This is a genomic window from Psychrobacillus antarcticus, from assembly GCF_029533155.1.
Lineage (GTDB): Bacteria > Bacillota > Bacilli > Bacillales_A > Planococcaceae > Psychrobacillus > Psychrobacillus antarcticus.
In genome coordinates, this window is the sequence record NZ_JAIZDB010000016.1 from 1 (window position 1) to 57,671 (window position 57,671).

Here is a 57,671-nt window from a genome sequence, read left to right on the forward strand (position 1 = left end):
GCTGTTGATGTTCGTTAAAAAGTATTTTACTCATAATGTTTTCTCCCGTTCAAAGTTTGTAAATTTTAGTATAACGGGGTTTTGAAAAAGAAAAAACCCTGAATAGCTACACTTTTTATAAAGTGTCTACTATTCGGGGTTCAGTTCACTCACAAAGATCACTTGGTTTTTAATTCGAGTGATCTTTTTTTTATCCATTTTTGTAATCTCTTTAGGGCTATACCGAAATAGAATATTTAGTATTTCATTACCAATGAATATTCTCTTCAAACTCTGCGCATCCTATTTACTGTGTGAAAACAAATTAGTTAAGGAGTGGGATTATGGGAATATTAAGTGGAAACCCAAAAGACGAGCCATTACATTATGGTGAGGTGTTCGGCATTTGGACAAATATAGCTACCAACAATGGATTGATAGCTGCTTATCAAACATTTATTAATCACACAGGTGATAAGGAATTAGAAAATATCATCGAAGAATCGATTCAAGGTATGAAGGATGAGAACAAGCAGCTAGAAGTAATACTAAAAATAAATGGTATAGCTCTCCCTCCTGCACCTCCTGAACGCCCGGTTGCCAAATTAGAGGACATTCCTCCTGGTGCAAGATTTAATGATCCAGAAATCAGTGCAGCACTTTCAATGGATGTTGCTGCTGGTTTAGTCGCATGTAGCCAAGCAATGGGAGCGAGCATTAGAGAAGATGTTGCTTTAATGTATAGCCAATTCCATTTGAGCAAAGCCCAATTAGGTGCAAAATTGTTACGATTGAACAAAAGTAAAGGATGGCTCGTTCCTCCACCACTACACTTAAACTCTCCGGATAAAGAATAATTACAATTTAAACAAAAATAGGCAACTACTTGTTCAATTTCAAACAAGAAGTTGCCTATTTTTCGCTCCTGTTAATAAAAGGCTCGTTAGTAGAACATAAATGCATGATATAAACCTAGGTATTGAAATAGTCGACCTGAACATGAGTGGGGACCATTTCCCTTTTACTATTAGATGTTACAAATCATTAATCGTATCAATTAATCCATCAGAGGAATGTGCAATGATTTCTATTGCTTGATTTAGTTCATTTAAAATGTTAGAAATTGTAGTTATTTCCTCATTAGATCGTTCACTCTGCATCTTAATTCCTGACATAGCTTCTACAATATCATCAAAAGAATTAGAAACTTGAATATATGTTTCTGCACCATTATTAATAAGAAGGTGCATTTCTGAAACGGATTGAGTCATGTCTACAATTCCATCATCTGTCTCTTGAATGAGAGAAGTCACATTATCAATCGCCTTTTTGGTTTCCTCGGAAAGTTTTCGAACTTCTGATGCAACGACTGCAAAACCTGCACCGTGTTCTCCAGCACGTGCTGCTTCAATTGCAGCGTTCAGCGCAAGCAGATTTGTTTGATTCGCGATAGATGTTACTAAACCAACAATTTCTCGAATTCTATTAGAGGAAATTTGAAGTTGCTCCATTTTTTTCTGCAACATTCCAATACTTTCATGTATTAATTGCATTTGCTTAGTTTGTTTACCTAGTAGAAGTTGCCCTTCTATAGATTTCTCCTCTGAATGTGTAACAAATGAGAGACTTTTTTTAGTAAACTTTTCTATCGTTTTTGCTTGGAAAGCTAACTGTTCAACAGATGCACTCGTTTCCTCACTAACAGTAGCAAGTTCTTGAGCTGTATCGTGTACTCCTTGTTTAACCGAATCTTGCAGTGCTTTTACTTCTAACCGCAGTCTCGTATTTTCTAATTCATATGCTTCTAATACTAATTGTTGTTCTAAATTCAGTATTTTATTGATCGCATTTAAGGCATTAATTCGATCCTCTGTGGATATCGATAATTCATGAACAAATTGAGAAAATTCATAGTGTAATGTTTCAAAAGCACCCATATACCATTTCGGTTCTAGACCAATTCTGACATGTACTTGAGCAATTATTTTTCTTTGAGATAAATAGTTAGAGTCAATTACTCCAGCGAACATTTGATTCAAATGGCGATACAATGTTTTTTTCAGTCGTTCGACACTGCTGTTATCTGTAATAATCTTCATTAATTTAGGCTCGGCCTCTAAGGATTTATAGAAACGTACTACCGTACTATTTAATATTTTTTCAATGTAAGGTTGTAGATGTAGAAGAATAGAAAGGTCTTTATTAGTTAAGTGAATTAGCGCAATTTGTTTTTGTACTTCGGGCTCATTTGAGATATCCAATGTTACAGGAAGCATTTCTTTAAAATCAATCGTGCATGTTGAATCCTTTTTGTTAAAAAATAACGACATTTAAATTTCCCCTTTTTGATAGTAGCTAAGTGGCTGAGGTTTTCCAAGTAAATATCCTTGAAATCCATCACAGCCTTCGTCTATTAAATAATTTAGTTGTGCTTTCTCTTCAATTCCTTCTTCAAATATTGTAAACCCTAGTTCATGTGCTAAATGTATGGTTCCGTTAATAATAGCTTTACTTGTTTCGGATATTAAGGCATCTTTCACAAAGCTTTGATCAATCTTTATGCAATTAATCGGAAAGCCTTTTAAATACTTTAAACTAGAGAAGCCAGTGCCAAAATCATCTAATTCTACTTCCATCCCAAGATCTCGTAATTGACGAATAACAGACACTACATAATCTATGCGTGTAGTTTAAACCCCTTCTGTAATTTCAATTTTTATATAACTTGGATCTTTCTCGTAGTCATTATATAGTTGTTTAATCCTTGAAATGAGAATCTTATCAAAAAACTGTTTTAAGGACAATTTAAATGCAACTTTTACTTTTTTCCCAATAGCTTATTGTAATTTGGGTAGATCTTGTAATACAAGCTCAAATAATAAATAACCTAACGGAATGATTAACCCTGTTCGTTCAGCTAATGGGATAAATTCTCGGGAGATACTGACCCTAAAATAGGATCATTCCATTTCACAAACGATTCAAAACTAGTACACTTCATCTCAGTATTACACTGAGGTTGGTAGTGCTGTTATTCCTGTAGAAATTGTTGTCCACACATCTAGAAAAAAAGAATTTTCACGGAAATTTGAATTGATGATTTTATGTATTTTACCTATTAACTCTATAGAGCTGTATTGAGATATCTCACAAAACCTATCGTTTACAAATGTAATTTTACCAAATATATCTGTAACAGCTAATAAAATAGTGGAGTTTAGGGCAGCTTGTATATCATTTAATTTTATTAAATCCTATTGAATCATTTGCTTTCGCTCCTAACACGAATCCCTACAAAAGAAATTATTTAATATTTAATATAATTTTAATATAATTTATAGTACCATATCTAACCGTTTTTTCTTCGTTTAAGAAGAATTTAATATTCCTTCCAATAAACAGATGAAATAAGTGTTAAATTCTTAGCACTCTAACCACCAATTAACGAAAAGTGAAACATGATATTTTCAATAACAGCGGTTGCAGAAATAATACTTCAATATTTAGAGTTTGCTGGGTACTGTTTTTTGTTTTCAAAATGTGTTTGTGGACGATAAGAATAAAAGTAGTAAATGGGGTTTAATACAATAAATCGAGTAGAGGGAAAATAATTTAACTATTTTCGCCCCTCTCACACCACCGTACGTGAGTGGATAGTCTACACTTAGTTGGACAATCAAATTAAGGCAAGTAGAATAATACACAATAAGTGATTTTTAGTTTAAGAAGGATATCAAAATGAGCTTGGACATTTCCCAGCTCATTTTTTTATGTGCATTTTTAAATCAATCTTTATCTTTAACATAGCCAATAATTTATGTCTATAAATCATCAATTTTCGGGAACAGAAATTGAATTATAAATTCCTCCCCATACTTAGACTCAACTTCAATTCCAATCTGCAATTCATCGCATAATTTCTTTACAAGATACAGTCCTATTCCAGTAGACTGTTTTCTGTTAGGATTATCTCCTGTAAATCCTTTATCAAAAATGAAAGGAAGATCAGAGCTAAGCATCCCGATACCATTATCAGTTATCCTTAAATAATAACGGTTTTTTACGCTATCAAAACCAGTCTTTAACCAGATAAAGCTATCAATTTTTTCATTAGAGTATTTAACTGCATTAACAAGTATTTGCGTGAAAATAAACTGGAACGCATTTACATCTGACACTATTGGCGCATCTTTCATCTGGGAAATAACTTTAACTTCTCTTTCTTCCAGTAATGACTGAAGTTCCATCAAGACATCTTCACAACAGAGATTGAGTGAGACTCTCTCTAGTTTATAATCAACATGCGCTGCCTGTAATCTTGCATAAAATAGTATCCGTTCAACATTATCATTGATATTAATTCTTGCATGCTCAAGTCTTTGATACACTAATTCTGACATTTCTTCTTTGCGATTTTGTAAAACAAAGGTTAATAAAGAAATAGGTGTCTTTATCTCATGTACCCAACTTTCAATAAATTCTTCATAATCAAGTGACAGTAATTTAACCTCATCTAACTGGTCATTTAGAATCCGCAATTTATTTGCTAGATAATTCACCTTTTCTGTATGTATTTCACCAATAGATTCTATCAATACACATTCCTGCTCCAGGGATGGTTCTCTAAGAAAATTATAAAATACTTTGTCTTTCTTCATCTGACTTTTCCTAACAAGTAACATACCCAAGACAATACTAGCAGCAGAAAAAATAATCATCATACCAACTAAAAGCTCGAATGTTTCAGGATACGCTACCCAAGCCAGAAAAATAAAAAAAGCACTATTTATACAAAAAAGTAATATCCAAGCCCGTGATAGCTTTAGCATAGTTAGCCATTCCCTTGGCTTCACTGGTAGGAACCTCCTATTAATTGGTAACCAATTCCTCTGACAGTCTTGATTCGATTTGACAATCCAACTTCATCAAGCGTCTTACGTAATCTAGTCATATTCACTTGCAATATGTTCTCATCCACATATTCGCTACTTCCCCATAACTGATTAAATAACTCTTCTTTTTTCACCACTGAAGGTACAGCTTTTACCAATGACTTCATAATCATTCCTTCATTCTCTGATAATGAAATAGAATTCTTGCCAACATACAATACATTTGCCTTCTCATCTAGCTGAAAATCACCAGCATCTAAAAGAATATGCATATTTGCATATAGGTGCTGCAATTTTTGAATTCTAGCAATTAGCCGTTTCGGATGACAGGGTTTCGTTAAATAATCATCTGCCCCTAATTCCAATGCATGTAGCTCATCACGAAGTTGATTGCGTGAGGTTAGAACTAAAATGGGACCTATTCCTCTAGCCTTTAAGTATCGGCAAATTTGGAATCCAGATAGGTTTGGTAAATTTAAATCTAATATAATTAGCGATGGAGAAGCTGAAATAATATCTTCCAATGGCGAATCAAAAGAAGAGATACTCTCTACAGAATATCCCTCTTTTTCTAAAATACTTTCTAACTCTTCACGTAGGTAAACGTCGTCCTCAACAATGACGATCTTTGCCATGATTTCACTCCTACTCAATCTCTTTAAATTTCTTTATTTCTTCATCACTCTTTCGTTGAATCATCCATATATAACAAAGTTCAAAAACGATAAACACAATAAGAATAATTGCTACCACCATACTATTTTCTATGCTCAGTGTCGTGGAAGGGAATGCAGTCAACAAGGACCAAATACCAAAAACACTGCTGACTAATGATACCGAAATAACTAAACCAAAGTATAACCAAATTTGTTTCCTTGCTGATGAACAGAGTGATTCAATACTTGCTCCTAGCATAGCTACTGTACTATATCTATGTCTCGTACTTCGTTGTTGCATAAGAAAGTTTATGCCCAATACCGTATTTGCAATAATAAGAAACATAATACCTAGATAAAATGTCGTATAGCTTCCTGCCACTGTATAAAACAACTGTCTTCCCATGCTAGAAAGATAACTTTCAAAGTCTAAACCGAATGTATTCATCAACTGTTCTACTTCATACATCGCCTGCATTAAGCCTTTTTCCTCAATAAATTCAGCATTTAGGGTCATATTCCATAGCCATGGATCTTGAGACCTTCCAATGAAGCTGTCATAAATAGCATCAGGTACTATCAATGCATATGAGAGAGTAATCGCTCTATCTGCAACGACATTGCTTGTATACAGTGTCGACATTAATTCATATTGTTTCTCTCCTATACCAATTGTTGGATTATTCTGCAATGCTGTTCTTAATATATCATAAGAATATGAATATTCTTCATCTGAGTACATTGCAACTTCATCGTCTTCCAATATAATTGGAGCTTTGTTGATAGATGTTAGTATTGTATTATAACTAGAAAGTGAAATGTAATAAGGACTATCATTCATAGATAAATTCCTTAACAAATTTTCTTTTTCTTCTGAATTTTCCTCTTTGGAGATGGCTTCTTCTAATCCAGACCAAGTACGTGCAGCTGTATTTTCAGAAGTCTCTGAATCAATAGGCGAAAAATTTCCCAGTTCCATAACGTTATAACTGTTTACATAGGGCGCCAATTTATCAGAGGTTAGTGCAGAAACAATTTCTTCTTCTGATCCTTTAAACGTAAAGTCGACAGTTCTACTAGATGTAGCACTATTATTTAAAGCAGTAGAAGTTCCAAAAGCAAAACAAACCATCGCCATTAAAATTAACAGTGATGAAATGGCAAGAGAACCCCATTGATGCAAAACATTCTCTTGAAGTTGTCTAGCTGTAAATACAAATAAACCGGTAGAAGAACTGCTTTTACGTTTTACCCATGCTCCAATTAAACTTCCCAATCCACGAAACAAGATGAAAGTTCCACAGATTCCTATAATCAGTATTAACGCAAATATCCTATAATCAAGACTACGCAAATATAATACTGCCAATCCATAAGCTACGCATAGAAAAATTGCCCCAAGGAGTAATACTGCTCCACTCAGTATACCAACCATGCTCCACACAGGTGAAAGTACTCGTTGAGATTTTTCCTTTTGATCTTTTAGTAAATCTATTGGTTCCTTCCCGCTCATTCTAAAGCTAAGAATAAACACAGCCAATAATTGGACGACAATAAAACCAAATACCGTTAATCCTAGCCCAACCCAGGAGATGCGAAACTCGTGACCAATAATCCCCATACCAATAAGCCTTGAAGTTGCCAAGCTAATTAGCTCTGTTAAAAATAACGAAATGGGAACACCAATGCATAGAGCAACTAAACCATTCCACAATGTTTCACCCATAATCATGACGAACAGCTTGCTTTGCTTCATTCCCATCATTAAATACATGCCAAATTCATGACTACGTTGTTGTAGTTGGTATCTATTTGCAAAATAAACTAAGAAAAATACGAAGAACAGGGAGACCGCATAAAGTATCGGAATCATTAACAATAGCCTCTCTACCGCATCACTTTCAACGGTTTTGAGATATACGATAATATCTTGCTCACCAAGTGACAGGATGACATAAAAAGCTACAATAGAAATGACGAGTGAGGCAAAGTAAACCCCATTTTCTTTTCGAACTTTACGACTATTCCGCTTAATAAAATCAAAGAACATTGCTGCTCCCCCCACCCAACTGCGCCAAAACCGTCAGGATTCGCTCATAAAAAGCATTTTGGGTTTCTCCAGGCACTTTCTTTCGAAGCTCATGAAAAATCACACCATCTTGGATAAATAAAATTCTAGAACAATAGCTAGCTGCATTTGCATCATGCGTAACCATCAAAATTGTGGACCCTTCTTCCTGATTGTTAGCATATAATTTATCCATCAAGGTTTTTGCATTTTTTGTATCCAAGGCGCCCGTTGGTTCGTCTGCTAATACAATGCTTGGATTTGAAATCAATGCCCTTGCTGCAGCAACTCTCTGCTTCTGACCTCCTGACATTTGAGACGGAAATTTATTCAACACACTCTCAATATCAAATTGTTTCACTAATTTTTGAAGTTGTTCCTCTTGCTCTTCAGGATTTACTCCATGTATTGACAACGGTAAAATAATATTCTCTCTAGCAGTCAAGTTATCAATCAATTCAAACTCTTGAAATAAGTACCCTATCTTACTTCCTCTGTATTTCGCTAATTGCGATCCTCTAAATGAAGATATATTCTTACCCTCCAACAAGATTTGTCCTGCTGTTGGTTTTAGCATAGTTGCAACGGAATTAAGCAATGTTGTCTTGCCCGAGCCACTTGCTCCCATAATTCCAAGAAACTCTCCTGGAAGAACATCAAAGGAAACACCCTTTAACGCAACAGTTTCACTTTGTCCCTCACCAAATGTCTTATAAACTGCCTTAACTTGAAGTAGTTTATCTGAAATATTCATATAATTTCCTCCCATGTATCTTCTCTATAGTAATACCATACAATAAATAAATATTAATTAACTCTTACAGTTGTTGTAAGGTTAGAAGTTAGAGGAATTGAAACCACAATTTATTATCGAGATTAAAAAAGTACCAAGTCAAAAATAATTGACTTGGTACTCATATTATCAAAAAATCGCATTTCCTTCTTCAACTCAAAAGTTGCATTAGTTAAGTGGACACTTCACACTATATAGAAAAATGTATTTGATATAATGTCCTATAAAAGATTTTTTGAATTGATAGTCCTGTCTCTCTAACAACGTTACTTACTATTATTATGCAGTTTAAATGACTCTTCAAAGACACCCATTTAACATTCACATTTACAACTTCATCTTCACCAACTTTTCGGCACACCTTTTTAAGCATCTGATGAAGAGAATGTTACTGTTGATGGGCCTTCCGTAAACTCTTCAATGGTTTTACCACTACTACTAATAGTTTCGTAAGAGGAATCAATTTTTTGTGACGATGACAACTCTTAAATTAATCAGTACCATTTCAAATAATACCTTCTTCTACTAATCCACAGAACTAGTAATATAATCTCTACTCCCCATAAGATTGTGTTCCCCTGATCCTCAAAGAAAACACCTCCACATTGAATTTAGAGTATTAGATACCCGTTTTTCAACGAAAGGTGTTTTATTTTATCTTATTTTTATCGGGAGCTGTGTCCAAATACTTAATAAATATATTACTTTTTATATACTGAGATTCCTTTAACATATGTCTCTTCTACTATTATATGTTCAATTTCTTCTGGTGATATTTCTAAAATATCTTTATTGAGAATGATAAAATCGGCTTGATAACCAGATTTTAATTGTCCAATACTTGGAATACGAGTGATTTGTTGTGCACCACGAGTATATAATTCAATAGCTGTTTCTACATCTATCTTTTCTGCTTGTCCAGTATCAGTACCATCATATGCCACTCTTGTTACAGCAGATTTTATACCTATAAAAGGATTCACTGGATCTGCCCATGCAGTAGCAGGTGCGTCAGAAGAAAATGCAACAGGTATACCTGCTTCTAGCATTTTATTAACAGGATAGGTTGTTTTTGTACGCTCGACTCCTAAATTCTTTAAATAACTTTCAATTTCTGCATATAGAAATATAGGTTGTGGAACAAAAGCAATCCCCATTTCAGCAGCTCGTTCTATCGCTTGAGCGGTAGGCATGGCTGCATGTTCAATTCGAATGGATGGGCCATCTTGTATCCAACTTTCCATTCCGTAAAACGTATTTACGATTAAATCTATCGCCTGTTCGCCCATTGCATGTACTACCAATTGAACACCATGTTGTTTAGCATATTCCATAGCTTCCAATAGCTCATCTTCCGAAGTTGTTGCGATTCCGTAGTTATCTTCATCACCTAGAAATGACGGATTGATCCAAGCAGTTCTTCCTGATACACTTCCGTCTGCAAATAGTTTCACGCCACCAATATGAATAGGATTTTCACGATTAGTGTTTTCCTCATTTAAAATAGGATTCACCTTTAAATCATGCCACATATAGTAAAGAACCACGTTATGCGTTAAACCTTTTTCTCTAGCTAGGGTATAGATATCTACATAGTCCATAGGTTTGTTGCTAGCCATTAAATCGGTGATTGATGTAATACCATGTGCATATAAAGACTTTGTAAGTTCAGCGAGTCTAGTAGCGTTCTCTTCCATAGAAAGCTGAGGCATTTTATCTAGCACTAATAATCTAGCACTCTCTCGTAACACACCCGTTGGTTCCCCGTTCATGTCTCGATCGATTTTACCTCCTGCAGGATCAATTGTATGTTTATTTATTCCTGCGATTGCGAGTGCCTTACTATTTACAGAAATGATATGACCACATGTACGTGTTATGACAATTGGCTTATCTATAGAAACCTGATCTAAATCATGTCGATTAGGTGTACGTCCCTCTTCCAATTTCCCTTCATCGTAACCCCAACCTTCTATCCATTCTTCGTCAACCATTTTTGCTAATTCTTTTATCATGTCCCCTATGGAGTATACTAATGGAGGAGTACATGCAATTTGTTTAGAAGAATTCGCTAGTAAAAGAGGGTGCATATGTGCATCGATAATTCCCGGTAGAACTCGGCGACTTTGTAAATCAATTATTTCCCCTTGAAAATCTTCCATTTCATCTTGGTCACCTATCCACTCAATTATTCCATTATGAATAATCATTGCATTCGCATATTTTTGGTTCGTATTAGACGTGAAAATTTTACCATTCTTAAACATTACTTTTGTCATTTCCAAGGTATAAGTCTCCTTTGTCATGTTAAGATAAATTATTTTGCCTCTACAGAATGAATCGGATTAGAGGTTTTCCTTGTGTGAACATATTTATATAGAACGCTTCCAAATATAAATCCGATAATGGCTGGTACTAACCAACTAAAACCATTTGCACTTAACGGAAGTTTTGCTATCACATTAGTCAAAATTGGTATTGTTAACCCTAAAGAGTTTACAGTTTCAAAAAGACTTACGATGAACGTTAATAATATTGCTCCTTGATAAGATCCTGGATTTGGAACAAATTTGCGAAAAGTTCCTAAAAATACTAATACAATGGCTACCGGATATAGTGCAGTAAAGATCGGCATTGTATAAGTGACAATTGCACCAACGCCTGCTGAACCTATTACAATACCAACGACACAAACTATAGCTACCCATAAACGATATCCTAGTTTGTTTTTGGTTAAGTCATTCAAGAAATCAGCGATTACAGCAATTACTCCGATAGCAGAAGTTAAGCAAGCTAGTGCAATTGCTACCGCCAGAGCAATGGAACCAAAGCTACCAAGTGAAATATCTATTAAACTGGATACTAAAGCAGTGTCTTCAATACCTTGTTCGAAAAAGCCACTTCCTGAAGCTCCAAGAAATAATAAACCCCCGTACACAACTAATAATCCTAAACCAGCGATTAGCGTTCCAGTTAAAGCCATTGAACGTGCTTGCTTTCCTTTATAACCAAAAGCCGCTATTGCTGCGATAAAAATAGGTGCACAAAAGATTCCAGTTACTACATCGCCCGTTTGATAAGCACTAATAAACGCATTAGAGAAAGCATTTTGTATTCCTGTTTCAACTGGTACACCAATTGGATCTAGAATACCCTTTCCAACAATAAACAATAGAATAATTACTAGCAAAGGTGTGAGTATTTTGCCTATTTTATCAATAACATTCGATTTATCCATAGCAAAATAAAAGCTGATAGCAAAAAATACAATAATTGTAACTAAAGAGGGGACCTTTGGAAATAACTGATGAACCCCAAGCTCATGCGTTGTTGCAGACATTCGTGGAATAGTCACGAGCATTCCAATGCCAACCATCAATAATAAGTTAAAGACTTTATAAAACCAAGGACTAATGGGTCTAGTTAAATCCTCAAATTTCCCACCAGCATTTAGAATGGCAACCACCGCTAAAAGAGGAAAAACAATACCAGTAATACAAAAACCTATTAATGCTAACACCCACTCAGTTCCCGAAACATTTCCAATGGAAGGTGGGAATATTAAATTTCCAGCACCAAAGAAAATTGCAAATAATGCAAACCCCACTAATAGACTGTGTTGAGTATATTTTTTCATTTCTTTTCCCCTCTTTCTTTCTATTACTTATCTTCTTTCAATTGAAAGCCCTTACAAAAAAATAAAAATATAATATTTTGTTTCTTTTATCTTAATTAATAATTCAAAATAAAAAAAGGCGGTAAATTTTTCACCCCCTTCGTAAAAATATTTTTACCTCAATTCATATTTTTCCATTTTATATTTTAATAATTGTTTAGAGAGACCTAACCTTCTAGCAGTTTCTGCAAGTTTTCCTCCGGTATTATTTAGCTCTTTCTCAATTAAACCTTTTTCATATTCCTCTACTTTATCTTTCAGATTAAATTTATTATCCGAGAGCGTTATTTTCTTCAATGCACTTGAGAAATCCCTTATTTTCGCTGGTATATCGCTTAAGTTAATTTCATTTGAGCTTGCAATATTATACGCAGTTTCTATAGCATTTTTTAGTTCTCTCACATTACCTGGCCAATTATATTGTTGAAAGGCATGGAGCACCTCATCATCCAATTTTTCAATTTTAATTTGCATGTGACGATTATAAAATTCGATATAATAATGAATAAGTGCTTCTATATCCTCTTTCCGTTCAGATAATGGTGGTAAATCAAATTGAAAAACACTTAATCGGTAATACAAGTCTTCACGTAATAATTTGTCTTTCATTAATTTATCTGTATTTTCATTTGTTGCCGCTATTACTCGAATATTCAAATGAATATCCTGTTTTCCACCAACTCTTCGAATGAGTTTGTCTTCTATTACTCTCAATAATTTAGCTTGAAGTTTAATATCTAAAGCACTAATTTCATCTAAAAAGATAGTGCCACCGTTTGCTTGCTCTAACATTCCAGTAATAGTAGGCGTTGCAGAAAGATGCTCTTTCTCCGTTCCAAATAATATATGTTCCAAAAAAGTTGGTGGAATTTCACTAGCATTTATAGAGATAAACGGTTGTGCATAGCGATTGCTTAGATTGTGAATAGACTGCGCCACAATTTCTTTACCCGTCCCCGTACCCCCATTTATCAATATTGTTGAATCGGTACTAGCAACTTTTTTTATTTTCCCCTTTATTTCATCCATTACATTACTTTGCGAAATAAGATTATCGATTGTATATATGGTGTTGTTTTTTCGATATATTTTATGACTAGCAAATTGCTCGAGTAATTGTATATTTTCTTTTTGATAGTAGTGTTTCGAAAACTCTATAGCTCCTATGATCGAGGTTCCATTATGAATAGGGAAGGTAGAACTTCTAGAAGTATATGTAAAGCCATTATTGGATGTTAGTTCTTGTTCGGTATTCCATATAGGTTCACCCGTTTTTATAACGGACATTAAAGTACTTTTTTCGATTGGTAAGTTTTTATAAAAGGATGTTACACTTTTTCTTAAAAACTCTTCTGGTTTGAGCCCAAGTTGCTTCAAAATATGTAAATCTGCTAAATCGTAGAAAATTGTTATCCCATGTTCATCAACAACTAACACATTATCATACTCAGATAAATGTGCGGGTTCTTTTAAATTCATGCATTCATCAATCCTTTCCTGTGTTGACATACCAAATCTGCTATTTTATATTGTTTTTTTCTTGTTCCTATTGTAGGTTTTGCATTTCTTAACTCCCTCTTAATATCCTCTTCAGATAATCTTTTTACGTAATACACATATTTTTTTGATATTCCGTAAAGTTTTCAGATGCATTATCTTATGATGAAGTACTTCCATTCTAATAACGGTCCACCCTGGAATCCTCTTTTGAGTATTACTATTCTACATTAAACAATTCCTTTATATCACACTTCTCTTAAACTAACCCGTTGCAACAAGAAAAAGTGCTCTACTTCTTCTTGAAGTAAAACACCTATCAGTTCATCAGGACGAAATATTCAATGCATAATAAACGAATTTGAGCCTCCGACCATTCATTTCGAATTCTTCCCTACTAGTACCTATTCTCTCAAATCCATTTTTCTCCAAAACTCTTTGTGATGCTATGTTATTTGTTGTTGTTTTAGCTTTAATCTGTTTTACGCCTTCGTCAGTCACTGTTTCTACTAATAGTTTTAATGCTTTTTTAGCAATTCCTTTACCAGTGTGTGCTTGTCCCACCCTATATCCTAGGTAACCGATTTTATCAGATTCATCCATATCCACTAGATTTATTCTTCCTACAATTGAGCTATTATGATCTTTAATTAAATAGAAACATGAACCTCCAATTACTTGTTCTTCAAGTAGAGTTTCATGTCTTTTTTTAAAAGTCTCAGGGTTATAGTATCCATCTCCACGCGTCGGTACCATTTCCTCGAAAAAAGTTCTGTTTCCAAGTTCAAAATTATACAAATCTTCTGCGTCTGTAACAAGTAACTTTTCAATAAATATATCCATTTGTACAACCGCCATTCAATTTTAATAGGTTTCTACTTTATATTTAAAGTCTTTTGTTGTGTTCAACATATAATCTTGCCATTCAAAAAGAAAAAGTAAACTTAAGATAAATGAATTTTAATTAAAGGGACTGTTTTTTTGTAGTTTCATAATATATTTTAATGCATCATGGGTATCGCTAAAAGTCACTATATTACTTAACGTTCCAATTCTAACTGCCAATTTAGGTTTAATACCAACTATAATGCATTGGACTCCTAATAATTTTAAACATTCGTGTAATTTTTGAAGCGTTTGCCTTACACTGTCATCAAAATTATTTATCCCACTGAGACTAACAATAACAAATTCTATACCTTTAGAGATACATTCCTCTAATACAACTGGTATTATTGTTTCTCCTCGAACCACATCAAATTCCCCTATAAGGGTAAGAGCTATCGTATTATCCCAAATATTAAGTATTGGAGTAGATAATTCACTGACTTTTTCCTCCAATCTCTTTGCTTCATCCGCTTGGCTAGTAACATCCATGAGCATTACCATGTAGCCTTTGACCTCCTGATTTTGGTCCTCTATGCATTTTATTGGAGTTATTACGATATCAGCTATAAAGTTGTTTTTAATATTAATCCTTGCTCTATGGCCTTTCTTTAATCCTGACATTACTTGATGTTGGTGTGCAGGTTCTTTGTGAAAGACATCCATACTCAAGCCAATTAAATCATCTGAATTGGAAAATCCATATAAACGAGCAATTGAATTAAGTGATTGTCTAGCGTATGAATTTAACCAAATAACTTTATAGTCTGTATCCGCAATAATAATATTTTCGCCAATACTATCTAAAGCATCTGTGCCATCTATATTTAAGGGTAATAACCGATTGTTCACAATTTCCCCACCTTTTTTTAAAATATAACTCATTATATACCTATTTATTGAGCCGCCGTTAATTTAACGTCATTGATCTAAGCTATCTAGAATAGAGGTGACATAACATGTTTTATTATTTATCTCATCAAGATAATAACGAACGACCAACATTAGGTCTGGTATGTGGTGATCGATATAGTCTAATAATAGATTCTGGTAGTTCACCTCAGCATGCTAAGGGCTTTTTACTAGAGATCGTGAAACTAAATGTCCCATCAGTTAAATATGTTGCTATAACCCATGCACTTTGGGATCATTTCCTAGAAATGAATGAATTTGATGCAACTGTCATATTTAATAGTCAAACAAACGAAATGATAAAAGAATGGCAAACTTTATCCTATGACGATAGTTCACTTCAAAGCTATGTGAATACTAATCTAATGACTGCTATGTGTATGAAAATTGTACAAGTTGATATGCCAAACAGGGATAGTACTTACATAAATAATTCTTGACAATATTCAGAATAATTAGTACTCTGAGTTAATTAATCGTAAAGGGAGAGATACATATGCATAGAAAAACACTGACTTCTTCATTCAAATTGGAGGGCATGTTGGTTTAATAATATGATCTCCGATTTGATTCAAACCAGAATCATCTAAATCGGAGGAATTATAGTGAGCATTCAAAGTTTTTATTACACAATCACAAGTTCTAGATCGTTTTTTATTCAAATGGTATTCACATTAAATGCTATTTATTATGTAACGCAAGCAGATTTAAATGCTTTGGAACTAGTTCTAATTGGCACAATCATGGAAGTTTCCGTCCTATTATTTGAAATGCCAACGGGCTTGTATGCAGATCACTATGGACGTAAACGTTCTCTTGCACTGGGCACAGTTATTATTGGTTTGGCTCATGTACTTGAAGGGAGTACGCCAGAATTTTGGGCGATTGCTTTCGCTTCTGCGATGTGGGGAGTTGGTTGGACCTTCATAAGTGGAGCTGAACAAGCATGGATTGCGGATGAGTTAGATGGCGAAAACTTAGAAACCACTTTCCTTCGTGGTTCACAATTTTCATCTTTTGCACGTTTTGTAGCAATTTTGGCCAGTGTGGCGATTGCGGCATTTTGGTCGTTGCAAACGGTTATTATAATTGCAGGTGTCATGCTGATTGCTCTTGCAATCTGGACATTCATTAGGTTACCTGAAACCAAATTTGTTAAAATAACTCGTGAAAAAGGTGTCTCGGGTGTCACTCATATGGTTACTACCATCAAGGTTGGGCTATCACAAATTCGCGGGAACACTATTCTAGTTAGCATAGCGGTTATTACGTTATTTTGGGGACTTGCCAGCGAAGGATTCGATCGTTTATATGGTGCCCATTTCATTACAGACTTTCATTTGTCGGAAAATGAGTCCATCTATTGGTTCGGTGCTTTTTATGCTGTTGCATTTTTACTTAATATTGTCGTACTACGTTTTATTGAGAAAAATGTGAAAGGTCGCTATGCAAATGTGCTTTTGATTACAAATACGGTGTTGCTAGGAACGATGATTATTTTCGCATGGACAGGTCATTTCTGGGTAGCTGTGGCGATGTATTGGGTGACAAGTGCACTGAGAAATGTAAACTATCCATTAATGAGCATCATTACAAATGAACAAATTGAATCGAAAGGTCGAGCAACAACACTTTCCATGTTCGGGCAACTTGATGCTTTTGGCCAAATTGTTGGAGGCCCAATAGTAGGATTGTTAGCATTATTCACAACAATTGCAGGAGGCATCTCTGCATCTGCATTCCTAATTTTACCCGCTCTTTATTTCTTGTGGCGAATGAAACGAAAAATGGTTCTTTCATAATTTTTTAGTACTTGGTGCGAATGATCATCAGGTACTTTTTTGATTTGATACCAGAGATAAGAGCTACTCTGTTAGTGAAAGTAAAACAAAATATGAAAAATTAGAGTGTCTTCCTTATTGAACTATACTAATGTGTTAGTTCAATAAAAAAAGGCTTTACTCCTCCTTGAAGTAAAGTTAGTAATAGGTAAGCCTTTGAAGTTATCTCCAGCTTTTCCCCTACTCCGCACGGAACGTGACAGTTTCCCGTCATTCCGCGTTTCATCTAGCGATGGTTTTAGTCATTATAAGTTTCAAGTTACTCTTCCTCGAAGAGCTTGCACTGTGGCATTATTCTACTAGGAGATGATGTTCCCACGTTCTTACCAGACCGGTGCAATGCACGGCTGAAAAATAATTATTACCGACCGCTAGACTTGGGGCTGTTCCTCCACCTCGATTACAGAGGTTTCACGGGTCGTACCCCTACCCTCATAAGGCTTATAGCAACCGTTTCGGGTGACAGCTCTTGAAACAATGTTCCTTAGTACCTTACAACGTAGCTATACATGCTAAACGTAGGTGCTTCCTTTAAGCCTGTGAACTGGATACCGCCATTGTTCGGTATAGTGTATTTCAGAGGGTGCATTTTTACTTTACACCGTTCACCCCATCATTGGATGGTACACAAGTTTCCTCCTGTTCTAACTTTAGACCCGTACCTACGGAAGTTCGTCAGTTCCTTTATGTAGGAACTATTCTCACCATATTTAGTTTTTTCAGCCATGCGATCTATCCTTCGGCATACCTTCTACATAAGGATGGCTTCAGCCTAGTTCAACCGAATGTACCTGTGCTTCACACCCCATGACCAGTCAATCAGGACGCATGCAGGAGTATTGATGGGATAGTTTCAGGAAACATGGCTCCGTCATTCCTATCCTCCGTTGTAAAGTTGAAATTTATTTATATAAATCTCCTGTATTTTCACGCCAGAAGGCGCTTATAACAGAACTTGTCGCGCGCACCCGTTAGTTGAAGAAAGAAATATGCTTACTGATTAATTTGTTATAAGCAATAGTTATGAAAAAAATTAAACTAATAAGCTACCTTCTTTTAAATACTTTTCAATACCTTCAGCAGCACGGTAAGCAAGAGCACCTAGAGTACCAGTCGGATTAACACCGGATTGGTTTGCAAAAGTAGAGGCTCCCAATACAAAAACGTTGTTTACATCCCATACTTGAGAATAATTATTTACTACAGATGTTTCAGGAACGGCACCCATAATTGTTCCACCAATGCTATGTTCTGGAACAAATGCACCAATATTATAATCCCCCATTTGATCGAATGCCATTATATCATCAGCACCCAAATTCTCCATGATTTCTAAACATTTTTGCGTCATGAATTTATGAGCATTATGGTCCGTTTGTGCATAATTAACTGTCATGCGAAGTAAAGGCATCCCAAATTCATCTTTATAAGTTGGGTCTAGGCTTAAATAGTTATAGCGGTTCGGCATCATCGCAGTTTGAGAGAATACCATCATTTGACGGTTAAAATAATGCAGAGATTGTTTTTTAAAATCTTTCCCCCATCCTGGTGTTCCAAGCGGTACTAGGTTACTACCAATCGGACGTGTACCAACCTGTGTTAAAGAGATACAACCTCCGTGTATGAAATCTAAATCTGTATGATCAAAGTAATCTCCATGGTAATCATCTAAAGATACGCCAAGTGCACCTGCCCCAGCATAATCATTAAATTGTTCGTTATCGAAGAATCCAAATGCCATACTCAAAAAATGATCTGCGTAATTTTTCCCTACGGCTCCAGTTTGCGTTATCGGGTCATACGGTTTACCAACTTTTGAGTTTAATAAAAGTTTTGTATTAGTAAATGTATACGCGGATAAAATAACCACTTCAGCTTCTTGTATGAATTCTTCCCCCGTTTGCACATTAATATAGCGAACACCTGATGCTTTTCCGTTTGTATGGAGTACTTCCAGTACGTTAGAATGAGCACGTAATTCGAAATTACCCGTTGCATGTGCTACAGGTAATACAGTTACAAGAGGATCAGATTTTGCGCCATATTCACAACCAAAATGGTCACAAAAAGAACAGTATTCACAAGCTCCACGTTTAATACCATCTGGATTTTCATAAGCTTGTGAAAGATTACCAGACGGACTAACAAAGGGGTGTAATCCCATTTTTTCAGTTGTTTTAATGAACCTCTTCATTTTCGGGGTTTTCATCATAGGTGGATTCGGATAATCCCAAGTACGAGGACGGAAATGATTTTGCTCGCCTGATGTTCCAGCCATCATCACGAATTTTTGGAAATACGGGTCAATTATTTCTTCCGTAATCCCCCAATCTTGAAGTGTCATGTCCTCAGGAATTTTACTTTCTCCATACCGCTCGATTGTTTTGGTACGAATTTGAAAATCATAGTCTAAAAATAAGTGCGTAACTCCATTCCAGTGAACACCAGCACCACCAACGCCTGTGCCTAATGTGAAGGCAGACATTTTACGCATAGGTAATGCTTCTTCAGAATCTTTGTTTCGGAATGTTAAAGTATCTTTCGATAAATCTTGCATTAATTCATTTCGTTGAACAAATTTCAGTTCATCGTGACCAGTTAGGAAATCAGACGTTTTCCGTTCTTTACCACGCTCTAGTCCAACTACTTTAAATCCTTTTTTCGTTAGTTCAGCTGAAATGATTCCTCCAGCCCAACCTACACCTACAACAACTGCATCTACTTTTGGTAGTTTCATAGTCATTTTTTAGCACCTCTATATTCATATTCTTCATCTTATTAATGCATAGAGCTCAAACTTTGTGGTTTATATACAATAAATTCTTCTTTCTCCATATCTGCTTTAAATGACATTTGATGACCAGGATAGTTTTTAAGTTTCCAGCCACCCATTTCTTTATTACCACCATACATTGGATCTGAGTATAGACCTTCTATTGTTAAGCTTTTCAGCATACTAAAGAATTGACTAGACGTAATACCAGCAATAGAAACTTTATTTTCACCATTGGCACTTTCGAAGTCCATCAGAATTGCATCTTGTTGCTCTTCTGTTAATGAATTAAATCTAGCGTTTTCATAATTAGTTTTTGTATAGTTTTCTAATGCAGTTAACCCCATCATGAAAATCTCCGCATTCTTTTGTCGTCCTTGAAAACCTTGCGTAGCAGTTCCAACTTTGAATGGACCTGTCATATATTCTTTGGCACTAACTCCCCAAGGCGAAGCTAGTTGATGATCGATATACATAGCGACGCCTAATGATTTAGCTCCTGGTCCTAATTCATCTTCCGGAAAAATTCGTTCAGCAGCAGCTTCGACCACCGCATATTGTTCGAGTGTAAAAAACATTAACGCTTCGTTCGGATTAGCGGTAGTAGGGTGTGTATGAGTCTCATTACTTATAGAAGCCTCCTTATCTATGAAAAGACTGCCCAGTGCACCACCTAATACAACTCCACCAACGGTCAATCCAGAGTTTTTGATAAACGTACGTCTGGAGGAACGCTTGTCCAAAACGGAATTCTTTATTTCTTGTTCTGACATATTAAAACCTCCTATATAAATATTGTGAATCTCTGTTTAATGTATCATTTCACTCCAATTGTAGATAAGTGTATGAGTGATCGAGAAAACTAATAATGAAGCAATAAACAGAATGTATTTACTTCCAGTCCAACAAAGAACAATGATAGCTAAACCAATTCCTGAACCTAATAGAGCAAACCATGGATAAGGACTTTGTAAAAAAAAGAGCAATAGTGCAAAATCTGCTACAATGAAAAGAGCAAAAAGACATTGATTAAGCATCTGTAACTCTTCACGATTATATTGAGTCATTTTTATTTCTAACACCTCCTTCGACATATTTATTAAACAGTATGTAAATTAAGTCTTAGTGATTTTAACACAATGTTAATTAGTTCACAAATTTTTTTTATTTGAAAATTTAAAAGCCAGCTATTTTTATAGTAAATAGCTGGCTTCAGTAAATTGGTTTTTCTTTTTGTCTTCACTTTCTTTATCTTCTAATTTAGCGTTAAATCATCAACTATTTCTTTAGTTGAATTTTCGAACTACTTAAACGTTTGTCCAGCAACTTTACCTAGTTGGGTAATTATATAAACCATCACTAATAGATGTTTGCATTTATGCTATAATCATTATTAATAATAATTCACTTTTTGTTCTTAGGAGGTCTCGCAATGCAAGAAAGTATAGATCCAAGACAAGTTAAATCAAAAAAGAAAATATACGAGGCTCTACTAAAATTATTGACTAGGACAAAAAAAACGGTTTCGGTGAAAGAAGTTTGTGAAGAAGCAAGCGTGACACGGCCTACTTTTTATAAATATTATAACGATGTCAATTCCTTAATGAATAGTATGACGGAAGAGGTTTTACAAGACTTAAAGGACTCCCTCATCATTAAAAAAAAGATATTGATTGAAGAAGTGAAATTTAATGAACTGCCAATAAATATGATTGCCTTGTTTAATCATATTCAAAAAAACCATATTTTTTATGAAATATTTTTGCTTATTAAACATGACCCACACTTTGTAAATGAGGTCAAAACCATATTAGAAGAGTTTATATCAATAGGATTACATTACTCGACACCAAGTGAAGAAAAACTTGTTTTGCCAGTTAGTATTCTTATTAGTTATGTAACAGGTGCTTATTTGGAAAGTATTATTTGGTGGATAAAAAATAATTACAAATACTCCCCGGAAGAAATGACGTCTATGTTACTCAGAATTTCTATTAAAGGTCCGTACACAGATGAAATGGGTCGCTTTGAGAGAGAATAATTATTACATACAATAATCCCTATAGCTATCATAGTTCCTCTACAGGCACCCGCTTGCTTAACTAAAGTTAGTAATAGGTAAGCGTTTGAAATTATCTCCAGCTTTCCCCCTACTCCGCACGGAACGTGATAGTTTTCCATCATTCCGCGTTCCATCTAGCGACGGTATTATTAATTATAAGTTTCAAGTTACTCTTGTTGATTTGGGTTAATTTATTGTTTCTAGCTCATATTTTTCTCGATATTTATTGATTTTCTTTAACATCGATTCGTTGATTGATAATATTATCAAAGAACCCTTTGATATCAACGTCTACAACGTAATGAAGTTTCGACTGATTAACTAGAAATTGAATTCTTGCCATCGCATGATGAGTAGACCGTTGAGGTCTAAATCCGTAGTTATGATTATAAAAATGAGCCTCTGCAATAGGTTCTAAGACTCGCTTAAAACACTGTTGTATAATTCTATCTATAATACATGGAATACATTCCCTATATTTTCACGCTTAAAAGCGTTTATAACAGAACTTGTCGCGCGCACCCGTTAGTGGAAGAGGGATTATCACTGTAATTCTATTTTTGCATTTCCCCGAACAGCCTCATTCAATAGAATTAGCCATTTTTAAAAAGTCTTTAATTGTATACTTAAAGGCTAATGTTACCAGTAGCCCTCCAAGACTCGCTACGAGTGAATGGCTAGTTCTTTCTCGACGGGAATCCCACCCGCTATATGATACGATCTAGGCTCGGCCGCACACCTGCTCCGTTAGTTCAATAAGAAAAAGGCTACCCTTACAGGCAGCCACTTCCTAACTAAAGCTACGTGTTAGTTGAATAAGAATAGAGACACTTATTAAACAATAACGCCCGTTTGCATAAGATTAAAGCGAATACAGTTCTATTATTTTGTCTATGGGTAATTTACTCGGATCACTCATCTCAACAAAATAAGGCAACTGCCATTTTTGAGTTTTCATTGCTTGCTCACTACTCGGTTTATCCCAGCTAGAATAAACTCTTATTGCCATTTTCCCCTTTGTTGAACTGGACCTAAGAATATTATGTTTGAAAAGAATTTCTTTTGGAAAAATAAATTGTCCAAGATCACTACCATCTTTAAAAATAGTTATAACTAATAAATCAGGTGCTTCCTCATATGTAAAGGGTTGGTTTTTATTATTTTCGTCTTTTTCCCAAAATGCAACAAACTGCCCTACTTTGGTGGGGGTTATATTTGCAACTCTGAAACGAACTGTTCTCGAGGATAACCGAAATGTACCAGCACCATACTTAGAATTTTGCTTTTCTTCTTGAATCGACTTTACAGTTAAGTCATTTGGCTCGTAAATCATTTTATTTACGTAATTTAATGCTGTATAAAAATCATTCATTATTCCACCCCTCAAATTTCCAACAATCGAACCCGATTGTTAAATACAAGTTAAACAACACTCTTAATACAGATAGGTAAGGGTTTGAAGTTATCCCTCCCCTTTCACACCGTAAATGAAACTTTCACTTCATACGGCGTTCCAACTAATCCAATTCGATTTAATCATCAACACATTTGATATATTAGTACCTTTCGTGTCTCAATTCTTCCGTTTCAATAAGTCGGTGCCTCCTGTAGGAGGTGAACCTCTATTAGTCTCACGAGAACCTTATCTTGCATGATTAAATGATTCTTCATCAGTCTACCTGTGCTTCACACCCCATGACCAGTCAATCAGGACACATGTAGAAGTATTGATGGGATAGTTTCAGGAAACATGGCTCCATCATTCCTATCCTCCGTTGTAAAGTTAAAATTTATTTTTTATAAATCTCCAGTGTTTTCACGCTAAAAAGCGCTTATAACAGAACTTGTCGCGCGCATACGTTAGTTTAAGTACATTTCTTCACAAACTTTTTAGCCACGAGTAAAAAAATAAATAAGTTTACTAATTACACTTTTGAAGTGTTCGGCGTAAAAGGTAAGCCAAGGTTTCACTGAAACTATTCTAAGTACCATATACTTTTTGAAATTCTACTTTATTGACATGTTTATTAATTTTTTAATTGGTCTTTTACTTACATACGTGTTTTTTTCCAATTTCTTGCTGCTCTCACAACTCCTATCATTAGCTTTTCTTGACCTGGAACTGTTTGAACGACCCACGTATGACGCTAATCATTAGATACATATAAACCGAAGCTAAGTCCTTTCGCATAAACCACATGCTCCTTTCCATTACCTGTATAAGCACTTTTTATAATTAACTAAAACTAAAGCTATAGCCACTATTGAATATAATACAGAGGTAACTGTAAGCGCATTAAGTAGATTTCCAACTTGAATACCCATAAAATAATTGAAAAGTTGGTGGATCGTAATAGGAATAATAAGATTAGGATTTAAGTTATAAAATGCGGTTATGATAATAGATACAGCAACAATGCTAGCCAAGAAACAAATGATATATTGCAACAATTGTAATCCTGAGTATCCTGACATAAGCCATAACGGTGTATGCCAGAAACCCCAAGCCAATCCAATGATAATGGCTGATTTTAGTGGACTGAATCTTTTTTGCATTTCATATAATACAAACCCCCTCCACCCTAATTCTTCCCCGAGTGGTCCAGCCATTAAATTGGAGCCAAATGCGATGAGAAGTGAAGTCCATGAAGCAGTTAATTGTCCATATATGGGCACACCCCATACTTTGTTTGTCATTAAAAGACTACCAATCAAAACCACGAATTGAATAAGAACGACACACAATACCGTTGATATTCTGATTCTTTCCCTAAATTGGCTTTTAATAAAGTTCCATAGATTCCCTTGGGGGTAGATTTTACGGAACATTATTACGAAGACAAATGTAGCCGTCCACGATGAAAGCATGATTAATATATCTACTACGGGCTGAGACTTTAATAGAAACATTGTCAGCCCTATGACAAGAAGAAAAACAAAGAACATGACATAGGTCCATAAAATGTACTTTTTTACCATTCCACTCAAACCAAACACCCTCCTTTATATAAAAAACCAATAGAACAATTTGCACTTGTTCCATTGGTTATAAAGATAAACTATGGTGTTACCCCCAGGTCAATATCTATAAAGAGTATTTTACTCTTCTTCAACTGGAATATATATTTCTAAGAAGGCTCGTTCTTTATTATCGAGATATGTAATAAGACGAGTATTAACAAAAGCAACCCCTTTTGGTTTAAGCCCTTGTTCGTTTCCCCATTCTAAAGTAGGCTCAAATACTTTATCTTTAATATCATTATTTCCATTTTGATACCTACCATCCTCAACAATTGTATAGATGCATTTAGAATATTGTAAATAGCATTCGCTTTTTTCCTTATGTATCGTTTCATGCTTTTCAACAATATACATCTTGGAATCTAGAAACCCGTTTTCATCAAAAGTAAATTTCCTCATGATTTTGCTAAGAATATCATCCTTCATCATATCCATATTTTCCAATATGGCAGGATACTCCAGAAACGAATAAAAATCAGAAAACTCATCAATTACTTCATAGGTTGGGAATTTCCTTATGGAGTATTGGTTTAAGTTTTGTTTTAAGTCCTCACAGAATGCTCTTGTTTCTTTTATTTTTTGTAGCATATACTTTTTATTTCGTATGGTTTCTTCTAATTGTTCGGCTTTTATTTCTAATAAAGTTTCCAGTTCTTCTATTGCTCTTCCTTCTTGTAGTTTTCTAACTTCTTTCATCGATAAGTTTCTCTTTATATAAAAATCTGCAACCAATAATGTATATATATCATAATCATTATATTGCCGATAATTATTTATTTCATCATGGTTTGGTTTTACAATTCCTTGTTTTTCGTAATACCTTAGTGCATCTCTAGATACACCTAGAATTCCAAATAATTGACTTGTTTTATATGTATTCATTTCCATTTCATATTGACCTCCTAAACTCATAAAACAACTTTAAAAATTCGGTATATTATAACGAATATTTTTCTTTATAATCTAAATATTAATATTACCATAAATATCCACATGAAGTTTATCTCCCCTCTAAGCATTCTTTAGAGGGGGATGGTATTAATGAAACTTTAATACAAATTATCAATCTTTATTTTATTAATCGAACCTCGTGTTAAATGAAAGTCTTTTTACAAAGTTACAATTAGGTTCTTTTTTTGTATTCTTATTCAACTAAACTACGGTGTTAATTCAATAAGAAAAAATATTTTACTTTAAGAAGAGACCTATCATCACACAATATAAAAAGGTTATTTGTCACTCATAATCTCTCATCGTCAACAAATCGTAGCATACCTTTCCCAACAGATATAACATCTTCTTGATTAAAAATAATACAAGCTGTTCCTCCAACATACTTCTCACATTCAAACTCACCAAGAACTGTCACGTACCCCTCTTCAAACAAATAAATGAGTTCCCCGTCATGTTCTTCAGCAGCACTTAGATCGTTATGTAAATATGCTTTAATCGGTTTATCATATAGTTTCAAATAGGTTACCTCCTTTTGCAATTAACAAATCATTAGAAGTAAATAGAAATGTCTTTAATTTGTTAATCAAATTATCTCGTCTCCAACCATTTTTTTATTAAACTAGTCGAGTAGAAGGGAACCTTTATACCTTGCGGTAGATTGTGTTCCTCCCCCTCACAGAACCGTGCTTGAGTCTGTCTAACAATTTTAAAAAAATTCTAGTAAAAAGATGATTTTCTGGATAAATGTCGAATCTCTATTATTAAGGGAGATGATTAGATGGCATTTATTGAAGGTGAAGATCGTTATCAAATAAACCTTTTACCTAACACTTTAGATGACTTTGTAAGTGAAGATAATCCTGTAAGAGTAATTGATGCATACATTGATAATCTAGATTTAGAAGAACTAGGATTTGTAGTATATTCTGGAAATAAGGCTGGGCAAAAACCCTACATGAGAAAAGATTTGCTTAAATTATACATTTATTGTTATATGAATCGAATCCGTTCATCCCGCACTATGGAAACCGAGGCTAAACGAAACATGGAGCTTATGTGGTTAATTCGTAAAGTTACCCCAGATCATGGAACCCTATCAGCTTTTATGAAAATAACAAAAAGACAATCAAACGATTATTTAAAGAGTTCACTCTATTACTGAAAGGTTTTGGACTAATTGATGGTGAACTCGTTGCCATTGACGGGACAAAAATAAAGGCAAGTACCGCTAAGAACAAACATTACAATGACAATATTATAAAAAGAAATTAGACTATTATGATTTGAAAATAGAGACTTATCTTATAATATGACTGGAATCGTAGATTCCTCTGATGAAAACACGGAAATATTGATTATTGCGCAAAAGGGTAAAAAAGAAAAACTTGAAAATGGTTTTGATAAGGTTAACTTTACCTATAATCCGGCAGAGGATAGCTATACATGTCCACTTGGCTTTAACTTAGGATTTAAACGGAATGGAAAACAACAAGAGAAAAATTATTAGCGATATACATGTGAAGACTTTGATGTTTGTGGAAACAAAGAGAAATGTACATCTGCTAAAGGTGGAAGATCTGTCACAAGGTTTGAAGAAGAAGCATACATAGAAAAGGTCGCCCAAAATACAATGCACAAAAAGCATCTTTACAAAAAGCGTGGTTCTATAGTCGAGCATCCATTTGGAACCATTAAACGGCAGTTTGGGTATACCTACTTTTTAACAAGAGGGCTTGAATCAGTCAACACAGAGGCAAGTCTTATTTGCCTTGCCTCTAATCTGAAAAGGCTAATAAATATTGTGGGAGTTAGGGAATTAATAGAGAAAATAAAGGGGGGAAATGCCTTTATTTTTTCGAATATATGCTATTTTCATCGAAATACCCCTTTATTTCATAAAAGTGATAGAAAAAAATTATATTGTTAGACAGACTCGCTTGCGCTATTTACGCACACGGCTCCTCCAAATCATCATTCACACTGATTCTGCTATCCTCAATAGTTTAGTTTACATTTATTATTTCTACCACTTTGTGTAGTAAATGTGTCCCTAGTGAGGGTGATCATTTGGTAGCAGCTTTTCCTCCATCGGCATTACCCAACTTCATTTGTACTACGCTGCTATCCGACTCCCTACAACGGCATTTGGTTTCCTCGCTTATTATCGCTTGTACACCATACTCTTCTAATAAGAAGAAAAGACCGGTAGGGCCTCCCGAGTTGCCCTATCATATCGATGTGTGACGTGCCAAGGTCTCTGACTCCAGAGAGGTTTTATCCTTCTTGCCTTTAACGATGGATAAAATGTAGCTTTCTGCCGTGCTTAAAGCATCAGCCCTCTCGATTTACTAACATTATGGAGCTCAGTCCCTTCAACCATTTGGCTTTCGGCCCGCCCCCTATCTGTCTACGCTTAAAGGCTAATGTTACCATTAGCCCTCCAAGACTCGCTACGAGTGAATGGCTAGTTCTTTCGTATGTAGTTTTATTAATGGAAGCGGAAACAGATATTAAATATATTCAAAAACAATTAGAGCATGGTAGTTATCAAATAACCGCAGATGTATACGCTCATGTATCTTCCAAAATAAATAAGAAAAACACCGAACGAGTCAACTCACGACTGAACGATGTTTTTAAAAAAGATTTTTTAAAGTAGTTTTTGGGGTGAAAATGGGGTGTGAATAATTCTTATGATTTATTCCTCATAAAATACCCATAAATCAAGTAAACAAATCCCGCTATACCTAGCTTAATACATTTTCAGGTATTGCTCACGTTCCCACGGATGTACAGCAGTGCGGAACATATCCCATTCAATTTCTTTTGCTTCTACGAAGTTTGCATAGATGTGTTCACCAAGTGCATCACGGATTGTTTTACTCTTACCTAACTCTTGTAGCGCAGCATGTAAAGTTGGTGGTAGGTTGTGAATACCGTTTTCGATGCGCTCTTCTTCTGACATTACGTAAATATTGCGGTCCACAGCTGGTGGTGGTGTTAAATTATTTTTAATGCCATCTAAACCAGCTTGTAGAATTACTGCCATCGCAAGATATGGATTGGCAGCAGGGTCTACTGAGCGAACCTCAATGCGTGTACTTACGCCTCTTGAAGAAGGGATACGGATTAATGGACTTCTATTTTGTCCGGACCACGCTACATAACAAGGAGCTTCATAACCAGGTACTAGGCGTTTATACGAGTTTACTAATGGGTTAGTTATCGCGGTAAAGCTTTGTACATGCTTCAATACACCAGCCATAAATTGCATAGCTGTTTCACTTAAACCAATTTCTGTTGATTTATCATAAAATGCATTATTTTTTCCTTTAAACAAGGAAACGTTAAAGTGCATTCCTGAACCGCTCACGCCAAATAATGGTTTTGGCATAAATGTCGCATGCAAGCCGTGCTTACGAGCAATTGTTTTAACAACAAGTTTGAACGTTTGAATATTATCACAAGCTGTTATTGCATCTGCATATTTGAAGTCAATTTCATGTTGGCCTGGAGCAACCTCGTGATGAGATGCTTCAATTTCAAAGCCCATCTCTTCTAGTTCAAGAACGATATCACGTCGGCAGTTTTCCCCTAAATCCATTGGTGCTAAGTCAAAGTAACCACCATGGTCATTCAATTCAAGTGTTGGCTCCCCTTGAGCATCTAATTTAAATAAGAAAAATTCAGGTTCAGGTCCTAAGTTAAAGCTTGTAAATCCTAATTCTTCCATTTCCTTTATAATACGTTTTAAGTTATTACGAGGATCCCCTGCAAAAGGAGTTCCGTCTGCTTTATTTACGTCACAGATTAAACGGGCCACTTTCCCTTTACCCGTAATCCAAGGGAATACTACCCATGTATTTAAATCTGGTACTAAGTACATATCTGATTCTTCAATTCGAACAAATCCTTCAATCGAAGATCCGTCGAACATCATTTTATTGTCGAGAGCTTTGTCGAGCTGACTAACTGGAATTTCAACGTTCTTAATTGTTCCTAGTATGTCTGTAAATTGAAGACGAATAAAATTCACCTCGTGTTCAGTCACGAACTTTTTGATATCTTCTTTAGTATACTTGCTCATTTTTCCACTCTCCTAAAAATTTATATTTGAACCTCGATTATCGATAGAATCGAGATAGGTCCCCTTGTCGCAAAGAAGCTCTTTGTTGCCTTTGAGCTAACTGCATTTCTTCTTTTACAATTGCACGCAATTCAATGTCCGATATAACTTTTCGTACATCCTTAGAAACCACAGGACTGTTTTTCAGTTCAAAGATTTGTTTGATCCCAGCGATATTAACACCTGTTTTCAATAAATCTTTTATCTCCAATAATGTATCAATATCATCCAGTGAAAACATGCGCTGTTTACCTTCAGTCCGTGCAGGGAGAACCAGTTCTTGCTCTTCATAGTAACGAATTTGCCTAGCAGTCAAGCCAGTCAATTGCATCACAATATTCATCGAAAGTAACGGCATGGAACGTCTCCATTCCTTTTCCATCACTGCACCTCCTAATCGGTTATAAAGTTAGTATATGTTATGTTATCTAACATGTCAACTCCATGTCACAAAACCTAACAATTATTTTTACTTAAAATGAAATGCATTTCCACTGATGAAGAAATACTTTCATTTTTATTATCACTTTAACGTTTGAACGGCTCCTAAAATAGCATATTTCACATGCTCGTAAGTTAACCCACCTTGGATAAATGCTGTATATGGAGGTCGGATTGGCCCATCAGCTGTTAACTCCATACTAGAACCTTGTACAAATGTACCTGCGGCCATTATGACATCGTCGGCATAACCAGGCATATAAGCTGGCTCGGGCATAAACTGAGCATTTACTGGGGAATGCATTTGTATAGCCTTACAAAACTGAATCATTTGTTCGGCTGTTTGAAATGACACCGATTGGATTAAATCTGTACGAGGCTCTGCATAGTGTGGTTCAGTATTCATACCAACCCGCTCCAAAAGAGCCGAAGTAAAGATGGCTCCCTTCACTGCCTGAGATACGACATGCGGTGCAAGGAAGAATCCTTGATACATATCCATCAATGCATGTAAAGAAGCACCCGCCTCTGCTCCTATACCCGGAGAAGTCATTCGATAAGCACATTTAGTGACAAACTCCTCTTTGCCGGCAATATAGCCTCCGATTTTAGCAAGTCCACCACCAGGATTTTTGATCAGGGAACCTGCCATTAGATCCGCCCCTACTTCCGTCGGCTCCAACTCTTCCACAAATTCTCCGTAACAATTGTCTACAAAAATAATTGCATCCTCTTTAATACTTCTAATTTCCACAACCATTTGCTTTATTTGTTCTATTGTAAAGGAGGGACGTACTGCGTAACCCTTCGAACGTTGAATAGCAATTACTTTGGTGTTGCTTTTCACAGCTCTTTTTACAGCGTCCCAATTGATGTCTCCATTTTCCATTAAATCTATATGATTATACGAAATACCGAAGTCAGCAAGGGACCCTGTATCCTCTTCTCCTCCACTTACAATGGATTGCAAGGTATCATAAGGTTTACCGGTTATATATAACAATTCGTCATTTGGTCTTAATACACCGAACAAACTAATAGAAATCGCATGTGTTCCTGAAATAATTTGAGGACGTACAAGTGCTGCTTCTGCACCAAATGTCGTTGCATATACTTTTTCCAATGTATCTCGGCCTTCATCATCGTAGCCATAGCCAAATGACGGATGAAAATGATGATCACTAACTCCATGATTCTTAAAGGCTTGAATGACTTTTTGTTGATTTAAAAACGCAATTTTTTCGACAACTTTGTGGTGCGGAGCGATTTTGATTTCCACTTGCTCTGCAAGGTTCAATACTTCTTTCGATAACGTTGTTGTAAATGCCATGTTATATTCATTCTCCTAATGTTAAATTACAAATAGAAAAGACTAATCTCATAAATGAAATTAGCCCTTAGTCTACTAGTTAGAACTGTAACTCGCCGTCCCAGTCCATCATACCACCAGCAATATTTGTTACGTCATATCCATTTTCCTCTAGAATTTCACAGGCCATCGCACTGCGACCACCTGCTTTACATACTATGTAATGAGGAACTGATTTGTCGAGTTGATCCATGTTGCTTTCGATTTGACCTAGCGCGATATGTTTTGCGCCAGGTATAATTCCAGTTGCTACTTCATCACTTTCACGTACATCGATGACACTGATTTTTTCTCCAGCATCTAGTTTTTGTAAAAGTTGTTCTGTTGTAATAACATTCATGTTACACTCTCCGCTTCTATGTTTATTCTATAAAATCATAATAGGAGCATGTCCGCGTGTCAAACAAACCATATTATTCTTCTGTTAGCTTAACTGGTTTAGAAGGAGCAAATGTGGAAATTGCATGCTTGTAGATTAACTGCTGTTTTCCATCTGATTCAAATAGGACAGTAAAGTTATCGTAAGACTTTACTACTCCTTTAAGCTGGAACCCATTTAATAAAAATACGGTTACAAAAATATCATTTTTTCTAAGCTGATTTAAATATAAATCTTGAATATTCATAGGTTTCATCTCAATACCCCCATTATACATTTTGCATGTTTAAACATACTACTTAGTTAATATTCGCTTTAATTATTCATTTTCCTGCATAAATTCATTAATTTCTTTTATTATTCTTACTTCATCTGTAAATGGATTATACCAATGGATGTCCATTTTGTTTCTAAAATACGTTAACTGTCTTTTTGCATACCTTCTTGAGTTTTGCTTTAGTTGCTCAATTGCGTCTTCAAAAGAGACATTACCATCTAGATAGGCATATATTTCTTTATAACCAATTGCTTGGATCGACTGAACATCTCGAATGCCTTTGCTATAAAGTGTTTTTACTTCTTCTAAAAGGCCTTTTTCTAGCATTATGTCCACTCGCTTGTTGATGCGATCATATAAATTCTCGCGATCGATGGACAGGCCAATAATATAATGTCGATAAACTTCTTCCTGTCCCTGGTTTTGCTCTATATCATTCTTTTGTTTCCCGGTAAGCTCTACTCGTTCAATCGCACGAATTACGCGCTGGACATTATTCGGATGAATATCCTTTGCCGCCTCCGGATCCAGCGAATATAGAAGTATATATAAGTTATCTGGAGACATTTTTTCTAATTCTGCAAGTCTATTTTCGTCCCGATTCGGTTGTTCTGTAAATCTAAAGTCATACAAAACAGATTGAATATAAAGACCAGTTCCTCCAACAATTATGGGAGTTTTACCTCTTGATGTAATTTCTTCAATTTTACCACGAACGAGTTTTTGATACTCCGCAACAGAAAAACTGTCCGTAGGATCCTTAATATCTAATAGGTGATGTGGGATACCTTCCATCTCTTCTTGTGTAATCTTTGCAGTTCCAATATGGAGCTCTCGATACACCTGCATCGAGTCTCCATTAATAATTTCGCCATTAAATGCTTTAGCCAATTGAATACTTAAAGCTGTTTTTCCGACAGCAGTAGGTCCGACTATAGCAATGACGTTTGCTGTTTTATGCATTATCTATCATCCAATTTGCAATTAGTTTATATGTTTGAAGCTTATTAACTTCGTTTAATATTTCGTGCCTCGCATCCTCTACCAGATGTACAGTAACGTTTGTCATTCCGACACTTTTCAATCCATTTGCGACTTTGAAAATATCCTTGCCATCTTTTCCAACAGGATCCTTTGCACCACTAATTACTAAAACGGGTAAATCTTTTTTTATATGTTTATTTTCTTTAGCTTGGTGAATTATTTTCAATCCATCGAAAAGATCGACAAAAAATCGATTTGTCGGGATATTTCCACATAAAGGATCCTCCATATATTTTTGAACTTCTTTTTCATCTGTCGAAAGCCAGTCAAATGGTGTTTTTGGATTCGTTACTTGTTTATTGAATCCTCCAAATGACATATTATTCAATAATGTAGCTTTTGCCGTTGGACTTTTTACAGCAGACGTAAATTTACCGATTAGTTTACCCGCGTCTCCCATTAGTCCAGGATTAAAAGTAGTTCCAGAAAGGACGACCTTTGTTAAAGAGTCACTATACTTTTGCATATATCTACGCGCAATAAACGAACCCATACTATGCCCAAATAAAATAAGTGGAATATCCCCCAGATCTTCACGAACATGTATCAACACTTCACGTACGTCCTCCGTTACTCGCTCAAACCCTAACTTATCTGCAAAATATCCATATTGACCGTTTTTTTCAGCTGTTATACCATGTCCACGGTGATCGTGGCCCGATACGAAAAATCCTTTGGACATTAAAAATGTAGCGAAATCATCGTAACGACCGATATGCTCTTCCATACCATGAAGAAGATGTACATGACCAATCGGTGCTGTTTCTGGTGTAAAACTAACGATTTGAATCAAATGCCCATCTGACATTTTGCCTTCTAAGATAGTCTTCAGCTTAATCCCTACTTCCCTTTAATGTAGCTTCGTTATAAAGTTTTTCTAATTGCTTATTAAATACAATAGTTTCCGCATCTGAGTAGTGCAGCAATTGCTTCATTACATTCACTATTTCTTCTTTATACGCATTAAAATGCTGTATATCAAAATACAGCATACCTGTTCTTCTCACTAAAAAGTCCACAGGTGAATAAGCCATTTCTTCATGTACTGCATAATAAATTTGAGCGAGTATTGCTAACGGCAAGCTTGAAGGGATAGTAGAAAGAATTTGTGCATAATGGAATACTTTATCGACATTCGTCCCATACATTTTAGCCAGTTTTCTACCTTCTAAACCAGAAAGTCCATAAGCTACAGCCATTTGTTCCTTCTGAGTGAGAAAAGCCTCCCATTGTTTAGAGCCACCAATATCACCACCAGATAACGTTAAATGCTTCGTTATACATGGTCCGTATTTTTCATCGCCAAGTTGCTTCGATATTTTATCTACAATTGTTTCAGCCATTTTTCGGTACCCTGTAAGTTTACCTCCAGCTATTGTAAATAAACCAGCTTCCGACTGCCAAATCTCATCTTTTCGAGAAATTTCTGAGGGATTCTTCCCATCCTCATATATTAATGGACGAACCCCTGCCCAACTAGACTCGACTTGATGTGCTGTAACATGAACTAACGGAAACATCGAATGGATTGCTTCGATCAGATAATCGACATCTTCAGGTGTAGCTACCGGATGATGAATATCACCATCAAAGAAAGTATCCGTTGTTCCGACATACGTTTTCCCATCACGTGGGATAGCAAAAACCATTCTCTTATCAGGAGTATCGAAATAGACAGCCTGCTTTAGAGGGAAGACTGATTGATCAATAACAACATGCACACCCTTTGTGAGCTTTAGTTTTTTATTGTTCTCAATGGCATCTAAAGCACGAACTCCATCAACCCAAGGTCCAGTGGCATTTACTATTTTTTTTGCATGAATGGAAATTCGTTTGTTGCTTACTGTATCAACAATCTCTGCTCCCATTACCTGATTATCATCACCATAGATAAAGGATCGTGCTTTAGCGTAGTTTAAGCAAACCGCACCTTTTTCCATTGCTTTTTTTAGGACTTCAATCGTTAGTCGGGCATCATCTGTCCGATATTCAACATAGTATCCCCCACCAAGCAAACCTTTACTTTTAAGGAGTGGTTCTTTTTCGAGTGTCTCTTCATCAGATAACATTATTCTTCTTTCATCTTTCTTCACACCAGCTAAATAGTCATACATCTTTAAGCCAGCAGAAGTAGAAAGGGGTCCAAATGTTCCTTTTTTGTGAAATGGTAGTAACATCCATATAGGTTCCGTCACATGAACCGCATTTTCATATACAATTTCTCTTTCTTTCCCAACATCCGCAACCATTTTCACTTCTAATTGTTTCAAATATCGTAAACCACCATGGACAAGCTTTGTGGACCTACTAGAAGTTCCAGAAGCAAAATCCTGCATCTCTACCAAAGCAACGGACATACCCCGAGTTACAGCATCAAGTGCGATTCCTGCACCAGTTATACCTCCGCCAATTACTAGCACATCGAATTCGTAATAATTTAGTGTATTTACTATTTGCTCACGTTCTACAGAAGACTTCAATTATTATTCCACCTTTTCATCTAAAAGTTTGAAAATTCGTGTTGCCTCGACTGCTTTTTTCCAGCCTTTATATAGTTGATCTCTTTTAGCAATTTCCATTTGTGGCTCATACTGCTTTTGACTTTCACGCAAATTACTTAGCTCTTGTTCATCCTTCCAAAAGCCTGTAGCTAAACCTGCTAGGAAAGCAGCTCCAAGGGCTGTTGTTTCATTAAGCTTTGCAAGTTCAATCTTTAAATTTAACAGGTCACTTTGGAACTGCATTAGAAATTCGTTACTTACTGCTCCACCATCCACTCGAAGTATTTCAACTTCTACTCCAGAATCTTTTTCCATCGTATCGAGCACATCTTTTGTCTGGTAAGCAAGGGATTCTATCGTCGCCCGGATGAAATGCTCCTTAGATGTTCCCCTAGTTAATCCAAAAATAGACCCTCTTGCTTCGGAATCCCAATAAGGCGTTCCAAGTCCAACAAATGCCGGAACAAAATAGACACCATCCGTAGAATCTACTTTTTTAGCATATCCTTCTGATTCAGGAGCACTTTTTATCATACGTAGTCCATCTCGTAGCCATTGGATTGCGGAACCAGCAACAAAAATACTTCCTTCTAACGCATAGGTTACTTTGCCATTTAGTCCCCATGCAATCGTTGTTAATAAACCAGATGGGGAAGTAACTGCCTCTTCCCCAGTATTTAAAAGCATAAAACATCCAGTACCATACGTATTTTTAGCCATGCCCTTTTCAAAACAGCATTGCCCAAAAAGTGCGGCCTGTTGGTCCCCAGCAGCTCCAGCGATATCTATTTCTTTCCCAAAGAATACAGATGGATCGGTCTGGGCATATACTTCAGATGAAGATGCTACTTTTGGGAGCATTTCCATTGGGATAGAAAGCTTCTCACAAATCTCTTCATCCCATTGCAGATCATTTATATTGTAAAGCATCGTCCTAGAAGCATTGGAATAATCAGTTACATGAGCTTTGCCATTGGATAGCTTCCAAATTAGCCACGTATCTATCGTTCCAAAAAGTAAATCACCAGCTTCTGCCTGCTCTCTCGCACCATCTACATTATCCAATATCCATTTAACTTTCGTTGCAGAAAAGTACGGGTCCAATTTCAACCCTGTCTTCTCTTGGAAAAACGATTCCAGGTTCGCTTTTTTGAGTTCTTCAATGATGGATTGAGTTTGTCTGGATTGCCAAACAATCGCATTATATACAGGTTTTCCGGTATGTTTGTTCCACACGACTGTAGTCTCTCGTTGGTTTGTAATCCCAATGGCATGGACATCCTCCGGTTGGTTCCCACTTTCAGTCAGAACAGCTGCCAGCACGGATAAAACAGATCCCCAAATTTCTTTCGCATCATGTTCTACCCAACCTGCTTTAGGAAAATATTGTTTAAATTCTCGTTGAGCGGAGTGGACAATATTGCCTTGCTTATCAAACAGTATTGCTCTAGAACTTGTCGTTCCTTGGTCAATCGATAATATATATTTTCCCATTAAGGTTTCCTCCTACATCACTCGTTTGAACATTTTCTCAACCTCATACGTCGAAAAATGTACGATTACTGGTCTACCATGTGGACAGGTCAATGGATGACGTGCATTTTTTAAACTTTCTAACAGCTGCTCCATATCGTTCATCGTTAAATAATGATTTGCTTTGATAGACAGTTTACAGCTCATCATAATAGCTGCTTCTTCTCTAAGTTTTTTTATATCCGTTTTACGGTGATTTAACACCTGTTCTATCAAACCTTCAATAATCTTCGTCTCCTGGCCCTTAGGGAACCATGTAGGATAATCTCTAACGACAAAACTAGAAGTACCAAACTCCTCCAAAAATATTCCTACATCATTTAATTCACCCAAAGACTCTTTAATACGGTAGGCTTCGTCTAAAGAATAGTGAAAAGTTAATGGCAGCAATAGTGATTGTCGCTCGTTTGCATTTACTTCCCCTATCTTTTCCTTGTAAAACTCATATTTTACTCGTTCCTGAGCGGCATGCTGATCGATCAAATAAAAACCATCATCGCTTTGAGCAACAATGTATGTACCATGGATTTGACCTACTACATGTAAATCAGGAAATGGCTTTTTATCCTCCATATATTCGACCGGTTGCATATCGAAGTCTGTCAAAGCCTCTACCTCTTCATATACGATACTAGGCTGTTGCTCAAGGGGATTATGAATTTGCTCGGTTGTCTGCCCATTATTGATTGATGTAATCAGATCCTTTTGTACCGGCTCATATGTTTGTTTAAAGAAATCAAATTGCAAACTTTGCTCCTTTTTTACAGCTGGCTTTTCCATAATCTCTGGTGGTTTCTGTACACGATGGATGATTGAACGAATGGTCGTGCGTATCAATTCCATCAGCTCTTTTTCCTTACTGAGTCGAATTTGATGCTTGGCAGGATGAACATTGACGTCCGTCAGTATCGGATCCATTTCAATATTTAAGACGACAATCGGATACCTACCTATTGGCAACAACGTATGGTATGCATCGACTATCGCATTATTAATACCGTAATGTTTAATCCAGCGGCCGTTCACTAATACCGTTATATAGTTTTTTGATGCTCTCGTTATTTCTGGTAATGTTCCATAACCCGAAATATGAAAATCGGCCGATTCCTTGTCGAAGGCAACCATTTTTTTTACGTTAGAGATTCCATAAATAGAAGCTAAAACCTGTTTCAAGTCTCCTCTTCCGCTTGTCTGCACGATCGTTTGCTGATTATGTGTAAGCTTAAACGCAATACTTGGATAACTAATGGCTAAGCGGTTTATCAAGTCAATGGAGTGCCCTAACTCCGTTTGAATCGTCTTCAAATATTTTAAGCGGGCTGGTGTATTGTAAAAAAGCTGGCTCACGACAATATCAGTTCCTCTACGAATAGGAGCAGGGGTATTAAATAATACCCTCCCACCTTCTAACTCAACTTTTGTCCCAATATTTTCACCATTCGAAGTCCACAAACTAATTTTGGATACAGAGGCTATACTTGCAAGTGCCTCGCCTCGAAAACCTAGGGAACGGATTCTGAAAAGGTCATGCTCTGTAGTGATTTTGGAGGTGGCATGTCTAGAGAAGGATTTTAACGCGTCCTCTTCGTCCATACCTTTTCCATTATCAGTCACTTGAATTTTAGATAGTCCTGCTTCTTCCAGTGTAATTTCAATAGAAGTACTTTCTGCATCTATTGCATTTTCCACCAATTCTTTGACAACAGAAGCTGGTCGTTCCACTACTTCACCAGCTGCAATTTTGTTGGATAGCAGTTCGTTCATAACAATGATTTGTCCCATTTTCATTCACCTACTTTTAGGTTATTCAAGCTCGCTTTGTAGCTCGTACAATAGTTGTAACGCTTCTAAAGGAGTGGTACCTGATATATTGATTTTCTTCAATTTTTTCATAATCTTTTCGGACGATTTATTTTCATGGACAACCAGTGGCTCTTTACGGGTCTTTGGTTGTTCATCAAAGAACGATAATTGTGTTTCGTTTATGTGAACAGCACTTTCGTCCTTTTCCTCTGGATGTTCGAAGGTCTCTAAAATTTCACGTGCTCTCGTAATAATTTGTTCAGGCAGCTGGGCTAGTTCAGCTACGTGGATACCATAACTTTTATCTGCTGGACCGTCTTTGAGCTTGTGTAAAAAGACAACTTTCCCATCCTTTTCAGTTGCTGAAACATGTACATTTCGAAGCTTCGATAGCGATTTTTCTAAATCAGTCAACTCATGATAATGAGTAGAGAATAGCGTATTTGCCCCAATGTTTTCATGAATATATTCCATCATCGCCTGAGCTAAACTCATGCCATCATAGGTGGAAGTACCACGCCCAATTTCATCAAACAATACCAGACTCTTACTTGTTGCATTCATTATGGCATGCTGCGATTCCATCATCTCAATCATAAATGTACTTTGTCCACCAGCCAAATCATCGGCAGCTCCAATACGAGTAAATATTTTATCGACGATTGGTAGTTGCGCAGATTCTGCAGGTACATAGCACCCTATTTGAGCCATCACAGTCGTAATTGCTATTTGTCGCATAAAAGTACTTTTACCAGACATATTGGGCCCGGTGATTAAGAGCATATTAATATCTTCCGTCAGTACACAGTCATTTGGAACATACAGCTGATTATTCATCATTTTTTCGACTACTGGATGTCTTCCCTCTTTAATAATCATCGCATTGGAATGATGAAAAACTGGCTTCGTTAAACGATGGTTCTCTGCTACTTGAGCAAATGAGATAAATACATCTAGTTCGCTAATTTGTTTCGCTAATTTTTGCACAAGTGGGATATATCCTTTAATCTCTTCCCTCACTTGCGTAAATAATTCATATTCCAATACTAAGCTTTCATCTTCTGCAGATAAAATAAGGGATTCTTTTTCTTTAAGTTCGTCTGTAATATACCGTTCTGCGTTCGCAAGTGTTTGTTTACGTACATATCTAGAATCATCGGCTAAATGAATATACGATTTAGTTAGCTCGATATAATAGCCAAAAATACGGTTATATCCTATTTTGAGGTTTTTAGCGCCGGTAATTTCTCTTTCCCTTTGCTCTAACTCCGCAATCCATTTTTTCCCGTTTACAGAAGCATCACGGAGCTGGTCCAGTCGTTCATGGAACCCGTTGTTAATAACTCCACCATCTTTAACGGAAATCGGTGGGTTCTCACTTATTGCTTCTTGTAACTTTCTCCAAATATCCGAACAATCCTCTAATGCAGCGCCAAGTTTTTGCAGCACTTGATCTTCCGATTCCACGAGTAGCTGTTTTATAATAGGAATCTTTGAAAGAGATTGTCTTAACTGAGCGAGATCTCTTCCTCCAGCACTACCAAACCCAATTCTACCTACCAGACGTTCTAGGTCATATACTTCCTTGAAAGCTTCTTTAATTTCTTCACGAAGCATAAAGTCATTCAAAAAACTTGTTACTATTTCTTGACGCGCTTCGATCGATTGCTTGTTAGCAAGGGGCTGATGAATCCATTGCTTTAACTTGCGCCCACCCATTGCAGTCACTGTCTCATCTAATAACCATAATAACGTACCTTTTTGGTCGCCACTTCGAATAGATGAAACAAGCTCTAAATTTCGTTTGGAATGATAGTCCATTGCTAAAAAGGATTCTCTTTCCTGAAAAGTGAAAGGTTGTATATGTAAAAGAGATTGTTTTTGCGTTTTTTGAATGTACTGTAATAGTCGTTTCACTGTTTGGTGAGTTTGATCGGGATGGTTCGTTACATACTTGTGAATTTCTTCATCTGATAACTCGTCTTTTTCAATGGAAACAGTAAAATCATGAATGGCTGATACATCATTGATCAACAAATACATTTGTTCACTGACAATCAATTCTTTTGCCTGAATTGCTAGTAACTCCTGTACTACCTCTTTTTCATCGCCAGTAAGGATGGTCGTAAATCCATCCCCCGTCGATACATCTAAATAAGCAAAAGCTACTTCATTCGTTGCAAGTAAATCAGCGGAAGCGATAAAATAATTAGATTTCGTTTGCATCGCTTTTCCTTCCATCATAGTTCCCGGTGTAACAAGACGAACAACCTCTCTTTTTACTATACCCTGCGCATACTTTGGATCTTCTACTTGCTCACAAATAGCTACCTTATACCCTTTACTAATAAGTGTTTCGATATATCCTTGGGCAGAATGATGTGGTACGCCACACATCGGAATATTGTCCTTCCTACTAGTCAGCGTAATTTCTAAAATCGCAGCAGCTTTAACAGCATCATCATGAAATAATTCATAAAAATCTCCTAATCGAAAAAATAAAAATGCATCTATGTATCCTTCTTTAATTTTCAAGTATTGTTGCATCATTGGAGTTTGTGTAGTCATTTAAATCCTTCTCTCTTCTTTACTAATATAATGATTATAACAAAAAAACAAGGAGAAGAGAGGCAGATGACCTTAATAAGCAAAGCGGAACGATCTATAAGTTTCTTATTCATAAAATGCACCCTAAATAGGAAACCTAATTCAGGGTGCATTTTATGTTTACTTTTTAATTTGATTTTTATTAAATGTTTGCTTGTCAGCACGTTTGTAATCTTTTGGATACGTAACTTCTTGCATCGACGTCAATCCATTATCTTTTGTATTGAACTTCTCATGTGGTTCTTTACGTTCCTTCATATTGAACACTCCTCTCGATTTTATCTTTATTAGTTTTTCCTTTGTAACGAGAGATATTCTGTTTTAATAACAAAAAAAAAGCCGGAAGTGATAGCCGGCTTGTTAAAGTGACGAAGAATCGTCCGCTTCCTTGGAGGAACTGGAAGAGCTGGATGATGAACTAGAAGAGCTTTCTTCGCCATATGCCCATTCTTCTTCAAAGTCTGCATCCTGTACTTGAATGCATATAGTTGTTTCCCCTACAACCTCCACAAGTATCTCTCTTTCTACTGTTACCTGGAACTGTGTACCTCCAATAATAATTGCCTCTGTGCAGTTTGGTTGTTGCAGCACACGTAAGTGGACTTCTTCCCCAGTAGTGTCTTTGTCGCGGTAATGTAGTTTGATACGATCTTTATAATTGATTGTTTCTGTAAATACGGACGTTTTAGAATGCTCATGATGTGCATACCATACGTTTATATCAAATTTCCCTGTTACTTCAACATATCTTCCGTGTTTTTTAGACGAACAAGTGTGATTAATAACCCAGCATCCTAAAATACTCGATGGTGTATTTGGCGGGCGAAGCACTTCACAGGATTCTGTTCTCTTTTTACCTTTAGCAACAACAGCCTTCGTCACGATATGGCGCATGTGTTTCATTTTTTTCCTCCTTGTAATCAAGTCATAACATCATATGCGCCTATCGCCCAATCGGTTCATCAGTTGCAAAAGTTGTGTAGACTTATGAGGAAGAAATAATGATTCATGCGATTCTTGTCACTTCTTGTGGCTAACTATTCTTATATTTGGCCATATAGACTGCCAGTTTTTTTTCTGAATACGTTGTTCATAAACTGCTAAAAGCTCTTTATTTGTTGCAAAACGTGGGACTGGATTGACGGTCATCTGCAAGAGGTCGGTAAGACCATGTGGAGCTACAAGCGCAATTTCATTCTGTTCATCCAGTTTCACCCCGATAGCCGTTACAGTTTCCGGAAAGTTAGCTATGCCATCCACCGAAGATATATAACGTGGCAGGTTGTTTATCTTATGCATTCTAGCCTGGTTTTTTACAGACCACGGGATATTCGCCATTAGGCTCTGTAGCTGATTCTCCCACTTTTTCTCCTCAGACTCTTCTATATTATCAGGATTAAAATAAATTACATCGATATCTGCTAATGGAGTTCTTTCTTTATATCCATGTAACGTATCCCAAATTTTGGAGCGGACAAACCCTGCGCATATCCACCAGTCTGGAAGGTCTAACTGCTGAGCCACTTTTAATATATCCATCATCCATTTATCTTCATTTATTAAAACTACTATATCTTCTTTTGTTTGAATAACCATTTCACCCTCTCGAGAACATTAACTTCCAACCTATGAAAATGCTGATTAGTAGTAAGACTGCATATACCGACAAACCATAAGGAACGATTAACACCACTGCATGTATCGCAACCATTATTCCCACTACGAACATACTAGCGAAAACTTTAAAGAACCCACTAGACTGTGTGTGCTCATGCGAGCTAATAAAAGGAAACTTCCCCTTTATAAAAATACCATAAGATACTAGTGTTAAAATAATTGCAGCAAGTAGTACGACGACTAAGTCCAGAACAATTCGGAAGGAAAATATCCATAAAAATATGACACCAAGCATAGTTAAAATAGGTAAGAAATAATTCACAAAGCTGGCCTTTAAAGTTGCACTATATACAACCGATTTATTTTTAATAGGAGCTGCGTAAAAAATCCATTGGCCTTTAGAATTACCAGAGTACTCCAGCAGTTGAACAACAGATGGAATCATAATTAGTGAAAAATAGATTACCATAAAAGAATTTCCACTTCTCATTTCTTCAAACGAACTAGTAGTTAAGTTATTGAATAAAAAAATAAAGGGAAAAATAATCGCAAATCCTAGTAAAGGGAAAATTTTAAGCTTTAATTCCCTTTCTTTTTTTAACATAAGGGAAGCAAATTTGTAAAAGGTACGTTCCTCTTTTGTTCTACATAAAATAATTCCCCAAACTTCCTGTAGCTTACGATTTTTCTTTTTCTTTCTGTTTGTATCACTTTGTAATTTAGATAGATTTCGCTCAAAGGTTGGCATAAGACGAATATAAATCGCAATCGCAATAAATGGAGCTAGAATAGCAAGAATGGATAGTATAATAATATGCAAGGAAACATCTTTATTTAAGATCAATTCAAAAGGAGCCGCAAACCAAAAAGGTGGCAGTAACGTATGCCACCATTCAAATGTATACGTAATTTCAATATTAACTATTTGAAACACGCGTCCAACTAATTGATAACTTACCGTCATTCCAATCGCTAAAAATATTTGCACATAGTTAATAACATCCTTTAGCATTTCACCACTAAAGAAGCGGAGGATAAACAGATACACAAAGGCAGTCAACACTACAGCCAAACTACTAACTAATACTATTTCAAATAAAAACAAGAGCGCAAAGATAATACCAAACTTAAAGACACTTACTATAAGAGGGATGATTACAAACGAACCAGTTAAGAGAAACATATAAATCAGAATGTGAGTAATTTTCGCTGCATTTAGAGTCTTTCCACTAATAGGTTTTGGATGAAGTATATTCTTATCCCGTATATCCAGCAGCACAGCAGAAAAGTCAGATACCATCGTTGTCATTAAAATGACAAACAACGAGCTAAACATGATGGTAAGTGAAAATAAAAACTCATTTCCTAAAAATAGAAAAGGAACTAAAAAAAGAGTCCCTAAAACCGCATACATCCACAAGGATTTTAGAAACTGATTCCCCTCCTTTTTGGTAGCTGCTCCACTAAAGATTGCTGGCATCCTTCTACTATCCATCGTAAGCTTTAACTGTAATATCAAACGCATCACATCATAGTCTATATCCAACTTTTGAAAGACCGGTCTAAAACGATCTAAAACTCTAAGGGACGCAAAATCATTCATCGCCTTTGCCTCCACGAACTAAATTTACAAACCTTTCTGCAATTTCCTCATGCTCCGTGAAACCAGTCAATTGATTGAAAATGTCCTCGAGCGACCCTTCCTGGTTTTGCATTTTCAGTTCTTCAAAAGTTCCATCTGCTACTACTCGACCATCTACTAACAAGACAATTCGATTACTAATTTTCTCTACGACATCCATAATATGAGAAGAATAAAAAATGGTCTTCCCTTTTTCTGCAAGCTTGGCAAGGATCTCTTTAATCACCATCACACTGTTCGCATCGAGACCACTCAGCGGTTCATCGAAAAACAATAAATCCGGGTCATGTAACAAACTGGAAATGATTAACACCTTCTGTTTCATCCCTTTAGAAAAAGAGGAAATTCGTTGGTGAAAAACGGCTTCTAAACCAAATTCCTTCATCAATCCGAATGCCTTTATCTCCGCTTCCTTACTACCCAAACCGTAAAGCTCCCCAGTGAAGGAAAGATATTCGAAGGCGGTTAGGTTTTCATAAAGCTCCGCCGTTTCCGGAACATAGCCAATTCGCTTTTTATAGGAATAATCATTATTGATAATATTTTCTCCAAAGATTTCTATAAGGCCCGTATAGCCATCAATTAGACCGAGCATCAGTTTGACAGTTGTGCTTTTCCCAGCTCCATTCGGACCGATATAGCCAATAATTTGACCTTCATATACATCTAGATTAACCCCATTCAGTACTTGTTTATTTCCAAAGTTTTTAGATACACCCACCAATGACAACACTTTCTTTGCGCCCATTTGACTCCCCCTATGTATAAATCACTCTCAAATACTAAATATTTACAATTATATTTTATCATACCAATACGCCCGATATTCCATTAATTTAATTTATTGAAATATATTTATACAACTTTCTATTGAACTTCGTGTACAAAAGGTGTAGCATTCTAATGTTCAAAGACATAATCTCGCAAGGAGCAAACTCATATGTTAACAAATAAAGAAACAAGCAAAAGATCAATTGTTCTATTAATAATCGGCATTATTTTTATATCCACTACACTACGAGCACCTCTTACTTCCGTAGGACCAATTATTTCGTACATCCGAGATGGTTTGGAAATTTCAAATCTTTTAGTAGGATTTATCACGACGATTCCTCTTTTAGCATTTGCGATTGTCTCCCCTTTTGTGCCGAAGATTGCACGACGTTACGGGATGGAAATGACACTATTTCTAGCAATTCTATTATTGGCAGTCGGGATTGTTATTCGCTCGCTAGGGAACCCTTTTCTATTGCTAGGAGGTACTGCTTTAATAGGAGTTGCGATTAGTTTTGGTAATGTATTACTCCCAAGTTTCATCAAGCTAAAATTTCCTTTACAGGTCGGCCTCATGACTGGGGTATTTACCGTTTCCATGAACTTATCAGCTGGTATTGGTGCCGGTATCAGCTATCCAATAGCAAATGGAACTTCGTATGGATGGCAAGGAGCGCTTGGTGTTTGGGCAATTCTTGCTATAATCGCGTGCATTATTTGGTTTCCTCAAATTAAGAAAAAACAAATAGTTATTGCTAGCTCTACAACTAATGCGATAAAAGCTAAGTCCATTTTAAAATCGCCTTTAACTTGGACCATCACTTTATGTATGGGTCTACAATCACTCATTTTTTATACAACTGCGGCCTGGATTCCTGATATACTACAAACACAAGGAATGGATGCAGAAAAATCTGGATGGATGTTGTCTGTTTTGCAATTTGCACAGCTTCCACTGACTTTCCTTATTCCCATTCTTGCTGGCCGACTTAAGGACCAGCGGATACTTGTTTTGTTATTTACGGTTTTCTATTTAATTGGTTTCATTGGAATGTTGTATGGAGATATCTCACTTACACTTCTTTGGATGATTGCACTTGGGATAGGTGGAGGGTCATCCTTTGGTCTTGTGATGATGCTCTTCTCTCTCCGTTCTCGAACATCAGTGGAAGCTACTGATTTATCGGGTGTTGCTCAGTCAGGTGGTTATTTACTTGCAGCCGTCGGACCAGTATTTTTTGGATTTATCCATGATGAAACGAGTAGCTGGTATACACCGATGATTTTATTTATAGTTACTGTTGTTCTCCTTTTCTTTGCTGGAATGCATGCAGGAAGAGATCGGTTTGTTTCGGAGGAAGTCTTATAAAAATATATTTAAAAAAGAAGCATGAAATCATGCTTCTTTTTTAATATGCTGATGGTTGATAGGAATAGTTGGGAGTTACTTTTTCATTATTATATGGCTTATGAAAAATATGCGTGGTAGCCGGTGACATTGGTGGGATAAGCCATGTCCAATTGCCAGTGACGTCACGACCTGCATCCTCCTCGATTTCTTCAAATTTCTTAAATTGCTGCGCAGCAGTATGATGATCTACAATACTAACACCGTCTTTTTTGTAGGAATACAATACAGCTGCATTTAGTTCCAATAGGGCACGGTCTTTCCAAAGAGAAGCATTAGATTTCGTGTTTAAACCCAGATGCTTTGCAACTGCAGGGAGCATATTGTAGCGATAATTATCAGCCAAATTACGTGCTCCAATTTCTGTCCCCATATACCAACCGTTAAATGGAGCAGCAGCGTAAGTAATGCCACCAATCTCTAGTTTCATGTTAGATATCATTGGTACTGCATACCATTTCAATTGTAAATCCTCAAACCATTCATATTCCGGATGTCGAATTGGTACTTCCAAAATATATTGCTCTGGAATATCAAATAACTTCGGAGGATGATTCATAACTTGAATGACGAGTGGCAGCACATCAAAATTGGTTTTCTGTCCTTTCCACCCAAGCTCTTCACAAACTTTCGTAAAATCAATCGAATCGGAATCTCCAATAATCGAATCTTCCGTTTCATAGCCCGCATATCTAACAAGCTGATGATTCCAAATACGTACATCCTTTGGTGAAAAAATCGTAATCGTTGGCCGAATTCGCCCTTCATTTGTCGCAAACTGCATATGCGCAAGGAGCGATTCAAAAACAACATCCTCGGTATGTAAATCTCTTTTGTCAAATACAGTCAGGCTTTGCCAAAACAAACGCCCGATGCATTTATTGCTATTACGCCATGCCACCTTAGCACCAAAATCTAATTCCTCGGTAGTGTGTTCATATGTACCCTCTATATTAATCTGATTCTCAACTTCACTTAAACGCTCATACATATCTTGTTCCGCTTTACCAGTTTCACTATAAAAAAGACGAATAAAATCCCGTGCCTCCGCTAACATACTCGTAGCACCTCCCCTATCTCTCCATCTTAGTAGAATGGGGTCATTGCAGACAAGTGCCAGAACTAAGAAAGATGTGAGGAATTTATGACAGAAAAACTATTCCATTAGATCAACCACTATATACGGATTCATCCTATTTATGTTAAAATTTAGGTCACATTGAATATATTGGTTTTATTTTTCATATGCATGCCAAATCTAACACCATTAGTTATTAAAATCTCTTTCCCTCTATATTTTTTGAATTGTCTACCGCTATACTATATACAAATTCGGATAATACATCAGATGCTATCAAAATATCATGCAAACTACTCATTTCTTTCGGAGTATGACTAATGCCTTCTCTACTCTGAATAAACAACATTGTGGTTGGAATTACTTCCGCCAACATTAGTGCATCATGGGCTGCGCCACTTGGTAAAAGTTGAAAGGGAATCTGTTTCTGTTCAATTATTCTTATAAATCTTTTATTCAGATCATCATTCATTTTTACTGGATTAGAAATAAACTTTTCTTTCACTTTAACGCTTACGCCACGCTTATCTGCAAAATTTATTGCAAGCGAGGTTATATGTTGAGATAATTTTTCTAAATGGTATGCATCAATGTGTCGAAGATCTACCATGCACATGACTTGCTTTGGAATGACATTTGGTGCACCTGGTATTACTTGTAAAAATCCAACTGTCCCTACTGCATACTTGTCATATTGTTTAACGAAACTATTTACTTCTACAATCCATTCACTTGCGACAATCAATGCATCTCTTCTTAAGTTCATCGGTGTTGTACCCGCATGTCCAGAAAGACCTTCAAAGCAGACTTCTAGACTAGTAGTCCCTACAATAGCTTCAACAATTCCAATCGGGCAATTTGCCTGTTCTAATACAACTCCTTGCTCAATATGCGGTTCAATATAACAACTTATCGCTGAAAAGATAGGATGGGTCTTTGCCTTTAATTGATCTTTTAAATAGCGACTCCCCGTTAGTCCATCTCCGCTATAAACGCCTTCTTCATCTATAAAATCTGCAATAACTATGTCTCGATTAAATAATATACCTGATTTTTGAAATGACTCTATCATCTCAAGAGCTAACACAATGCCCAATATACCATCGAAATGACCACCATTCGGTACCGTATCAGAGTGTGATCCAATTATTATAGGAGCCTCCTTCTGCATAACTCCCTCATAGATCCCAAAAAGGTTACCTATCTCGTCATAATGAATCTGTAAACAAAGCTTCTTCATCCATTCTTTGATTTGTTCTCTACCTTGTTCATGTGAAAGTGTTCCTGATATGCGATTAGCACCACCTTCAGAAGTTATCCCAATTTGCGCAATTTTCTCTAGCTTTTCTGCTATACTTTTACCTTTTAAAGTTTTCCCCTTTTCTTGATGTTCAAATAAAAAAGACATTTTAATCCCTCCATGAATTGACTTCGGTATTAATCATTTTAATTGCTTTAAGTAACCCTTCAAACCTACCATTTATATCAAGCCTCATTTTTTAGATTAATACTAATAGTGATTATTAGACTAATATACTAGTTATATCAAAATTTGTTGTAGAATCAATTACAAGAAGTTATTTATGATCTGATTGGAAGTATATTATAATAAATTTAAGTAAAATCCATTGAAAAGAGGCCCCTTATTATGGCAATCCAAATAGCGATGATTGGATCAGAAGAGACATTACAACAAGCGCTCACATTAGCAAAAAATATAGAAGATATTGACATATCACCAATCATGTATCTTTCTCCTCAGGAATCAAGTTCACTGTTGAATCTAACAAGGCAATGTGATGTAATACTATTCTCTGGAGAACTTTCCTTTCATTATGCTCAAAAAGAACTGGCTCGATTTAACCAACCTACACTTTATATTCCAGATGATGAGTTAAGTGTAGCGCTCACTCTGCTTTATATTTCAAATCACCTGAAAATAAACTATAACCAATTATCCATAGACTTAACAGACAGAAAATATTTATATGAAGTACTTGGACAATTCGATAGTGAATCATCTATTCCCTTTATCCAAGATTATCCTTGGGTAAAAGAAGCAACGGGTCGATCTTTCCAAATAGAATCGGTCATTGCTAGACATGTCGAACTTTGGGAATCCAAACAAGTTTCTTATGTAATTACAAGTATTCATGCAGTTTATGACAGACTAATTAAACTAGACATTCCATGCATTCGATTGATGGAACCTAAAAAGAATATCATTGAAGCACTAATTAAAGCGCGAAATTTAGGGGAACTAAGTATAGCTAAAAAATCACAAATAGCAGTAGGTACTTTTGTGTTTTATTCCGATAAACCCTTTGCAGCTTTGGAAATAGAACTGGAGAATATTGCAAAACTTACTAACTGTACAGTTAAAAAAATAAGTTCTCAAGACTACATCATTTATGGGACACGTAGTGGAATAGAATATTTACTTGATAATAGAGAGGTTTTCGAGAAATTATTTAGAACATTGAATGATACATCTTCAACTGTAAACGTCGGATTTGGCTATGGTATGACCATAGTAGAAGCTGAAAAAAATTCTAATATTGCACTTTCCTATTCACAAAAGAATAAAAAGAAAAATATATTCCATGTCGTAAACGATGAGCAAACTGTTATAAACCCTTTTCAGAATCAAGAAAGGAGTTCTATTTTACAAAGTGAAAATATGAACTTGATTAAAATAGCTAAAGAGCTTGGTATTAGCGTTACTAATTTACATAAAATGATTCAATTCCATCAAAATCGTCCTATAAACCGATTTACATCAAGTGATATTTCCGAATATTTCGGTATTGGCAAACGAGCTGCAGAGCAAATTTTAAAAAAATTCTCAGTTAAAGGATACATTAAAGTAATAGGAGAAGAACAACCGCATTTAAACGGAAGACCTCGTTCTGTTTATCGATTGGAATTACCCAATATCTAAGAGAATCCTACTGACCTTAAGTAAAATTAAAGTATTCAAAATATTCATTGACTTACCATTTAATGCTCTATTATAATAAACTAATTAACGAATATATACCGAACGTTAATAGGAGGAGAGGGTTAAATGGTAACATTAAATGGTAACGCACAAAAGAAGAAATCTAAGTTCTCAGTACCACATGTTTATGTCATTTTATTTTCACTTATTATTATTGCAGCCATTTCAACTTATATTTTCCCATCAGGGGAATATGAACGAATGATTGATGATACTGGCAGGAGCATTGTTGTAGCTGGTACCTATGCGGAAACTGAATCATCACCAGCAGGATTTTGGTCAGTTTTTCAAGCTGTTCATAAAGGAATGGTGAACTCTGCGGGAATCATTTTCTATATCTTTATAGTCGGAGGTTCATTTGGGATATTACAAGCAACAGGTGCAATTGAAGCCGCGGTTGGTTCTATTTCTAAAAGAATGAAAGGAAGAGAAATATTAATAATTCCTATCTTAATGACTTTTTTCGCTTTATCAGGAGCAATGCTTGGATTAGCAGAAGAAACAATTCCATATATTACAATCTTAGTTCCGTTAATGATTTTAATTGGATATGATTCAATGGTCGGGGCAGCCATAGTACTTGTCGGTACGTCCGCAGGATTTACAGCAGCATTTATGAATCCCTTTACTGTTGGAGTTGCACAAGGAATAGCCGAATTACCATTATTTTCAGGGCTTTATTTGAGAGTAATATTTTTTGTCATTTTTCTTGCGGTAAGTATTTGGTATGTCATGAGATATGCAAATAAAATACGAAAAGATCCAACGAAAAGCGTTCTTTTTAATGAAGTAAGTAAAGATGACTTTGTTGTTCCAGATAAATTATTGACCCTTACGACTCGCCACAAAATAATCTTTGTGATTTTACTCGGAACTCTCATTATGCTTGCATATGGTGTTATCAACTTTGGTTGGTACTTATCAGAAATATCTGGACTTTTTCTACTAATGGGGATATTAATTGGAATAACAGGGAAAATGAATTTCAGTGAAGTTTCCGAATCATTTATTAAGGGATGTAGTATCCTCGTAATGGGTGCTTTAGTAGTTGGTATCGCTAATGCTATTTTAGTAATATTACAAGATGGTCAAATTATGGATTCTATTCTTTATGGATTTTCATCTATTATAGGAGAAATGCCCTCTGGTTTTGCAGCTTTCGGTATGTATATCGTGCAATGTTTATTAAATTACATTATTCCATCGGGTAGTGGTCAAGCGGCTTTGACAATGCCTATTATGGCACCACTTTCTGATTTAGTGGGAGTTACTCGTCAAACAGCTGTGCTTGCCTTCCAATTTGGAGATGGGATATCAAATATATTTACACCAACATCAGGTTATTTCATGGCGGCTCTTGCACTTGCAAAAATCTCTTGGATTAAATGGGTAAAATGGATTTTACCCCTTATTATTATCCACTACACGTTAGGTGCTATTTTCGTAACAATTGCACACTATATTGGATTCTCTTAACATTTTGAAAGGATTTGAAAGTATGAAACCCACTATTCAATTAAATAACTGGCTTGTCGAAAAACGCCGTTATTTACACAAACATCCAGAACTTTCACATCTTGAAAATGAAACAAAGAAATATATAACTAATCATCTACATGATTTAGGTATTGAAACTTACTCCATTACAGGTAAAGACGTTATAGGAGTAATAAAAGGAAACCATCCTGGTAGAACAGTTGCAATAAGATCCGATATGGATGCATTACCTATAGAAGAAGAAACAGGACTTGATTTTGCTTCCGTAAACAAAGGAGTCATGCATGCTTGTGGTCATGATGGACATATGTCTATTTTACTTGGAATTGCCAAATTACTAGTTTCAAATAAATCATCTATTCACGGGACTATCCACCTTCTATTCCAACATGCTGAAGAGGAGGTTCCTGGAGGTGCAGTAGAGATTGTTACTGAAAATGGATTAAAAGGTATCGATGCAATCTTTGGGTATCATTTATGGCAACCTTTAGAAACAGGATATATTGGTATTCGTCAAGGATCTGTAATGGCAGGGGCTGATAGATTTACAATTCAAATTTTGGGTAAAGGTGGCCACGGCTCCATGCCAGAGGACACAATTGATCCGACTCTTGTCATTTCGCATATCATTACTCAACTTCATACAATTGTTAGTCGAAGTGTTAAGGCGATAGATCAAGCAGTTATTAGTATTGGACAATTAAATTCTGGTACAAGCTATAATGTTATTCCAGATTCTGCATTTGCATCTGGAACTGTTCGCTATTTTAATAGTGAAACTTCTTCCCTAATCGAAAAAAGAATTGAAGAAATTATTACTGGGGTTTGTCATTCTTTTGGTGCAACATACGAGCTAAATTATATTCATGGAGATCCACCTGTTATAAATGATGAAAAACTAACTGCATTTATAAAAAAAACGGCTACTTCCCTTTTTGGAGAAGAGAAAGTAATTGAAATAGACCCTATTCTAGGAAGCGAAGATTTTGCTTATTATTCACATGAAATTCCAGCATCATTTACATTTATCGGGATTGGAAAAGAAGAAACTTCTTTTGGTCACCATCATCCGAAATTTGATATAGATGAGACGATGCTTCCCATCGGTGTTGAATTATTTACTACTGGAGTGTTGAATTTTTTAAAAGGAGGTTCTAATATTGAAAATTAAGACCATTGAAGTATCCGCTATTAGACTCCCGTTAATCACTCCTTTTATTGTTAGTTACAAAACGTATGAGGATATGCCTTCTATTATTGTGAAAATTGAGACGGAATGTGGAATTATAGGGTATGGAGAAGGTACTCCAGATGAACATGTAACCGGAGAAACATGGGAAAGTACTTTTACCATTTTAACAAAAACATTAGCTCCTTCATTGTTAAGTCATAATCCTTTTCAAATTGAAAAATTGCACGAGAAAATGAATAAGACCATATTTGGAGTTCCTACCGCAAAAGCCGCCATTGATATTGCATGCTATGACATTATGGGAAAGGCAACGAACCAGCCTGTTTATAATCTATTAGGCGGACAATATCATGATGTGTTAGAAATTCCAAAAGTGATTAGTATTTTAACCCCTGAGGAAATGGCTCAGGAGGCAAAAGTTGCTAAAGAAGAGGGATATAAATCAATCAAATTAAAAGTGGGAACAAACAAAGAACTAGACATTAAAAGAATTTATGCAGTTCGTTCAGCAGTAGGCAAGGGATATCCGCTAAAAGTAGACGCCAATCAGGGGTGGATAAATAGCAGTGATGCGATGTACGTACTAGAACGAATTCAAAACTGTGAAATAGACTGGATTGAACAGCCAGTAGCTGCAAATGATATAGATGCTCTCCAGGAAGTGAAACAAAAGACTTTGATTCCTGTAATGATTGATGAAGGTATTCATGGTCCAAAAGAACTTAAAGAAGTCATAATCAAACGAGCAGCAGATAAAATTAATATTAAAATTATGAAATGTGGGGGCCTATATCCTGCCTCCCAACTAGTTCACCAAGCTGAACTTGGAGGATTAGTTTGTCAAGTTGGTTCTATGGTTGAGTCTTCTGTTGCCTCAGCAGCAGGGTTGCATTTAGCATTAGCCAAAAAATCAATCCATAGTAATGAACTTGTTGGACCTTTGATGTTCAGTAAAGATATCGCAACAATCAAATATGATATACCTTATGTTCATTTATCTAATGAGCCTGGATTAGGGATTCATATTAATGAACAAAACTTAAAAGAACTCACGGTTAGATCAATCAAAGTCCAATAAATTTCTAGAACATTACTACTTCTATTCGCTAACAATATAGTCGTATTGTAAAGAACTTACTCTCTAATATCAAAAAGAGTGTAAGTTTTTTGGATTATTTAAGACCTATACTACTAGTCTTTACTATCCTGAAAGTTTGAAAGAGACTTTACATGAAAGAATATGCAAAATGAAAAAATGAATAGAAAATAAAGAAGTTTATTACTTTAGTGTCTCCAAGAGCATTTATTATTTCGTATGAACCCACTAGATTTAATGGTGGTTCCTTGTAGAATTGACTTTTCCCTGTGTTTAATAAACGTGAATGTTTTAAACATAGGTTTACTCTTTGTTTCACTATAAAAAAGACGAATAAAATCCCGTGCCTCCGCTAACACTCGTAGCACCTCCCCTATCTCTCCATCTTAGTAGAATGGGGTCATTGCAGACAAGTGCCAGAACTAAGAAAGATGTGAGGGATTTACAATAGAAAAACTATTCCATTAGATCAACCACTATATACGGATTCATCCTATTCATGTTAAAATTTAGGTAACATTGAATATATTGGTTTTCCCATTCCTATGTTAAAGGCATTGCTAGAACTTATCGAGTAACAATAAGAGATATAAGGGGGATTTACCATGAGACGAATTTCAGCTATAGTACTTTCAGCAACATTACTATTAGGTATTTCTACGATTTCACCAACAGCAACAGATGCTGCAGCAAAGGAATTCAAAAACTGCACAGAATTAAATAAAACGTATAAAGGCGGAGTGGCTAAAGCTGCAAATATTAAAAATATAGGTGGAAAAACAAAACATACTCCATTTGTATCCAAGGAAATTTATAATGCTAACATAAAAAGCGATCGGGATAATGATGGCATTGCATGTGAGAAATAAATATAAAATAATAACCTTGAAAGGCATTTAGCCAATCAAGGTTATTATTTTTTTAGTACTAGGATTCCATTAGCGCTCTTGTTTTAAGATATTTATGCCATAGTATTTCTATTAGGTATATACTAGCTCGCTACTTTATAGTATATTTATAACTATGAACTTTGATGCACCAACCAAGAGTTTATGATTTCCTTAAATCGGTCTTGTAGCTCAGTTGGGAGAGCACCACCTCGACAAGGTGGGGGTCGCTGGTTCGAGACCAGTCGGGACCATTAAAATCGTTAGTCACAAACCTTGATAAATAAGGGTTTGTGACTTTTTTATTTAAAATACAACTTGTTAGATTTTTGTCTATGGGGTTAAAATGGGGTTAAAATCCGTGTTAATCTATTATAAATCCTATAAAAATAAACTAAATTAATCCCCTACCACAATAACCAATTTTCCGAATGAGGATTACTCTTAATAACAGTTCGTCCCTCTACCTCTTCTAACCAGTTATAAAACTTCACAGGTTTACTTTCACGTGGTTGTTCCTCCACAGATAAAGAAGTGGTTGTCTTTCTATTAGAACGCTCCATCGACTTGTTATAAGCTCCTACGAATGCACTTCGTAAAGTCTTAGATAATGTTAATGTTCCGTCTGCAATATCACTTATAAGCTTGAAAATTACATTCTTAGCTTTTATGAAGTCAGATACATTAATTAGATCAGTAGCTAATACTGCTTTATGCAATTCATCTTTTAACTCATCTTTCATTGGTAAGCTATTCATGAAATCGAATAACATCTCCTTGTACTCATTCATGTATGCTTTTTTGTTTTCAGCTTGCAAAGCTAATTCTTCCCTAAGGTTATATATATTTTTTGCTTGTTTAGAACTTAAAAGATTAAAAGATTTAATGCTTAGGTCCTCAGATTGTGGAGGACAAGTTACGTCGTTACTAGCTTCAACTACCTCTTCTCGTTGTGTCACACTCGATGTGTCATCATAAGGTAAAATTTTATAAATGCTTGCTCCTTTGATTCCGTTTAACTTCGTTTGCGTTACTTTTTCAATAATTTTCAATGAGATCAGCTTCTTAATTCCTCGCATTACTGTGCTACGAGATGTGTTAGTTTTGTCTGCAATTGTTTCAGCTTTTAAATGTGAAGCACCTGGATACATTAATGAACGCCCAGCAATCATGAAAACAATGGCACGTTCAGATGTTGTTAAATCTAATCTGTATTTGTCTATATGTTTTTTAACGTTTAGATCCATGTCTTCCACAGATTTAAATGTTGCATGCTCTGCTAAATATTCGAATGCCATTGTTTTCACCACCTAATTATAAATAAATAGTTATATACATAACTTATTAAATTAAATATATATCCAATTAGTTATAATTGCAAGGTTTATTT

General features: G+C 35.8%; 51 protein-coding genes, 1 tRNA gene and 2 pseudogenes. 15 read left to right on the plus strand and 39 right to left on the minus strand.

What is annotated here, in order from left to right:
• Positions 1 to 323 precede the first annotated feature (323 nt).
• Positions 324 to 836 carry a DUF3231 family protein gene (locus LDK52_RS09770; protein ID WP_277585775.1) on the plus strand — a complete coding sequence of 171 codons (513 nt, stop codon included), beginning with the start codon at positions 324 to 326 and terminating at the stop codon, positions 834 to 836.
• A gap of 177 nt (positions 837 to 1,013) precedes the next feature.
• Here LDK52_RS09770 and LDK52_RS09775 read toward each other — a convergent pair whose 3' ends face one another.
• The 12 genes from LDK52_RS09775 to LDK52_RS09825 form a co-directional block, all read right to left on the minus strand.
• The gene (locus LDK52_RS09775; RefSeq protein ID WP_277585776.1) at positions 1,014 to 2,309 is read right to left on the minus strand and encodes a globin-coupled sensor protein; all 1,296 of its coding nucleotides are present in this window, start codon (positions 2,307 to 2,309) and stop codon (positions 1,014 to 1,016) included.
• Entirely contained in the window at positions 2,310 to 2,648 is a 339-nt protein-coding gene (locus LDK52_RS09780) for an EAL domain-containing protein (protein ID WP_277585777.1), read from the minus strand. It abuts the gene before it with no gap.
• Positions 2,649 to 2,987: 339 nt separating this feature from the next.
• Entirely contained in the window at positions 2,988 to 3,227 is a 240-nt protein-coding gene (locus LDK52_RS20110) for a PAS domain S-box protein (protein ID WP_407081809.1), read from the minus strand.
• A 573-nt stretch (positions 3,228 to 3,800) separates the two neighbouring features.
• Positions 3,801 to 4,832, minus strand: a complete 1,032-nt coding sequence (locus LDK52_RS09785; RefSeq protein ID WP_277585778.1) for a sensor histidine kinase — start codon at positions 4,830 to 4,832, stop codon at positions 3,801 to 3,803.
• Positions 4,829 to 5,506 (minus strand): response regulator transcription factor, encoded by a 678-nt coding sequence (locus LDK52_RS09790; protein WP_277585779.1) that lies wholly within the window; start codon positions 5,504 to 5,506, stop codon positions 4,829 to 4,831. The genes LDK52_RS09785 and LDK52_RS09790 overlap by 4 nt, the downstream gene beginning before the upstream one ends.
• A 10-nt stretch (positions 5,507 to 5,516) precedes the next feature.
• Positions 5,517 to 7,577: an FtsX-like permease family protein gene (locus LDK52_RS09795; protein WP_277585780.1), complete on the minus strand. Its 2,061-nt coding sequence runs from the start codon at positions 7,575 to 7,577 to the stop codon at positions 5,517 to 5,519.
• Positions 7,567 to 8,349, minus strand: a complete 783-nt coding sequence (locus LDK52_RS09800; protein WP_277585781.1) for an ABC transporter ATP-binding protein — start codon at positions 8,347 to 8,349, stop codon at positions 7,567 to 7,569. Before LDK52_RS09800 ends, LDK52_RS09795 begins: the two co-directional genes overlap by 11 nt.
• 740 nt (positions 8,350 to 9,089) lie before the next feature.
• Positions 9,090 to 10,667: an amidohydrolase gene (locus LDK52_RS09805; protein WP_277585882.1), complete on the minus strand. Its 1,578-nt coding sequence runs from the start codon at positions 10,665 to 10,667 to the stop codon at positions 9,090 to 9,092.
• Between the two features lie 38 nt (positions 10,668 to 10,705).
• Positions 10,706 to 12,025 carry a branched-chain amino acid transport system II carrier protein gene (gene brnQ / locus LDK52_RS09810; RefSeq protein WP_277585782.1) on the minus strand — a complete coding sequence of 440 codons (1,320 nt, stop codon included), beginning with the start codon at positions 12,023 to 12,025 and terminating at the stop codon, positions 10,706 to 10,708.
• 153 nt (positions 12,026 to 12,178) lie between these two features.
• Positions 12,179 to 13,543, minus strand: a complete 1,365-nt coding sequence (locus LDK52_RS09815; RefSeq protein ID WP_277585783.1) for a sigma-54 interaction domain-containing protein — start codon at positions 13,541 to 13,543, stop codon at positions 12,179 to 12,181.
• A gap of 345 nt (positions 13,544 to 13,888) precedes the next feature.
• A complete protein-coding gene (locus tag LDK52_RS09820) occupies positions 13,889 to 14,404 on the minus strand; it encodes a GNAT family N-acetyltransferase (protein WP_277585784.1) in 516 nt (171 codons plus the stop codon).
• A gap of 117 nt (positions 14,405 to 14,521) precedes the next feature.
• On the minus strand, positions 14,522 to 15,298 hold the full coding sequence (locus tag LDK52_RS09825) for an STAS domain-containing protein (RefSeq protein WP_277585785.1): 777 nt from the start codon (positions 15,296 to 15,298) through the stop codon (positions 14,522 to 14,524).
• Between the two features lie 107 nt (positions 15,299 to 15,405).
• Here LDK52_RS09825 and LDK52_RS09830 point away from each other — a divergent pair, with 107 nt between their 5' ends.
• A complete protein-coding gene (locus LDK52_RS09830) occupies positions 15,406 to 15,798 on the plus strand; it encodes an MBL fold metallo-hydrolase (protein WP_277585786.1) in 393 nt (130 codons plus the stop codon).
• Between the two features lie 165 nt (positions 15,799 to 15,963).
• Entirely contained in the window at positions 15,964 to 17,160 is a 1,197-nt protein-coding gene (locus tag LDK52_RS09835; protein WP_277585787.1) for an MFS transporter, read from the plus strand.
• A 1,072-nt stretch (positions 17,161 to 18,232) separates the two neighbouring features.
• Here the strand turns inward: LDK52_RS09835 and LDK52_RS09840 are convergent.
• Genes LDK52_RS09840 through LDK52_RS09850 form a run of 3 tightly spaced genes read right to left on the minus strand, consistent with a single transcriptional unit; the run spans position 18,233 to position 21,039 of the window.
• A complete protein-coding gene (locus tag LDK52_RS09840; RefSeq protein WP_277585788.1) occupies positions 18,233 to 19,942 on the minus strand; it encodes a GMC family oxidoreductase in 1,710 nt (569 codons plus the stop codon).
• Between the two features lie 35 nt (positions 19,943 to 19,977).
• Positions 19,978 to 20,745 (minus strand): gluconate 2-dehydrogenase subunit 3 family protein, encoded by a 768-nt coding sequence (locus LDK52_RS09845; RefSeq protein WP_277585789.1) that lies wholly within the window; start codon positions 20,743 to 20,745, stop codon positions 19,978 to 19,980.
• 36 nt (positions 20,746 to 20,781) lie between these two features.
• Positions 20,782 to 21,039 (minus strand): hypothetical protein, encoded by a 258-nt coding sequence (locus LDK52_RS09850; protein ID WP_277585790.1) that lies wholly within the window; start codon positions 21,037 to 21,039, stop codon positions 20,782 to 20,784.
• 365 nt (positions 21,040 to 21,404) lie between these two features.
• Here LDK52_RS09850 and LDK52_RS09855 point away from each other — a divergent pair, with 365 nt between their 5' ends.
• Entirely contained in the window at positions 21,405 to 22,013 is a 609-nt protein-coding gene (locus LDK52_RS09855) for a TetR/AcrR family transcriptional regulator (RefSeq protein ID WP_277585791.1), read from the plus strand.
• 265 nt (positions 22,014 to 22,278) lie between these two features.
• On the opposite strand, the pseudogene LDK52_RS09860 reads toward LDK52_RS09855, so the two are convergent.
• From LDK52_RS09860 to LDK52_RS09880, 5 genes and pseudogenes are all read right to left on the minus strand, one after another.
• A pseudogene (locus tag LDK52_RS09860) lies at positions 22,279 to 22,503 on the minus strand (reverse transcriptase domain-containing protein); the annotation flags it as partial.
• Positions 22,504 to 22,896: 393 nt separating this feature from the next.
• The gene (locus LDK52_RS09865) at positions 22,897 to 23,406 is read right to left on the minus strand and encodes a MepB family protein (protein ID WP_277585792.1); all 510 of its coding nucleotides are present in this window, start codon (positions 23,404 to 23,406) and stop codon (positions 22,897 to 22,899) included.
• 839 nt (positions 23,407 to 24,245) lie between these two features.
• Positions 24,246 to 24,731 carry a CPBP family intramembrane glutamic endopeptidase gene (locus tag LDK52_RS09870; RefSeq protein ID WP_277585793.1) on the minus strand — a complete coding sequence of 162 codons (486 nt, stop codon included), beginning with the start codon at positions 24,729 to 24,731 and terminating at the stop codon, positions 24,246 to 24,248.
• Between the two features lie 402 nt (positions 24,732 to 25,133).
• The gene (locus LDK52_RS09875) at positions 25,134 to 25,943 is read right to left on the minus strand and encodes a MerR family transcriptional regulator (RefSeq protein WP_277585794.1); all 810 of its coding nucleotides are present in this window, start codon (positions 25,941 to 25,943) and stop codon (positions 25,134 to 25,136) included.
• Positions 25,944 to 26,295: 352 nt separating this feature from the next.
• Positions 26,296 to 26,526: a hypothetical protein gene (locus tag LDK52_RS09880; protein ID WP_277585795.1), complete on the minus strand. Its 231-nt coding sequence runs from the start codon at positions 26,524 to 26,526 to the stop codon at positions 26,296 to 26,298.
• Positions 26,527 to 26,787: 261 nt separating this feature from the next.
• Here LDK52_RS09880 and LDK52_RS09885 point away from each other — a divergent pair, with 261 nt between their 5' ends.
• From LDK52_RS09885 to LDK52_RS09895, 4 genes and pseudogenes are all read left to right on the plus strand, one after another.
• Positions 26,788 to 27,171, plus strand: a complete 384-nt coding sequence (locus LDK52_RS09885) for a transposase (RefSeq protein ID WP_277585796.1) — start codon at positions 26,788 to 26,790, stop codon at positions 27,169 to 27,171.
• Positions 27,172 to 27,318: 147 nt separating this feature from the next.
• Entirely contained in the window at positions 27,319 to 27,516 is a 198-nt protein-coding gene (locus tag LDK52_RS09890; protein WP_277585797.1) for a hypothetical protein, read from the plus strand.
• Between the two features lie 15 nt (positions 27,517 to 27,531).
• A pseudogene (locus LDK52_RS20115) lies at positions 27,532 to 27,936 on the plus strand (transposase); the annotation flags it as partial.
• 564 nt (positions 27,937 to 28,500) lie between these two features.
• On the plus strand, positions 28,501 to 28,668 hold the full coding sequence (locus LDK52_RS09895; protein WP_277585798.1) for an integrase: 168 nt from the start codon (positions 28,501 to 28,503) through the stop codon (positions 28,666 to 28,668).
• 93 nt (positions 28,669 to 28,761) lie between these two features.
• Here LDK52_RS09895 and glnA read toward each other — a convergent pair whose 3' ends face one another.
• The 16 genes from glnA to LDK52_RS09975 form a co-directional block, all read right to left on the minus strand.
• On the minus strand, positions 28,762 to 30,096 hold the full coding sequence (glnA, locus tag LDK52_RS09900; RefSeq protein ID WP_277585799.1) for a type I glutamate--ammonia ligase: 1,335 nt from the start codon (positions 30,094 to 30,096) through the stop codon (positions 28,762 to 28,764).
• A 37-nt stretch (positions 30,097 to 30,133) separates the two neighbouring features.
• Complete coding sequence (locus LDK52_RS09905) at positions 30,134 to 30,517, minus strand: MerR family transcriptional regulator (RefSeq protein WP_277585800.1); 384 nt, start codon at positions 30,515 to 30,517, stop codon at positions 30,134 to 30,136.
• A gap of 141 nt (positions 30,518 to 30,658) precedes the next feature.
• The gene (locus tag LDK52_RS09910; RefSeq protein WP_277585801.1) at positions 30,659 to 31,906 is read right to left on the minus strand and encodes a methionine gamma-lyase family protein; all 1,248 of its coding nucleotides are present in this window, start codon (positions 31,904 to 31,906) and stop codon (positions 30,659 to 30,661) included.
• 79 nt (positions 31,907 to 31,985) lie between these two features.
• Positions 31,986 to 32,285 carry a rhodanese-like domain-containing protein gene (locus LDK52_RS09915; protein WP_277585802.1) on the minus strand — a complete coding sequence of 100 codons (300 nt, stop codon included), beginning with the start codon at positions 32,283 to 32,285 and terminating at the stop codon, positions 31,986 to 31,988.
• Positions 32,286 to 32,358: 73 nt separating this feature from the next.
• Positions 32,359 to 32,580 carry an RNA chaperone Hfq gene (gene hfq / locus LDK52_RS09920; RefSeq protein WP_277585803.1) on the minus strand — a complete coding sequence of 74 codons (222 nt, stop codon included), beginning with the start codon at positions 32,578 to 32,580 and terminating at the stop codon, positions 32,359 to 32,361.
• Positions 32,581 to 32,643: 63 nt separating this feature from the next.
• Positions 32,644 to 33,564 (minus strand): tRNA (adenosine(37)-N6)-dimethylallyltransferase MiaA, encoded by a 921-nt coding sequence (gene miaA, locus LDK52_RS09925; protein ID WP_277585804.1) that lies wholly within the window; start codon positions 33,562 to 33,564, stop codon positions 32,644 to 32,646.
• Complete coding sequence (locus tag LDK52_RS09930; RefSeq protein WP_277585805.1) at positions 33,557 to 34,453, minus strand: alpha/beta hydrolase; 897 nt, start codon at positions 34,451 to 34,453, stop codon at positions 33,557 to 33,559. Before LDK52_RS09930 ends, miaA begins: the two co-directional genes overlap by 8 nt.
• Positions 34,454 to 34,478: 25 nt before the next feature.
• Positions 34,479 to 36,125, minus strand: a complete 1,647-nt coding sequence (locus LDK52_RS09935; protein ID WP_277585806.1) for a glycerol-3-phosphate dehydrogenase/oxidase — start codon at positions 36,123 to 36,125, stop codon at positions 34,479 to 34,481.
• Positions 36,126 to 36,128: 3 nt separating this feature from the next.
• Positions 36,129 to 37,640, minus strand: coding sequence for a glycerol kinase GlpK (gene glpK / locus LDK52_RS09940; protein ID WP_277585807.1), 1,512 nt, complete (start codon positions 37,638 to 37,640; stop codon positions 36,129 to 36,131).
• Between the two features lie 12 nt (positions 37,641 to 37,652).
• A complete protein-coding gene (gene mutL, locus LDK52_RS09945; RefSeq protein ID WP_277585808.1) occupies positions 37,653 to 39,461 on the minus strand; it encodes a DNA mismatch repair endonuclease MutL in 1,809 nt (602 codons plus the stop codon).
• Between the two features lie 21 nt (positions 39,462 to 39,482).
• Entirely contained in the window at positions 39,483 to 42,050 is a 2,568-nt protein-coding gene (gene mutS / locus LDK52_RS09950) for a DNA mismatch repair protein MutS (protein WP_277585809.1), read from the minus strand.
• A 159-nt stretch (positions 42,051 to 42,209) separates the two neighbouring features.
• Complete coding sequence (locus LDK52_RS09955; protein ID WP_277585810.1) at positions 42,210 to 42,347, minus strand: YfhE family protein; 138 nt, start codon at positions 42,345 to 42,347, stop codon at positions 42,210 to 42,212.
• Between the two features lie 102 nt (positions 42,348 to 42,449).
• On the minus strand, positions 42,450 to 42,992 hold the full coding sequence (gene cotE / locus LDK52_RS09960; protein WP_277585811.1) for an outer spore coat protein CotE: 543 nt from the start codon (positions 42,990 to 42,992) through the stop codon (positions 42,450 to 42,452).
• 117 nt (positions 42,993 to 43,109) lie between these two features.
• Positions 43,110 to 43,685, minus strand: coding sequence for a nucleotidyltransferase family protein (locus LDK52_RS09965; RefSeq protein ID WP_277585812.1), 576 nt, complete (start codon positions 43,683 to 43,685; stop codon positions 43,110 to 43,112).
• A 1-nt stretch (position 43,686) separates the two neighbouring features.
• The gene (locus LDK52_RS09970) at positions 43,687 to 45,309 is read right to left on the minus strand and encodes a hypothetical protein (protein ID WP_277585813.1); all 1,623 of its coding nucleotides are present in this window, start codon (positions 45,307 to 45,309) and stop codon (positions 43,687 to 43,689) included.
• Positions 45,302 to 46,096, minus strand: coding sequence for an ABC transporter ATP-binding protein (locus LDK52_RS09975; protein WP_277585814.1), 795 nt, complete (start codon positions 46,094 to 46,096; stop codon positions 45,302 to 45,304). Before LDK52_RS09975 ends, LDK52_RS09970 begins: the two co-directional genes overlap by 8 nt.
• Before the next feature lie 192 nt (positions 46,097 to 46,288).
• On the opposite strand from LDK52_RS09975, the gene LDK52_RS09980 reads away from it, so the two are divergent.
• The gene (locus LDK52_RS09980; RefSeq protein WP_277585815.1) at positions 46,289 to 47,491 is read left to right on the plus strand and encodes a CynX/NimT family MFS transporter; all 1,203 of its coding nucleotides are present in this window, start codon (positions 46,289 to 46,291) and stop codon (positions 47,489 to 47,491) included.
• Between the two features lie 40 nt (positions 47,492 to 47,531).
• Here the strand turns inward: LDK52_RS09980 and LDK52_RS09985 are convergent, their stop codons facing one another.
• Both LDK52_RS09985 and LDK52_RS09990 read right to left on the minus strand, forming a co-directional pair.
• Positions 47,532 to 48,587, minus strand: coding sequence for a nitric oxide synthase oxygenase (locus LDK52_RS09985; protein ID WP_277585816.1), 1,056 nt, complete (start codon positions 48,585 to 48,587; stop codon positions 47,532 to 47,534).
• Positions 48,588 to 48,804: 217 nt separating this feature from the next.
• On the minus strand, positions 48,805 to 50,016 hold the full coding sequence (locus LDK52_RS09990; protein WP_277585817.1) for a M20 family metallo-hydrolase: 1,212 nt from the start codon (positions 50,014 to 50,016) through the stop codon (positions 48,805 to 48,807).
• A gap of 240 nt (positions 50,017 to 50,256) precedes the next feature.
• On the opposite strand from LDK52_RS09990, the gene LDK52_RS09995 reads away from it, so the two are divergent.
• The 6 genes from LDK52_RS09995 to LDK52_RS10020 all read left to right on the plus strand — a co-directional run bounded on the left by LDK52_RS09995 (position 50,257) and on the right by LDK52_RS10020 (position 56,535).
• Positions 50,257 to 51,549: a hypothetical protein gene (locus LDK52_RS09995; RefSeq protein ID WP_277585818.1), complete on the plus strand. Its 1,293-nt coding sequence runs from the start codon at positions 50,257 to 50,259 to the stop codon at positions 51,547 to 51,549.
• 126 nt (positions 51,550 to 51,675) lie between these two features.
• Positions 51,676 to 53,085 (plus strand): YfcC family protein, encoded by a 1,410-nt coding sequence (locus LDK52_RS10000; protein ID WP_277585819.1) that lies wholly within the window; start codon positions 51,676 to 51,678, stop codon positions 53,083 to 53,085.
• 22 nt (positions 53,086 to 53,107) lie between these two features.
• On the plus strand, positions 53,108 to 54,277 hold the full coding sequence (locus LDK52_RS10005) for a M20 metallopeptidase family protein (protein ID WP_277585820.1): 1,170 nt from the start codon (positions 53,108 to 53,110) through the stop codon (positions 54,275 to 54,277).
• On the plus strand, positions 54,267 to 55,376 hold the full coding sequence (locus tag LDK52_RS10010) for a mandelate racemase/muconate lactonizing enzyme family protein (RefSeq protein WP_277585821.1): 1,110 nt from the start codon (positions 54,267 to 54,269) through the stop codon (positions 55,374 to 55,376). The genes LDK52_RS10005 and LDK52_RS10010 overlap by 11 nt, the downstream gene beginning before the upstream one ends.
• A 623-nt stretch (positions 55,377 to 55,999) precedes the next feature.
• The gene (locus tag LDK52_RS10015; RefSeq protein WP_277585822.1) at positions 56,000 to 56,263 is read left to right on the plus strand and encodes an excalibur calcium-binding domain-containing protein; all 264 of its coding nucleotides are present in this window, start codon (positions 56,000 to 56,002) and stop codon (positions 56,261 to 56,263) included.
• Between the two features lie 199 nt (positions 56,264 to 56,462).
• A tRNA-Val gene (locus tag LDK52_RS10020) sits at positions 56,463 to 56,535 on the plus strand.
• Between the two features lie 153 nt (positions 56,536 to 56,688).
• On the opposite strand, the gene LDK52_RS10025 is transcribed toward LDK52_RS10020, so the two are convergent.
• Entirely contained in the window at positions 56,689 to 57,579 is an 891-nt protein-coding gene (locus LDK52_RS10025) for a helix-turn-helix domain-containing protein (protein ID WP_277585823.1), read from the minus strand.
• Positions 57,580 to 57,671: the final 92 nt, after the last annotated feature.

Coding starts and splice junctions, on each gene's coding strand:
- LDK52_RS09770 (WP_277585775.1), top strand. CDS start 324: ATGGGAATATTAAGTGGAAACCCAAAAGACGAGCCATTACATTATGGT.
- LDK52_RS09775 (WP_277585776.1), bottom strand. CDS start 2,309: ATGTCGTTATTTTTTAACAAAAAGGATTCAACATGCACGATTGATTTT.
- LDK52_RS09790 (WP_277585779.1), bottom strand. CDS start 5,506: ATGGCAAAGATCGTCATTGTTGAGGACGACGTTTACCTACGTGAAGAG.
- LDK52_RS09795 (WP_277585780.1), bottom strand. CDS start 7,577: ATGTTCTTTGATTTTATTAAGCGGAATAGTCGTAAAGTTCGAAAAGAA.
- LDK52_RS09800 (WP_277585781.1), bottom strand. CDS start 8,349: ATGAATATTTCAGATAAACTACTTCAAGTTAAGGCAGTTTATAAGACA.
- LDK52_RS09805 (WP_277585882.1), bottom strand. CDS start 10,667: ATGACAAAAGTAATGTTTAAGAATGGTAAAATTTTCACGTCTAATACG.
- brnQ (WP_277585782.1), bottom strand. CDS start 12,025: ATGAAAAAATATACTCAACACAGTCTATTAGTGGGGTTTGCATTATTT.
- LDK52_RS09815 (WP_277585783.1), bottom strand. CDS start 13,543: ATGAATTTAAAAGAACCCGCACATTTATCTGAGTATGATAATGTGTTA.
- LDK52_RS09820 (WP_277585784.1), bottom strand. CDS start 14,404: ATGGATATATTTATTGAAAAGTTACTTGTTACAGACGCAGAAGATTTG.
- LDK52_RS09830 (WP_277585786.1), top strand. CDS start 15,406: ATGTTTTATTATTTATCTCATCAAGATAATAACGAACGACCAACATTA.
- LDK52_RS09840 (WP_277585788.1), bottom strand. CDS start 19,942: ATGACTATGAAACTACCAAAAGTAGATGCAGTTGTTGTAGGTGTAGGT.
- LDK52_RS09845 (WP_277585789.1), bottom strand. CDS start 20,745: ATGTCAGAACAAGAAATAAAGAATTCCGTTTTGGACAAGCGTTCCTCC.
- LDK52_RS09850 (WP_277585790.1), bottom strand. CDS start 21,039: ATGACTCAATATAATCGTGAAGAGTTACAGATGCTTAATCAATGTCTT.
- LDK52_RS09855 (WP_277585791.1), top strand. CDS start 21,405: ATGCAAGAAAGTATAGATCCAAGACAAGTTAAATCAAAAAAGAAAATA.
- LDK52_RS09865 (WP_277585792.1), bottom strand. CDS start 23,406: ATGAATGATTTTTATACAGCATTAAATTACGTAAATAAAATGATTTAC.
- LDK52_RS09870 (WP_277585793.1), bottom strand. CDS start 24,731: ATGACAAACAAAGTATGGGGTGTGCCCATATATGGACAATTAACTGCT.
- LDK52_RS09875 (WP_277585794.1), bottom strand. CDS start 25,943: ATGGAAATGAATACATATAAAACAAGTCAATTATTTGGAATTCTAGGT.
- LDK52_RS09885 (WP_277585796.1), top strand. CDS start 26,788: ATGGCATTTATTGAAGGTGAAGATCGTTATCAAATAAACCTTTTACCT.
- LDK52_RS09890 (WP_277585797.1), top strand. CDS start 27,319: ATGACTGGAATCGTAGATTCCTCTGATGAAAACACGGAAATATTGATT.
- LDK52_RS09895 (WP_277585798.1), top strand. CDS start 28,501: ATGGAAGCGGAAACAGATATTAAATATATTCAAAAACAATTAGAGCAT.
- glnA (WP_277585799.1), bottom strand. CDS start 30,096: ATGAGCAAGTATACTAAAGAAGATATCAAAAAGTTCGTGACTGAACAC.
- LDK52_RS09905 (WP_277585800.1), bottom strand. CDS start 30,517: ATGGAAAAGGAATGGAGACGTTCCATGCCGTTACTTTCGATGAATATT.
- LDK52_RS09910 (WP_277585801.1), bottom strand. CDS start 31,906: ATGGCATTTACAACAACGTTATCGAAAGAAGTATTGAACCTTGCAGAG.
- LDK52_RS09915 (WP_277585802.1), bottom strand. CDS start 32,285: ATGAATGTTATTACAACAGAACAACTTTTACAAAAACTAGATGCTGGA.
- hfq (WP_277585803.1), bottom strand. CDS start 32,580: ATGAAACCTATGAATATTCAAGATTTATATTTAAATCAGCTTAGAAAA.
- miaA (WP_277585804.1), bottom strand. CDS start 33,564: ATGCATAAAACAGCAAACGTCATTGCTATAGTCGGACCTACTGCTGTC.
- LDK52_RS09930 (WP_277585805.1), bottom strand. CDS start 34,453: ATGTCAGATGGGCATTTGATTCAAATCGTTAGTTTTACACCAGAAACA.
- glpK (WP_277585807.1), bottom strand. CDS start 37,640: ATGGGAAAATATATATTATCGATTGACCAAGGAACGACAAGTTCTAGA.
- mutL (WP_277585808.1), bottom strand. CDS start 39,461: ATGGGACAAATCATTGTTATGAACGAACTGCTATCCAACAAAATTGCA.
- mutS (WP_277585809.1), bottom strand. CDS start 42,050: ATGACTACACAAACTCCAATGATGCAACAATACTTGAAAATTAAAGAA.
- LDK52_RS09955 (WP_277585810.1), bottom strand. CDS start 42,347: ATGAAGGAACGTAAAGAACCACATGAGAAGTTCAATACAAAAGATAAT.
- cotE (WP_277585811.1), bottom strand. CDS start 42,992: ATGAAACACATGCGCCATATCGTGACGAAGGCTGTTGTTGCTAAAGGT.
- LDK52_RS09965 (WP_277585812.1), bottom strand. CDS start 43,685: ATGGTTATTCAAACAAAAGAAGATATAGTAGTTTTAATAAATGAAGAT.
- LDK52_RS09970 (WP_277585813.1), bottom strand. CDS start 45,309: ATGAATGATTTTGCGTCCCTTAGAGTTTTAGATCGTTTTAGACCGGTC.
- LDK52_RS09975 (WP_277585814.1), bottom strand. CDS start 46,096: ATGGGCGCAAAGAAAGTGTTGTCATTGGTGGGTGTATCTAAAAACTTT.
- LDK52_RS09980 (WP_277585815.1), top strand. CDS start 46,289: ATGTTAACAAATAAAGAAACAAGCAAAAGATCAATTGTTCTATTAATA.
- LDK52_RS09985 (WP_277585816.1), bottom strand. CDS start 48,587: ATGTTAGCGGAGGCACGGGATTTTATTCGTCTTTTTTATAGTGAAACT.
- LDK52_RS09990 (WP_277585817.1), bottom strand. CDS start 50,016: ATGTCTTTTTTATTTGAACATCAAGAAAAGGGGAAAACTTTAAAAGGT.
- LDK52_RS09995 (WP_277585818.1), top strand. CDS start 50,257: ATGGCAATCCAAATAGCGATGATTGGATCAGAAGAGACATTACAACAA.
- LDK52_RS10000 (WP_277585819.1), top strand. CDS start 51,676: ATGGTAACATTAAATGGTAACGCACAAAAGAAGAAATCTAAGTTCTCA.
- LDK52_RS10005 (WP_277585820.1), top strand. CDS start 53,108: ATGAAACCCACTATTCAATTAAATAACTGGCTTGTCGAAAAACGCCGT.
- LDK52_RS10015 (WP_277585822.1), top strand. CDS start 56,000: ATGAGACGAATTTCAGCTATAGTACTTTCAGCAACATTACTATTAGGT.
- LDK52_RS10025 (WP_277585823.1), bottom strand. CDS start 57,579: ATGGCATTCGAATATTTAGCAGAGCATGCAACATTTAAATCTGTGGAA.